Raw genomic sequence first — 55914 nt, 5'->3', positions numbered from 1 at the left:
GCCGGCAAAATGCTGGGAGTCTTTGACCTTGGGGCTTTCTCTCGTTATGCGCGCCTGGATTTCAGTACTATTTTTGAATCCGGCTATGTGTTTGACCTCGTCAAGGGAACGTTTGATGTTGAACGTGGACATCTGTATACGCGGGATTTCCGGATGCAGGGGCCGTCAGCCGACATGGTCGCGAGCGGCCGCGTCGGAGTGGCCACTGAAGATTATGATTTTGTTGTCGGTGTAAATCCGAGTTTTTCAGATACACTGGCGTTTGCCAGCTGGGGGCTTGGTGTGCCCCAGGTGGGTGCAGCCATTTTGCTGTTCAATCGCCTGTTTAAAAAGGATATCGCCAGCAAATCCAAGATCACCTACATGGTGCAGGGAACCTGGGACAAGCCACAGATTCGGCAGTTGTCCGATTCGTCGCGTGACGAGAAACAGGGGGACTAGAAGATGGCGCACAACACCGCCCGGTTCTGGTACCGGCTTTTGGGTGGCGCGGGCCTGGTAGTTTCAGTAGCTGCCTTGGCTGTAGAGCCTGCCCCGGTCAGTCTGCAGCTGTCAGACCTGGACAAGATCACCGGTGCCGACCAGCTGACAAGTTTGCCCGGGTTGGCGCCTGTTCTTTCCGGTCTTGGTTCAGGTAACGATACCTATGTTCGTATTATCTATGGTAATAATAGGTCCCAGGAATACGCGGGCAAACTGGAGCAATGGCTGGTCGCCATGGGTATCGAAAGACTCAGGATTGCGACAGAAATCGGGGTGGTGGAGCCTGATCGACTCCAGGTTGAAACGCAAAAAAGATAATGCGAAGAGGTAGTGATTAGTGAGTAAAGTAGCAGCAATACAGATGGCATCAGGCCCCAACGTGGGTGCCAACCTGATCGAGGCGGGTCGCCTGGTAGACCAGGCTGCAAAAGCCGGGGCCAAGCTCATTGTGTTGCCGGAAAATTTTGCCTGTTTTCCTGCGCGCGAAGCGGAACGGCTGGCGTGTGCCGAGGATTTTGGAACCGGCCAGGTGCAGGATTTTCTGTCTGCCAGGGCAAAAAAACACCAGGTCTGGATCGTCGGCGGTACGATCGCCATATGGTCTGAAACCAGGGACAAGGTAAGGGCTGCATCATTGCTGTATAACGACAAAGGGGAGTGTGTCGCCCGTTATGACAAGATTCACCTTTTTGATGTTGCGCTTGAGAATGGTGAGCAGTACAACGAATCGGCGGCGATAGAGGCCGGCAAGGATGTTGTGGTTGTGGATACGCCATTCGGACGCCTTGGCATGTCGGTATGTTACGACATCCGGTTTCCGGAGCTGTATCGAAAGATGCTTGACCAGGGAGCGGAGTTGTTCAGCATCCCGGCGGCTTTTACTGAAATTACCGGCAAGGCGCACTGGGAAACACTGGTTCGTGCACGCGCCATTGAGAACCTGGGTTTTGTCATCGCTGCTGGACAGGGCGGGTATCATATTAATGGTCGCGAAACCCATGGCGACAGCATGATCGTGTCTCCTTGGGGCAAGGTCCTGGACCGGTTGGCGCGCGGTTCGGGCGTCGTGGTCGCCGACTACGAACGTGAACGCCTGGTTCGCGCCAGGCGCAGTCTTCCAAGTATCGATCATCGGCGCATATAGCGTACGCGCCCCGGCCGGAGAAAGCCTGCCTGCCCGGTCAGGCAGCCGGTAAAAACAATTCCATTGGATCGGTGGTGAGCAGGTGGTAACTTCAAGTACCTCACAAGCAGACTACCTGGAGCAGGTGCTGGCGGCACTGGAATCAGAGTCGCCTGAACGACTAAATGAAGTCGTTGATTCCCTGCACCCTGCGGATATTGCCGATGTTCTCGAAGCCTTGCCCCCGTCCCAGCGGTCGCAAGTATGGCCGCAGGTGCGTCATGAGAATATGGGTGAGGTGCTCGCCGAGGTGGCGGAGGGTGTGCGCCCGAGCTTGCTGGAACCTCTGGATGAAGCCGTGCTGGTCCAGGCAATCGGTCGCCTGGATACGGATGATATTGCCGACCTGATACCCGACCTGCCGGAAGAGGTCGTATCGCGCCTGCTGTTTGTACTGGACAAGAATGGCCGTGCCCAGCTTGATGCAGTGTTGGCCTATCCCGAGGATACGGCTGGCGGCCTCATGGACGTGGACGTGCTAACTGTTCGGGAAGATATTACGCTCGGTGTGGCGCAACGATATCTGCGGAAACTGGGTTCGATACCCGCTGATACCAACAAGCTGTTTGTAGTAGATCGAAAGGGTTATCTTACCGGTGTATTGTATCTGTCGACGCTGCTGACCGATGATCCTGGTATGCGTGTCAGTGAGGCCATGAAGACGGACGTGGTGAAATTCAATGTGCTGTCACCGGATACAGATGTTGCCGCTGCCTTCGAACGCTACAACCTGATTACTGCGCCGGTCGTGGATGAAAACAACCGGCTCGTTGGCCGAATTACTATTGATGACGTTGTTGATGTTATTCGCGATGAGGCGGGGCACTCGGTTATGGCTGCGGCAGGTCTGCGCGACGAAGAAGATATATTCGCGCCAGTGGGCCGAAGTGCCCGTAACCGATCGGTGTGGCTGGGTGTGAACCTGCTGACAGCAATCCTGGCCTCGTGGGTAATCGGTTTGTTTGAGGGTACGATACAGCAACTGGTGGCTCTAGCCGTGTTGATGCCAATCGTTGCCAGCATGGGTGGCAACGCCGGTATCCAGACCGTTACCCTGGTAGTGCGCGGCATCGCTCTCGGTGTTGTTACGGATACCACGGTGCGCAGGGTGCTGGTTCGCGAGCTGATGGTCGGGGTGCTTAACAGTGTTATCTGGGCGATGGTAATCGGTGTAATCACCGTATTTTGGTTTGACAATATTATGCTCGGTGTTGTGATAGGTCTGGCCATGGTAATCAATCTCATTATCGCCGCGTTGGCCGGAGTGGTAATTCCCATTGCTGTACGTATGATGGGAATTGACCCGGTACTGGCCAGCGGCGTGGCCCTCACAACCGTAACCGACGTTGTTGGATTTCTGACATTTCTCGGATTGGCCGCGCTTATGCTTATGTAACATCGTCTCGGTCGCTGCAAACCTGCCGGCACCGGGTGCGCCTAGGGTTTGAAAACGACCATTGGTCTGCCGAGACTGTTCCGCGATAGGCGTCTATGCGATATTTTTGATCCTGACGGGATTCAATTCGATGAAAAAAATCGACAAATTAATCGCTCAAGCCATCCAGGACAGGCATTGCCTGGCGATTCGGTATCGTGGCCAGGAAGATATTCGTGTAATCGAACCGCATGCCCTGTACCTGAATGAGCGCGACGAACTTACCGTGGATGGCTTTCAACTGCGTGGTTTCTCGGCTTCAGGCCGGCCGGCCCCGTTCTGGCGGCCGTTTCGTGTCAAAAAGATTACAGCCATTAATGTGCTGCCAGACCACTTTACCCCCAGGGTCGCCGAAGGCTATTCAGCCAACAAGAAGCGCTACCAGAGAAAGCTCCTGATGGCTGCGGAAGAATCAGGCATGCATTTCACCTATGCGATTGAAGAACTGCACAGCATGGGTCCGCCCAAGCCGCAGTTTGCGCGACGTTACTTCTGAAATTCTAGGGACTGTTGTTGCTGGCCGGGTGTAATCAAAACCCCGGGTTTTCGTTCTGCTCATCAACCAGGCCATGGATTGCCCGGGCATCGCTTGTACGCAACACTTTCCTGGCATGTTTTTGCAGTGCCTGGGTGTCACTCTCGCGAACAATTTTCTTAACATCAAGCAGGCTGGCGGGGTGCATGCTGAAGTCAGTCAGGCCCAGGCCAAGAAGTAGTCTTGTATAGCGGGGATCACCGGCCATTTCACCGCACATTGATACCGGGATACCGGCGCGCTTGCCGGTATCAATAATATTTGCGACCAATCTGAGTATGGACGGGTGCAACGGGTCATAAAGGTAGTTGACTGAATCGTCCGCGCGGTCTATTGCCAGCGTGTATTGAATCAGGTCATTGGTACCGATTGACAGAAAATCGAGATATGGTGCGAAGATATCAACAGCGACAGCGGCTGCCGGTACCTCGATCATGCCGCCGACAGGTATACGCTTGTTGAATTTCTTGCCTTCGCGTTTGAGTTCAGTCTTGGTTTCGTCGATAAGATCCAGTACGCGAAACAGTTCATCAAGACTGGATATCATCGGAATCATCATGCGAACCTTGCCGTAGGCCGATGCCCGCAGAATCGCTCTTAGCTGTGGCCGGAAAAGGTCTGTGTTATGCAGACAAAGCCTGACGGCGCGAAGTCCCAGTGCCGGGTTGACAGAAACGGCGGATTCACTGCTGCTGCTACTGTCTACCTGCTTGTCGGCTCCGAGGTCGAGCGTGCGGATGGTGATTGGCCTGTTACCCATGGCCTTGATCACCTTGGTGTAGGCACGAAACTGTTCGTCTTCCTTCGGCGGTGCGGCTCGATTCATGTACAGGAATTCTGTTCGATACAGGCCGATACCGGCAGCTGATGCTTTTTCCGCGGCCTTGACGTCAGCCGGCAATTCAATGTTGGCCTCAAGTTTTACCTTGATGCCATCCAGCGATACGGATCTGGCTGCGCGCAGGCTTTCCAGTTCCTTGCGCAACGCGGCAATATGCTTGCGCTGTCGTTGATATTCCGAAAGAATCTTCTTGCTCGGACCAACAATGACAACACCGCGCTTTCCATCAACAATGATTTCTTCTTCATTGCGGATGAAGCGCGATGCGTTATGTACCGATACGATTGCCGGAATGTTGAGCGACCTGGCCAGGATGGCGGTGTGCGAAATCGGGCCACCAAGGTCAGTAACAAAGGCGCGTATCTTGTTATGTTTGAGCAGCACGGTATCCGCAGGAGTCAGATCGGTGGCGACAATTATTGTGCCGGCCTGGATCTCGGTGTGATCCGTTTCTTCCTGCCCCAACAGGTTTCTCAGGATACGATCAACAACCTGGTTGATGTCGGTTTTGCGATTACTGATATAGGGGTCATCAATGGTTTCAAATCGACGCGTCAGTGATTCAGCCTGGATTTCGATGGCCCATTCGGCGTTGTATTGCAGTTTCCGGATGGTGTCGACGGGTTCCTTTGATAACATCTGGTCATCTAGAATCAGAATATGCGTGTTGATGAAACTGGCTGTTTCCGAGGGGGCTGACCGGGGAATGTGGTCCCGGATATCTTCCAGTTGCGTGCGGGTTGCATTGACCGCCGCCATAAAGCGTTCAATTTCGGATTCAATCAGGGTGGCCGGGACGTTGTAGTGCGGAACAATGGGTCGTTCAAGTGTCAGTACATGGGCCTTGCCTATGCTGATACCGCTGCTTACACCGGTTCCGTGAAGCGAGAGCATTATTCTGATTCCCCGAAATAGTCATCAACCAGTGTGCACAATGCTTCGAGTGCCGATGATTCGTCATCGCCATCTGCACAGATGCTGATTTCCGCTCCCTTTGCCGCGGCCAGCATCATCAGCCCCATGATGCTCTTGCCGTTTACCAGTTGGCCATTGCGACTGATGGTGACGTCGGCCTGAAATCTTGTAGCCGTTTCAACGAATTTTGCTGATGCGCGGGCGTGCATGCCCAGCTTGTTGACAATAGTTGTAGTGCGGCAGTTCATGGTATCAGGTCGCTGTAATTGTCCAGTTTGTTGCACATCCGTATCCCTTCCTGGCCGCCGTCGTGAACCTTGGTTGTCAGCCTGGTCATGTCCTCATTGCGGTAGGTAATGGCGCGAACCAGCATTGACAGATTCAGCCCGGCAATCATCCTGACTTCATCCCCGGCTATAAAGCGGGATGCCACGTTGCTGTGGGTAGTGCCATACAAATCAACCAGTATCAGTATACCATCTTTACGGTCAAGCCGGTTGATTACACTTTCAAGTTTTGGTGCCAGGGACTCGGGAGTTTCATTGTGCGTGGCGGGCAATGCTTCCAGGTTTTCGGGGCGATAACCCAGCACATGTGCCACGGCTTCTATCATCTGGGAGCCTATGCCTTCATAGGTGACGAGCACGAGGCTGATCATGGCAACTCCCGGTGTCGTGTCTGGGTTGTGGTACCACTTTCAAAGAAATGTTTCGCAAGCTGTTCAGCCATGTACACGGAGCGATGCTGGCCACCGGTGCAGCCAAGAGCGATGGTGATATGGCTACGCTGTTCGCGTATAAATCCCGGCAGCCAGCGCTCCAGGAAGCCTGCGATATCATCTTTCATTTGCGAGACTTCTTCGTGCTCATGCATAAAATTGATTACCGCTTCGTCTAGCCCGGTCAGGCTGCGCAATTCCGATTGCCAGTAAGGATTGGGCAGGCAGCGCACATCAAAGACATAGTCAGCATCCAGCGGTGCGCCATGCTTGAAACCAAACGATTCAAATACCAGTACAACACCCTGCTGGTGACTGAGATTGACGAACTCGCGAACCAGTTGTCGCAGGTCATGCGGCGTTGTATGAGTAGTATCAATGCGAATATCTGCAGCCAGTGAAAGATGTTTCAGTCGTTCCCGCTCCAGGCGAATACTGTTGGTGAGCGAGTCAGTTTCCCCGATCATCGGATGCTTGCGCCGGGTTTCACGAAAGCGGCGCAGCAAAATGTTTTCCTCGCTTTCGAGAAAAATAATATGTCGTTCCGCGCCCAGGGCTTTCAACTCATCAAGTGCTTCGGGAATTGTTTCCAGGGAGGTCAGGTTGCGCGCATCAATCCCCACGGCGGCATTCAATGATCGACTATCCTTGTTGTTGACAAGCAGTTGGCCAACCAGTGCTGGCAGCAGGGCGGCAGGCAGGTTGTCTATGCAATACATCCCCATATCTTCCAGGACCTGGAGCGCAATGGTTTTTCCTGAGCCGGACAGGCCGCTGACGATATAGAGTTTCATTGACCGTTCTTTTCGAGCGCCTTCTGGTGCCTGTCCACGAAGTCACTGAGCGGATTGATTCCGCGTGTCCTGAGAATATAAGCCTGGGTTGCAGCTTCAACCAGCACGGCAAGGTTGCGTCCCGGGGCAACGTACAGAATCACCTCGGGTATCTCGCTGGAGAGCAGGTTGCGCGTCAGTTGTTCTGACTGGAGTCTGTCGATTTTGGCGGCATTGTCCCTGGTCAGTTGTTTCAGGTTGACGATAAGATGAAGACGTTTGCGACGACGCACGGCAGTTTCGCCAAACATGGTGCGGACGTTGATTATGCCCAGGCCGCGAACCTCCATGTAATCGCTGAGCAGTTCGGGACACTGGCCAACAAGAACATCGGGACCGACCTTGACGAACTCGGTGACGTCATCGGCAATCAGTCGATGATTGCGGCTAAGCAGTTCAAGTGCCAGTTCGCTTTTGCCTATACCGCTCTCGCCGGTAATGAATACGCCCATGCCCAGCACTTCCATGTAGACACCGTGTGCCGTCAGTCGTGGCGCCAGTGCGCGGGTCAGGAAGTATTGCAGGTATTCGATAACAACCGGGCTTGGCAACGGTGAGCGAAATACCGGGGTCGCGGTCTGGTTTGCACGATCAAGCAAGCCGTCCACCTGGTTCTTTGTCGCCAGAACAATGACCGCGGTTTTCGGGCAACTGCACAGGTCATTGACAAGTTCGGCATGACGTTTGGCGTCAAGGTTGTTCAGGTATTCGGCCTCGGTATCTCCGAGTACCTGAACCCGGTTGGGATGAACATAGTTCAAATGTCCCACCAGGGCCATGCCGGGATACTTAGCGGTCGCAGGTTCGAGCAGCTTGTGTCCACCATCCTTGCCAGCCAGCCATTCCAGTGATAGCTGAGTTTCCTCGGCCTGAAACAGGTCGGTGGCAGTGAGGCTGGGGCTGTTGAGCGTGTCTGAGGTAATCACCCCTGTTCCTGTTCAGTCTTGTGTTGGTTGCGTCAGTGTTTCGTATAATTGTTCCCTATTTTGGGCACGAAGCAACTGTTCTCGCAAGTCCTGTCGGTCAAACAATCGTGCGAGTTGTGAAAGTATCTGCAGGTGGGTTTCGTTGGCTTCTTCCGGTACCAGTAGTGCAAACACCATTTGTACCGGTTGCTGGTCAACAGATTCAAAATCCAGGGGCTGGTGCAGCACGGCAAAGGCGCCAACAGCCTGTGTCAGTCCGGCCATTCGTCCGTGAGGCAGGGCAACACCACGACCAATGCCGGTGCTGCCCAGCCGTTCGCGCTCAAACAACGACTGAAATGCAGTATGCACGTCCAGTTCAGGCTGGTCTTCGTGCAGCAATTCCCCCATGCGCTCCAGCAGGCGTTTCTTGCTGGAGACTTCCAGTCCAAGAACAACGCGATTGGGCGACACCAGTTCGGAAAGCGACATGGTAAGGCGATTTCCTTTCTAAGTCGAAACGGCGCTAGACAGCCGATTTCTTGTGCAGGCTGCCGTCGCTGCGGCGATGGTCCGTCAGTTTTTCCTTGTGCTTGATGACCTGGCGATCCAGCTTGTCGATCAGCGAGTCGAGAACTGCGTACATGTCATCACCTTCGGCGTTGGCGTGAATCGTGGTACCGGTAGCGTGAATGGTAGCTTCTGCGAGATGGCGGTTCTTTTCCGTGTGCAGAACGATATTGGTAGTGGTTACATGATCAAAGTGTTTTTCGATGCGCTCCATTTTCTCCGTCGCGTAGTTGCGAAGCGGCTCGGTAACGTCCATTTGCTGACCAGTAACTGTAATTTGCATTCTACCTCTCCTGTTTCGTATTCCGGTCTGTTAAACCAGGGCTTTGCGTTGGCTGGACGGCGGTATATTCATGGACTCCCGGTATTTGGCCACGGTCCGCCGTGCAACGTTAATTCCTTCCGCCTCCAGTAGCTTGGCTATCTTGCTGTCACTAATGGGCTTGTCAGGTGATTCTTCCTCTACCAGCTTTCTGATCAGGGAGCGAATGGCCGTAGCTGAACAGGTGCCGCCATCGCTGGTGCTGACATGGCTGGAGAAGAAGTATTTTAACTCCAGAATCCCTCTGGGTGTGAGCATATATTTATTGGTGGTGACCCGGGAAATGGTTGATTCATGCATTTCCACGGCTTCAGCGATATCGTGCAGCACCAACGGTTTCATCGCTTCCGGCCCGTGGTCGAAGAACGCGCGCTGCCGGTCAACAATGGTTCGGGCCACTTTCAGCAGTGTGTCGTTGCGACTGTTGACGCTCTTGATGAACCATTTTGCGTGCTGAAGCTGTTCCTGCAGGTATTTTTTGTCCTTACCGGCCTGGTCGGTATTGATCATGCCGTGGTAAAACTCGTTGACCCGCAAACGTGGCGATACTTCGCCATTGAGTTCGACACGCCAGATGCCCTTGTATTTCCGAACAATAACATCAGGGATAACGTAGGCCGCCTGCGGGGCGTTGACGCCGGCACCCGGCCGTGGATTCATGGCCTGGATCAGGCTCACCGCGCCCTGGAGCTCATCATTGCTGAGTTTTGTCAGCTTTTTCAACAGGTTGGAGTCCCGACGGGCCAGCGTGGCCAGATTCTCCGTCGTGGCAAGTGATCGTGCCGCATCAAGCCAGGGGGTATCGGTCGGAAGTTGTCGAAGCTGGATTTGAATGCATTCAGCCAGGTCTCTTGCGCCTACGCCCAGCGGGTCAAAATTCTGAACCTGGTGCAGCACGGCTTCCACTTCCTCGATTTCCACCGGTTCGTCTTTGGGCAGATCATGGCTTACGGTTTCAGCGATATCTTCGATAGTTGTACTGAGGTAGCCATCATCATTGATGGAATCGATCAGGGTGTAGGCGATTTCCAGGTCGCGTGCTGACATGGGGGTCATATGCAGCTGCCATTCAAGATGGTCCCGGAGGGACTCGGGAGCGCTGTTGCGCGACTCCAGGTCAGGCAAATCGTCGCCATCGGCCCGGTTGCTGGTACTGCTGCTCGTGAAGTCGTTGGCCTGTTGCCATTCGTGATCTTCAGGAGAAATATCGTTTTCGCTGGGGCCGACGTGATCCATTCGGTCGTCGGTTGCCTCCAGGTCGGTATCAGGGGTGAAGTCGGCGTCCAGGGACTGGTCGGTTTTGTCCAGGGTGATACTTTCTTCTTCTTCTAGTAACGGGTTGGTTTCGAGGGCCTCCTGGATTTCCTGTTGCAGTTCCAGGGATGACAATTGCAACAACCGGATTGCCTGCTGAAGCTGCGGTGTAATGGTCAGGTGCTGACCGAGTTTGAGTTCCAGAGTTGGTTTCATGCCTGCCGAGTGATATGCCTGAAATTGGTATGCAATTTGCTTATGTCCTGAGTGTAGTCGATTTTATCAGGGAAAGAACATGGTCGGGCTGGCTGCTTTCTAAAACGATTGTAAAACCTTGCTTGGCCTAGAGCCGGAAATCTGCACCCAGGTAGACTTTCTTGACGTCTTCGTTTGCCAGCACCTGTTCGGCCGAGCCTGATGCCATGATGTGGCCATTACTGAGAATGTAGGCGCGATCGCAGATTTTCAGGGTTTCACGAACATTGTGATCCGTAATCAGGACGCCAATCTGTTTGCTCTGCAAATGTCGGATAAGTTGCTGAATTTCGATAACCGAGATCGGGTCGACGCCAGCGAATGGCTCGTCGAGCAGAATGAACCTGGGTTCGGTCGCCAGCGCCCGGGCGATTTCGACACGTCGACGTTCACCCCCAGACAGGCTGATACCCAGGTTTTTGCGCCGCTCGGTAATGTGCAGATCATGCAGCAGCGCGTCCAGGCGCTCCTGGCGCTCATTGCTGTCCAGGTCCGGCCGGGTTTCCAGAATGGCCATGATGTTGTCTTCAACAGACAGCTTGCGAAATACCGAGGGTTCCTGGGGCAGGTAGCCCAGGCCTTTTTGCGCACGCTTGTGCATGGCCAGCGAGGTGATATCCTGGCCATTCAGCGAAATGACACCGGCATCCGGTTGTATCAGGCCCACGATCATATAGAAACAGGTTGTTTTGCCGGCTCCATTCGGACCCAGCAGGCCAACAATTTCGCCTGCTGCGACCGTGATGGAGGCATCAATGACCACTTCGCGGCCCTTGTAGCTTTTGGCCAGGTGTTCAGCCTGTAAGGTTGTCACGGAGTGTTTCCCGGTGCTGATTTACGTTTGATGATGGCCGTAACCGGGGTTGATTTTCCGGCATTGCCCTGCTCGCTGGACCATAGACGACCCGAAGGCGGGTGATAGAAAAGCCGCTCCGATTCGAACACGTCGCCATCGTAGTTTATTCGCACTCTCCCGGTTAACACCAGCATTGAAGAATCGGTATTGTAATCAGCCTCACTGGCTTCGATGTGGACCGATTTTTCGCCGGACTTGTCCGATACCGTCAACGGTGCGCCCCAGGCCAGGATGCGTTGGGGTCTCGGTCCATTGCTGCCACGGGTCCGGGCCCGATCAGCCTGGAAGCGAATGGTGCCCTGGGTGATCCTGACCTGGCCGGTGTACACGGCAAGTTGTTGTTTCTGGTTATAGCTGACTTTGTTGGCTGAAACCGAAATCGGGACAAGGTTTCTTTTCCCTGCCGTCTCGGTTGCACCAGTCGAGCCGATAAATACCGGGCTCAGCAGGACAAAGGCGGCGAGACTATGAGCAGTTATTCCGCGCATTATTGCAGTTCGACAGTGAGTTCATTGGTACGTAACTGGATCGGTCCCCGTTCTGTCTGCTTGCCCTGGCGCACTTCCACATTGCCACGCATCACAATAGATTTCTGTTTGGGATTCAGCGTTCCCGTATCGGCGCGCGTATGCGTGGGGGCATTACCCTGGCTGTATTGCACCAGGTGCGGCCTGACAAGTTCGGCAGAATCGTTAACGGCGAAATACCGGTAATGATCCGCAGACAACTGGTGTCGAGGCGTGCCGTTGGCATTGAGGCGGGTAGCGGAAAAATTATCGATAGTGTAGTCGGGCAGGTTGGCCGAGGACAGGGATGGTGCGTCGTGAGTGCCGATCTGGTTGTCCATTGCCCACCAGGCAATGGTCGCCAGTCCGGCGGCCAGCATCAGTTGGGCAAAGCGTTTCTGTCCGGCTTTCATTGATAATTAAAGATACTGCTCCATGGTGGAGCTGTATTTGCCGTGGGCAAACATCATCATTTCAGTCACTTCACGTACTGCGCCGCGACCACCATTGGTTGGTGTGACCCAGTGGGAGTGCTGTTTGACCAGGGCATGACCGTCAGCAACACATATGGCCAGGCCGGCCCGCAGCATAATGGGCAGATCAACCACGTCATCGCCAACAAAAGCTGTCTGGTCTGCGGATATGCCCAGGTCCTTGATCAGCTGTTCGTAAACAGGCAGCTTGTCAGCGCAGCCCTGGAATACGTGCTTGATGCCGAGATCCCGGACCCGGTGCCTGACTACCTCGGATGTGCGGCCGGTAATGATGCCGGCATCAATGCCCGTGCGTTGCATCATCTTGATACCGTGACCGTCTTTCGAGTTGAATGCCTTGTATTCCTGACCGTCATCGCCAATAAACAGGCTGCTGTCAGTCATGACACCGTCAACATCAAACAGTACCAGCCGGACCTTGCTTGCGCGCTCAAGGACTTCGTCGCTGACCGCAAAAGGAAGCGGGATAATCTCAGTCATTAAACAATTCCTGCCTTCAGTAAATCATGCATGTTCAGGGCGCCGACTACCTTGTTGGAATCATCCACGACAATCAGGCCGTTAATCTTGCGTTCGCGCATGAGCTGCACGGTTTCCGCTGCCAGTTTGTCCGGCTGCGTCGTAATGGGGTTTGCTGTCATCAGCTCAACGATGGCCGAATTGTACAGGTCTACGCCGCGATTGAGATTCCGGCGCAGATCACCGTCAGTAAATATGCCCAGCAACTTTTTGTCGGCATCGATGATGCCGGTCATGCCCAGGCCCTTGCTGGTCATTTCCAGTAATGCCTCCTGGAGCCTGGCTTTCTCCCCGACCATCGGAATGGTATCACCGGTATGCATGACATCGCTGACGTACATCAGCAGCCGACGACCCAGTCTGCCCCCCGGGTGAGACCGGGCGAAATCTTCCGGGGTGAATTCCCGGGAACGATACAGCGCTATGGCCAGGGCGTCACCCAACGCCAGTGTAACCGTGGTGCTGGAAGTGGGCGCCAGGTTGAGCGGGCAGGCCTCCTTCTCGACACCGGCATCAAGGCAGACGTCCGCTTGCCTGGCCAGGCTTGATTTCAGGCCCCCGGTCAGGGCAATGAGCTTGACGCCCATGCGCTTGATGATGGGCAGGATGGTCAGGATTTCGTCAGTTTCGCCGGAATTGGAAATGGCAATAACACTGTCTTCCGGGGTGATCATGCCGAGATCGCCGTGGCTGGCTTCGCCGGGATGAACAAAAAAGGCAGGAGTCCCGGTGCTGGCCAGGGTGGCAGCGATTTTCCCGCCAATATGGCCGGATTTCCCCATTCCTGCCACGACTACGCGGCCACGGGTTTCCAGCAGTATCTGGCAGGCTTGATCGAAATCGGCATTGATGCGACTGGACAGCGCCTGCAGGGCATCGGCTTCCAGCTCTATTACGGCGCGGGCATGATCCTGAAATCGTATTGATTGGCTCATAGGTTTGACGTCGTTGTGTAGTATTGTTCGGGCGGAGTATAACAGACCCGCGGACAAAACCATGATCATTGGAACAATACCTTGGCAATGAACCAGGCAGTCACCAACCGACGGGGACCGGGACCTTACGAGCTGTTGATCGGCGCCGTGGACTGGTCGCCGGAGGGTGCGTGCGTCGGCTATTACGATGACGGCACACCCGAGGAATGGCAGTTGTGTTATTACAGTAACATGCACCGGGCAGTAATGCTGTCTTCCGGGCAATGGCGATCAGCGGGTGCCGAGCTATGCCAACAATGGCTGGAAGATGTTGATCCCGGATTTGTCTTTGTCCCCGAGCTTGATGAGGAGTGTATAGAGTTATTGATACGGGGACAGTCGTTGCCAATGACAGCGCTCGATCATCTTGCCGATCATATTATAGGTATAGTGGCGGTGCCGACCACTGAGCAGCTTGCCAACCCCGGATGGATTAAACCATTACTCGAAACATCGTCGTTAACTGTGATACTGCCGGCGAGCCAGTCAACTGACGAGATGGTGCGCCAGTCTGTTTGCACACACGGAGCTTCGGTAGCGTGGATTGCTGATGATACGGATGAGCCGGAATCGTGTGGCGACTTCCTGCTGGCAATCAGTCAAGCGACTGATTCAAGGCGGCAGCGTGAAATAATCGCCCGACTTGATCACTGGATGGGTGAAGCCAGGCAAGCGGTATTGTTGTTTGAAGGCCCGGGAGCGGCGCGATCTGCCGAACAGGCGCGCACCATTGCCGAGTTAATGGGTGTTTGACCCGTAGTATATGATGTAGACTGTTGTTCAGTGGTATCGGACGGGAAATATCTGCCAAACCAATGACAGGGATAACAATAAATGTCCAGTAATGTTTCGACACAGCGAGCGCAGGCTTCGATTGATTATGAATCGAGTCATATTGTCATGCGCAATATGACGTTCCGTCGCGGTAACAGAAAAATCTTCGATGATTTGTCGCTTGAAATTGAACGCGGCAAGGTAACCGCCATTCTTGGTGGTAGCGGTACCGGCAAGACGACACTGCTGAACCTGATTGGCGGCAGGTTGCGACCTGAGTCCGGGGAGGTGCTGGTGAACGGTAAATCCGTACCCGGCCTGTCAACACGTGAGCTTTATAATTTGCGCAAACATATGGGGCTGTTGTTTCAGTCCGGTGCACTGCTGACAGATCTCAGCGTCTACGACAATGTTGCATTCCCGATTCGCGAACATACCAGGTTAAGTGAAAGCCTGGTCAGGCATATCGTGCTGTCCAAGCTTGAGCTTGTCGGCTTGCGTGGCGCACGTGACCTGATGCCGTCGGAGTTATCGGGCGGTATGGCAAGGCGTGTTGCATTGGCGCGCGCTATTGCGCTTGACCCGGATCTTGTCATGTATGACGAACCCTTTACCGGCCTTGATCCCATATCCATGGGCATTACGGTCAAGCTTATCCGCGAACTCAACAATGCCCTGGGTACGACTGCCATAGTCGTGACCCACGATGTACAGGAAGCGTTGACCATTGCCGATTATCTTTACCTGCTTGGTGGCGGCAAGGTGATTGCCCGGGGTACGGCGGAAGAAATGCAGCAATCCGACCTGGAAGAAGTGCAGCAATTCATGAACGGGCTGCCTGATGGACCGGTTCCGTTCCATTATCCGGCGGCGGATTACTTCGATGATCTGATGGGAGCGAAATCATGAACCCCTTGGCCAGACGCGTACAGGCATTGGGTGGCTGGGTAATGGGCCGGGCAGAGCGGACCGGGCGAGCGTCAATGTTCATCGCCGAAGTGCTGATGGGCAGCTTTGCCGCGCTTAAGCGTTTCATGCTGGTGGTGCACCAGATTTACAGTGTTGGCGTGCTGACCCTGATTATTATTCTTGTATCGGGCCTGTTTGTCGGCATGGTGCTTGGTCTGCAAGGCTATTACACCTTGTCGGATTTTGGCGCCGAATCTTCGCTGGGCTTGCTGGTGGCGCTGTCATTAACAAGGGAACTGGGACCGGTTGTTGCCGCGTTGCTTTATGCGGGTCGTGCCGGTTCGGCGTTGACCGCGGAAATCGGCCTGATGAAAGCCACCGAGCAGCTCGCCGGAATGGAAATGATGGCAGTGAATCCGCTTGAGCGCGTTATTGCGCCACGATTCCTGGCGGGATTGATTGCCATGCCGTTGCTGGCAGCGCTGTTTACTGCTGTAGGTGTATGGGGCGGGCATCTTGTCGGTGTCGGCCTGATTGGCGTGGACGAAGGCCTGTTCTGGTCGCGCATGCAAAGCGGCGTTGATTTTTATGACGATGTGCTTAATGGCGTCATCAAGAGCATCGTCTTTGGTTTTGTCGTAACCTGGATCGCGGTATTTGAAGGTTATGATTGCGTACCGACATCGGAAGGTGTCAGTCGGGCAACTACGCGCACGGTGGTGAATTCGTCACTGGCCGTGCTCGGAATGGATTTCATATTAACGTCACTCATGTTTGGGGAAATCTGATATGACAAATCGGGCAGCCATGGAGTTTTGGGTCGGTATATTTGTTATTGCCGGTATTGTTGCGCTGACCATGTTGGCTATGAAGGTGGGTAATCTCAGTTCGGTTGATGTAGGCGAGAGCTACAAGGTTACCGCCAAGTTTGACAACATCGGCCAGTTGAAAGTGAAGGCACCTATTACCATGGCCGGTGTTCGCGTCGGCAGGGTGAGCAGGATCCACATGGATCAGAATTTCTTTGCCGTGGTTACCATGGATATCGAAAAACGGTTTAGCAACATACCCAGCGATACCGGTGCCAGTATCCTCACCGCAGGCCTGCTGGGAGAGCAGTATATCGCGCTGGAACCGGGTGGTGATCCGACGCCTTTGCAGGAAGGTGATGAATTCACCATTACCCAGTCCGCCATGATCCTTGAAAAACTGATCGGTCAGTTCCTGTACAACCAGGCTGATTCCGGCAATGAAAAGAAATAATTTTACCGAGATCCAGACGGAGAATTGACTATGCTGTCATATCGAAACATCAGAACCGGGTTTATTGCGACGATTCTTCTTGCTGTCTCGTCAGTCACCGTAGCAGCAACTGCCTCGCCGGATGTTCTTGTGCGCGATGTTACCGGCGAGATTCTCGAGCTGTTGCGCAAGAACCACAAGGCCTACGACGCGGACCATAAAAAGCTCTATGCCATGGTTCATGAAAAGGTGTTGCCGCACTTCGATTTCACCGCCATGTCACGCATGGTGCTGGCGCGCAACTGGAATAGCGCCAACAAGGATCAGCAGGACCGTTTTACCATCGCATTTCGTGATCTGCTGGTGCGCACCTACGCAACGGCATTGCTGAAATACACCAATGAGAAGATCGAGTTTCTGCCGTACCATGCCGATGCCAGTGACCGGAAGGTACTGGTGAAAACTGAAATCAGGCCGGGCGGCGGTGGACCGGCCATTCCGCTGTATTACCGGTTTTACAGCAAGGATGGTGACTGGAAAGTGTTTGACGTTTCCATTGATGGCGTCAGCATGGTTACCAACTATCGCAGTGTTTATGCCGAGAAAGTTCGTAACCTGGGCATGGACGGGTTGATCGATTCGATCAGCAAAGAACAGTCCGAAAAGACAGGCAAGTAAGCGCCATGACCGATGAACTGATTCAACAGGCAGACGGCTCTTTTGTGCTGACAGGTGAACTGAGCTTCAAAACAGTTCCGTCACTGGTGCGGTTGTCGCATATCTGGCTGGCATCGCCAGCTGACCCTGTATCCATCAACATGGAAAAAGTGGGTCGTGCCGACAGTGCTGGCCTGGCACTGTTGCTTGAATGGCAAAAAATGGCGCTTGCCGCCAACAGGAAGATTCGTTTCACCGGAATCCCGGACCAGCTGGTCAGCCTGATTGCTATTTGTGGCCTGAAAGACAGCTTTGGTATTTAATTGGCCAAGGCCAGTTAAATCCGGAGTTGTTGTCAGTCCATGACTGATCTGTCTGCCATCACCGTTCGCGGTATTCATAAATCATTTCGCAATCTTCATGCGCTGAAAGGCGTTGATCTCGACATTCGTCGTGGCGAATTCTTTGGCTTGCTCGGCCCCAATGGCGCCGGCAAGTCCACGCTTATCAATATTATTGCCGGCCTGGCCCGGGCAGACCGTGGCAGCGTGTCTGTGCTTGGTCATGACGTGGCGGATCAATACCGTGAAGCGCGTCGATGCCTTGGCATCGTTCCGCAGGAAATTGTTTTCGATCCGTTTTTCAATGTGCGCGAGGTGCTGAGATTGCAGGCTGGCTATTTCGGGCTGGGTCGTGGTGCCGATGACTGGATTGATGAACTGCTCAGCGGGCTGGGTCTCGCCGACAAGGCCGGTTCCAACATGCGTTCGCTGTCAGGCGGCATGAAACGCCGGGTGCTGGTAGCGCAGGCGCTGGTACACAAGCCGGAAGTGGTGGTGCTCGATGAACCCACGGCCGGTGTTGATGTTGAATTGCGCCAGTCGTTATGGGCATTTGTCAGGCGTCTGCATGCGCAAGGCAGAACCATTGTTCTGACCACGCATTATCTCGAAGAAGCGGAATCCCTGTGTGACCGCATTGCCATTCTGAATCATGGTGAACTGGTGGCACTGGATACCAAGCAAGGCTTGCTCGACAAGGGCGTGGGGAAAACCATGACCGTGTGCGTGACCCTGGCAACTCCAATGACCCGGTTACCTGAAGATTTGCAGCCCATGCTCAAGGAGCACAAGGATAACCGCTTGTTGTTCCAGATTGATCGCAGTCGGCACTCCATTGTCCAGGTTTTTGACAGCTTGCGTCGGTGTGGTGCTGAAATTCTTGATCTTGAGACCGAGGCTGCGGACCTTGAAGATGTGTTTATTGAGCTGACCACGCGATCACGATGAGCAACAGCATGAACCAGGCGTTAAATTTTTTTGGTGTCTACACCTTGTTCCGCAAGGAGATCCTGCGGTTTTCCAAGGTATGGCTGCAGACCATTGGCGCGCCCATAGTGACTTCCTTGCTGTACCTGCTGGTGTTCGGCCACGTGCTGGAGGACCGGGTGCAGGTATTTGAAGGTGTCAGCTACACGGCCTTCCTGATCCCGGGCCTGATGATGATGTCGGTCATTCAGAACGCTTTTGCCAACAGTTCGTCCAGCCTGATCCAGTCCAAGGTGACCGGCAACATTGTGTTCATCCTGCTGACGCCGCTATCGCACCTGGAAATGTACCTGGCCTTTGTCGCTGCTGCCGTCATGCGCGGGCTTCTGGTCGGAGCGGGTGTGTGCGTGGTGGCGGTGGTATTTATCGATTTGCCAATAGCGCATCCGTTTCTAGTGCTGGTTTTTGCCCTGGCCGGCAGCGCGGTGCTGGGTTCACTTGGCGTTATTGCCGGCATCTGGGCGGACAAGTTCGACCAGCTGGCCGGTTTTCAGAATTTTGTCATCATGCCTTTGTCGTTCCTGAGCGGCGTGTTTTATTCCATCAAGTCCTTGCCCGGGTTCTGGCAGCAGCTTTCCCATTTCAACCCGTTTTTCTACATGATTGACGGGTTCCGCTACGGGTTTTTCGGTGTTTCCGATGTCAGCCCGTGGACCAGCCTGGCCGTGGTACTGATTGTCTGGCTGGCGCTGGCGCTGGCAACGTTGGCGATGCTGGCCCGGGGCTACAAGCTGCGCTCGTGAGACCTGCCTGATCGCCATTTCCTCAAGGATTTCGACTTTATTTTCCGCTATCAGGACTCTATGCTCGGTGCTTGGAATTTGGCCGGTCGCCCCCATATTGTGCCGGTGCAACCTGGCAAGAGGATGATTATGGTTTCCCCGGAAGATATTAAGAACTGGATCGAGGCCGGGCTGGCCGGCTCGACGGCTACAGTAGATGGTGACGGCCATCATTTCGAGGCCGTGATTATTTGCCCGGATTTTGCCGGCAAGTCCATGATTCAACAACACCAGATGGTCTATGGCGCGCTCGGCGACAAGATGAAAGCCGAGATTCACGCGCTGTCCATGAAGACCCTGACACCGGAACAGGCTGGCGCCTGATAACGGTCACCGACATTTTTTTCAGATTACAAAAGAGGTAGTCAACGTGAGTGCACAAGATCAAATCAAGGAGCAGGTATCCGGCAACAAGGTCATGCTTTACATGAAGGGTACCCCGCAGTTTCCGCAGTGTGGTTTTTCCGGCCAGGCGGTACAGGTGCTCAAGGCCTGCAATGCCGAGTTTGGATCGTTTGATGTGTTGTCCGACGAAAGTATTCGCCAGGGCATCAAGGAATTTGCCAACTGGCCGACCATTCCCCAGCTTTACATCAATGGCGAGTTCGTCGGCGGCTGTGACATCATGATCGAGCTGTATCAAAGCGGTGAATTGCAGAAGATGATCGACGCGGCCTGATCGCGTTACCGGGGTTCGGCTTTCTCGAGCCGGACCTGGTCAACATAGACGAGGGGTCGATTCCGGGTACCGGGTCGGCCCTTTGCTGTTTTTGGTCACCCGACCAAAACGATTGACCGGCTAAGTTTGGCGCTTTGGGCCGGAAACAGATAAGATTCAGCCCCTGAATTCAGTCATCCAGCGTGGTTTTTCATGGATAAACTTCTAGTACGTGGCGGCGGACCCTTGAGCGGGGACGTGCGCATTTCCGGGGCCAAGAATGCCGCCCTGCCGATTATGGTGGCTTCGTTGCTCAGCGAAGAGCCGTTGTACGTGGGCAATATTCCGCATTTGCAGGATATCACCACGACCATGGAGTTGTTGGGGCGCATGGGCGTGCGCCTGATTGTTCACGAGAAGATGGCTATCGAGGCTGACGCCAGTGGCGTGACCTCGGTGCATGCGCCTTACGACCTGGTCAAAACCATGCGTGCCTCGATACTTGTACTGGGCCCGTTATTGGCCCGGTTTGGTGAGGCCGAAGTATCCATGCCCGGTGGGTGCGCCATCGGTTCGCGCCCCATTGATTTGCATATCAAGGGCCTGCAGGCCATGGGCGCCGAGATCAGTCTGGAGGGCGGTTATGTCAAGGCCAAGGCTCCCCGGCTCAAGGGTGCGCGTATTTTCATGGACATGGTATCAGTGACCGGTACCGAGAACCTGATGATGGCGGCCACCCTGGCTGACGGTATCACGGTGATTGAAAACGCCGCTCGCGAACCGGAAGTGGTCGATCTCGCGGTATGCCTTAACAGCATGGGTGCAAAAGTCAGTGGTGCCGGGTCCGATATCATCACTATTGAAGGCGTGAACAAGCTGCACGGCGGCAAACACCATGTCATTGCCGATCGAATTGAAACCGGTACCTACCTGATTGCCGGCTCGGTAACCGGTGGCAAGGTTCGTGCCCGCGATACCCGGCCGGAGTTGCTGGACAGTGTTATCGACAAGCTGCGCGAAGCGGGTGTTGACGTGACAACCGGCAGCGACTGGATCGAGGTGGATGCGCGTAACCGTCGGCTCAAGGCAGTGAATATTCGTACGGCACCTTACCCGGCGTTTCCAACGGATATGCAGGCGCAGTTTGTTGTACTTAATTCCATCGCCCAGGGTGCCGGCTCCATTGTCGAAACAGTGTTTGAAAACCGTTTCCAGCATGCGCAGGAACTATTGCGCATGGGTGCTGACATCGATATCCAGGGCAATACCGCGCTGGTTCGGGGTGTGGAGCAGCTTACCGGTGCGCCGGTAATGGCGACTGATCTGCGTGCCTCGGCCAGCCTGGCCGTGGCCGGCCTGGTGGCAAAGGGCGAAACCCTGATTGATCGCATTTATCACATCGATCGTGGTTACGAAACCATCGAGGAAAAACTGGCCGGCCTGGGTGCAGACATTCAGCGTATTCCCGGCAAGCCGGTACCCGAAGGCTCAAAGAAACAAATGGCCGGGTAGCGAGTGCTGACGGATGAATAGCGCCGAAATCATCAATATCGCACTGTCCAAGGGTCGTATCCTTGACGATACGCTGCCGCTGCTGGCGCATGCCGGTATCGAACCGCTTGAGGACATGAACAGGAGCCGCAAGCTGATCTTTGATACCAATCGCCCGGATGTAAAGTTCACGCTGATTCGTGCTACTGATGTGCCCACCTACGTGCAGTACGGTGCTGCAGACCTTGGCATTGCCGGCAAGGACGTGTTGATGGAATTTGACGGCGATGGCTTGTACGAGTTACTCGATCTCAAGCTGGCACCGTGCCGACTCATGGTTGCTGAGCCGAGGGAAATGGCGCGCACCGATGATCCGAGCAAGTGGACGCGCCTGCGCATTGCCACCAAGTACGTGAATATTGCCAAGCGCCATTTTGCCGCCAAGGGTATTCAGACCGAGATCATCAAGCTCTACGGTTCCATGGAACTGGCGCCACTGGTAGGCCTGTCCGATCGTATCGTTGACCTGGTCAGTACCGGCAATACCATGAAGGCCAATGGCCTCGTTGAAGTGGAGCATATTGCCGATATCAGCTCACGACTGGTGGCCAACAAGGCTTCCATGAAAATGAAACACAACAAACTGAAAGCGCTGGTGGATCAACTGGCGCAGGCAGTTGAAACGCTTTCGTAACAGCCATGAATATTCGCCAGCTTCGCACTACTGACCAGGACTTTGAATCCGAGTTTACCGACCTGCTTAATCGCAGTCACGGTGAAGACCAGGACGTTACTGATGTTGTGCGCGACATTATTGCCGCGGTTCGGGCGCGCGGTGACGCGGCTGTGCTTGAATACACACAGAAGTTTGATCGCCTCGAAGTTGCCAATGCGGCTGACCTGGAAATCAGTGTTGATGCCTTGCGTGCCGCCGCCGAGCGCCTGCCTGAAGATCAGCGCCGGGCCCTGGAGCAAGCCGCGGAACGTGTACGCAGTTATCACGAAAGGCAGCGCATCGATTCCTGGGAATATACCGAGGCTGATGGCACGGTACTGGGTCAGCAGGTAACACCGCTTGATCGTGCCGGGCTATACGTACCTGGTGGCAAGGCCGCTTATCCTTCTTCGGTATTGATGAATGCCATCCCGGCCAAGGTCGCTGGTGTCGCTGAACTCATCATGGTAGTGCCAACGCCTGGCGGTGAAGTCAATGACATGGTCCTGGCTGCCGCGCATATTGCCGGCGTTGATCGCGTGTTTGCCGTCGGTGGTGCCCAGGCTGTCGCCGCGCTGGCGTTTGGTACGGATACCATTCCGCAGGTAGACAAGATTGTTGGTCCCGGCAATATCTATGTTGCCACGGCCAAGCGTATGGTGTTCGGCCAGGTGGACATCGACATGATTGCCGGGCCGTCAGAAATTGCCGTGATCTGTGATGGCAAGACTGATGCCGACTGGGTGGCCATGGATTTGTTTTCGCAAGCTGAACACGATGAGCTGGCACAGGCTATCCTGCTGACCCCGGACCAGGCATTTGCCGACAACGTGGCCGCGGCCATGACGCGCCTGCTTGCCGAAATGCCGAGAGCGGATATTATTCGCGCCTCCATCGAGGGTCGCGGCGCCATCATTGTTTGTCGTGACCTGGATGAAGCGGCGGCATTGACCAACCGTATCGCGCCTGAACATCTCGAGTTATCCATGGATGATGCGCGCGAGTATGCAAAAAAAATTCGTCATGCCGGTGCCATTTTCATGGGCCGCTATACTGCCGAAGCCCTGGGCGACTACTGCGCCGGGCCCAACCATGTGCTGCCCACGTCCGGTACGGCGCGGTTCAGTTCACCGCTGGGCGTGTACGACTTTCAGAAGCGTACCAGCCTGATTGGCTGTTCTGCCGAAGGCGCAGACCGGCTGGGTCGTACTGCATCAGTCCTGGCTCATGGCGAGGGCCTGACTGCGCACGCGCGTTCAGCTGAATACCGCATCCGCAAATAGAACAGCCAACGGCAAAAGCCTGTTGCTATAGGCCATCATGACCGACATTAACAAGCGTATCGAACAACTGGTGCGTCCCGAGATTCGGGCATTAAAAGCCTATGGTGTTGCCGATCCCGGCGACCTGATCAAGCTTGATGCCATGGAGAACCCGTATCCATGGCCGGAGGATCTCAAGCGCGCCTGGGCCGACAAGCTGGTGCAGACCGATATCAACCGTTACCCGGACCCGTCGGCGCAACAACTGCGACCGGGGCTGCGCCGGGAAATGGCCGTGCCCGACGAAGCAGAAATCCTGTTAGGCAACGGCTCTGATGAAATCATCCAGATGATCATGCTGGCCATGGCGCGACCGGGGGCGGTAGTCATGTCACCGGTTCCCGGATTTGTCATGTACGACATGACTGCGCGTTTTGTTGGCATGAAACATGTCGGCGTGCCGTTGCGGGCTGATGATTTCGCGCTTGATCTGCCTGCCATGCTCGCTGCCATTGAACAGCATGATCCGGCAGTCATATTCCTGGCGTATCCCAACAATCCCACCGGCAACCTGTTCGCCCGTGAACAGATGGAAGCCATAATCCGTGCAGCCAATGGCCTTGTTGTTATCGACGAAGCTTATTACGCGTTTGCCTCGGACTCATGGATGTCGCGATTGGCCGGTTATGACAATGTTGTGGTGATGCGCACTGTCTCCAAATTGGGTCTCGCCGGGTTGCGCCTGGGTCTGCTGGCCGGCGATGGCCGCTGGTTGCAGGAATTCGACAAGGTGCGCATGCCCTATAACGTGAACAGCCTGACCCAGACCGGTGCCGAGTTTGCCCTGGACAATGCCCGTTTTCTGCACGAGCAGACCGCTGCCATTGTTTCCGAGCGGCAGCGTGTTTTTGATGCACTGTCACACATGCCGGACATCCAGGCTTGGCCCAGCGAGGCCAACTTCATCCTGTTCCGCTCCCGCCACGCTGCCGGCGATGCGGTGCATGAGTCACTGAAACAGGCGGGTGTGCTGATCAAAAACCTGTCCCACGCCGACCCGCTGCTCGAGAATTGCTTGCGCACCACCATCGGCACACCTGAAGAAAACGATGTTTTCCTGAAAGCGATGGCTGAACTAAGCTAAACTGGCCGGAGAAACCCGTAAATCCCTTCTGAAAACAATAACTTGGTATTGCTGATGCCGGGCGACCCATTAACGCGTCGGAAATTTTCCCGGATGCGCTACAATTTATAACGAAAATAACTATTAGGGAGTGGTGTGGTGTCCAGTATCGCCAAGAGCGGATTGTTGCAGGTAGTCGCGGTATGTGTAGCAGGAATTCTTATCGCCGGTCTCCCCCTGGCGACGCTCGCCGATCAAGCGAAAGGGCTGGATGAGCAGGTGCGCAAGGCCAAGGAAGAAGTTCTAGATATCGGTACCGAGCTGCAAACACTTGAAGACAGGCTGCTGTACCCGGCCTATACCCAGATCGCAATCTATTTATCCCTGAAAGATGGCGGACCGTTTGACCTTGCTTCGCTGGCCATCAGTATCGATGGCAAGGAAGTGATACACCACAAGTATGCACCAATGGAGATCAGTGCACTTAAAAATGGCGGCGTTCAGCGACTCTATACCGGCAATATCAAGCTTCGTGAGCACAAGCTTGACCTGCACGTGGTCGGCAGGCTGTCCAATAACCAGACTGCGCAGCGCCGAATCAGTTATACCGTGGTAAAGGGCGTGCACCCGGCAATTATCGAGATTCGGCTGGCGAGCCTGGAACAGGAAAACGGTATCGAGTTTTTTGAGCGCTAGGCTGTGAGCAATCTGCGAAACACACTGGTGGTGTACCTGGGCATGCTTACAATCCTGCCGGCCGCTGCGGATACCCGCGTTCCGCCGGATTTGTATGTTGGCGAAGCCCTGTATCAATCATTTCTTGGCCATGATTTTGATGCATTGGTCAGGCTTGAATCGGGCCTGGGCCGGAATTTCTGGCTCGACCAGAACAAGCTTGGTGTTTTGCGGTATGAGGCCAATCGCCCTGATTTCACCGTGGGCAGTTTTTCTCTCAAGTACCGCTTGCATGAACGTGCAGCGGGTGCCATCAAGGTCGCTGAAGACGCCGGTCTTGATGGCGTGGATCGTGATTTTGCCCTGCATCAGCTGGGCCAGACCTTGTTGCGAAAAGACCAGCGTGCGCAAGCATTGGCTGTGGTTGACCGGATATCGGGCCGGTTGCCAGTTGCATCAAAGGCGGATATCACATTTCAAAAGGCGCTGGTCCTGATCATAAACGACAGGAACAAGGAAGCGATAACACTGCTTGAGCCATTGCTGGACAATGATCGTTACGCAGGTTTTGCTTCCTACAACCTGGGCGTGGCCTATGCAAGACTTGGCCTGGACGAAAAAAGCATTCGTTATCTCGAAAAGGTTGCTGATACAGGTTCTGATACAGAGGCATCACACTCCATTCGTGACAAGGCGGCACTGGCTCTTGGTTTCCGCCTGCTGGAACTGAATCGACCGGAGCAGGCCCGGGCCAGTCTCGTGCGCGTCAGGCTGGAAGGTCCTTTTTCCAACCGGGCTCTGCTCGGGCTGGGCTGGGCTGACGTTGCACTGAAGCGCTACGATCGCGCGATTGTTTCCTGGAACGAACTTGCCGGGCGCGTGCTCGCGGACATGGGTGTGCAGGAAGCGCTGCTTGGTATTGGCTACGCATATGGCAAGCTCGGATTGCATGGCAAGGCAGCACTCATGTATGAGAAGGCGATCAAGGCTTTTGACTCGGAGATGTCGCGCCTTGAAACATCACGCTCCAATATTCTGGCCGGTACTTTTTTCAGACACCTCATCAAAGAGCGGTTGAAGCAGGCCGGTACCTGGGCGATTCGTCTCGATTCCGTGGGCAATTCCCCAGAGAACCACTACCTGGCCAAGTTAATGGCGAACCATGACGCGCAGGAGGCATTCGGAAATCTTCTTGATCTTGAGGAGCTGAATGAGCGCCTGCAAACCTGGCGCCGGGATGTGGTGTATTACCAGGAGATGATTCGCGCCAGAAAAGATTATTACGATCGATTTCTGCCCGGGATTGACAAGGACTTTGAGCTACTGGCGGCGCGAATGTCCATGCAGTTTGCCAGTCGACACCGGATCTACGGCCAGTTGAGTTCGCTGAACGATCAGTCTGATCCGGGATTATTTGTCAGCGCCGTTGAACAAAAAGATATGGACAGAATCCGGTTGCTGCACGCGAATGCGGGCAGCGGAACCAGCGCGTCTGACTACCGGCGCCGGCTTGATCGCCTGTCCGGCCTGATACGCTGGCAGGTGCTGACCGACTATGACGCAAGGAGGCAGCTGGCCCAGCAAGGCTGGAACCAGCTGGATAGCGAGCTGGAAAGCCTGAAGTTGCGCCATCATGCTGTTGTCAGCGCCAGGCAGGTTTTGCTGGATACTTACGAAGGCTATGACGACCAGTTAAACGCGCTGGCTTCAAGAATCAGCAAGGCAATTCCGGCAACAGCGTTGCTGATCAGTCAACAGCGACAGCAGCTGACTGATATGGCAATAACCGAAATTGATCGGCGGATAAAACAACTCAAGGCTCACCAGGTCAAGGCACGCTTTGAACTGGCCAGGAGCTATGATCGCGCACGAGGTGGATAGTGGCAGGCAACTTATGAATGTTATTCGTGCTCTGCCGGTTCTTCTGATTGTCGCAATGGCTGGTTGTGTTTCAGCCGATCGTCGTCAAACGTTGGCCGGGCTTGATGATGTCAAGATTGAACTGAAAGATGAGAAGATCGAACACAGCACTGAAAAGGCTGTAGAAAATTACCAGCGATATCTCGAGCAGGATTCACACACGAAGATCGCACCGGAAGCCATACGACGGCTGGCCGATCTGAAAATTGAACAGGCCAGGGAATACCGGGAGCGCATGTTGCAGGCAGGTGACGCGCCGGTTCCGCAGGTCAAGGATTCAGCCGACCCAGCGCCAGCCATCAAGCGCGAATCAGGTGACGCATTCGAACGCCGCGTGACAGCTGTCAGCAGGAAAAAATTGTCAGCTGACTCCCTGCCCGAAAAATTGCCGGGTAATGTTGTTGTAGATCCGGGCAGAACCGGTGCGCTTGAAGCAATTGGTTTGTATAAAAGTGTATTGAAACGGTTCCCTGATTTTGAATACAACGACCGGGTGCTGTACCAGTTATCACGCGCCTATGAGGAACTCGGTAACACGGAAGAAGCGATCAGTATTTTGCATCAGATGGAAGCGCGCTTCCCCGGGTCAGCCTATATCGATGAAGCCAGGTTTCGGTTGGGTGAATATTACTTTGCCCGCAAACGGTATGACCAGGCAAACGCCGCATACCAGGCCATAATCGCCAGCGGACCGGCGTCTTCCTACTTTGAGCTTGCACTGGGCAAGGCGGGCTGGACCAGCTACCGGCAACAACGTTACCAGGCTGCATTGAAATTCTTTATCGCCTTGCTTGATCACGAGACCGGGAAAACCGGTAGTCGAGATTCCACGGTCACGTCGACCGACCCGGTGCGCATGGAAGATATCTACCGGGCCATCAGTCTCAGTTTTTCCAGTCTTGGTGGCGCTGAATCGGTTGCCGGGTATTTCAGGGAAAACGGTAACCGTAGTTACGAGGAAGGCATATACAGGCACCTTGCCGAGCACTACCTGGCTACACGTCGTTACAATGACGCGGCAGAAACCTACCGTGCGTTTATCAGACAGTACCCGTATCATCCCAAGTCACCTTATCTCCACCTTCGTATTGCCGATGTCTACAAGAAAGGCGGGTTCAGCGGTTATGTGCTGGAGGCGAGAAAACAGTTTGCTTTAGCTTATGGATTGTATTCGGAATACTGGAAGCATAATGACATTCGCGCGTACAACGATGTTGTCGGTCATCTGAAAAATACCTTGTCCGAGCTTGCCGGCCACTACCATGCCTTGTACCAGGACAAGCGTTTTGCAAAAAACCATTCGGAAAATCTTGAGCAGGCAATCATGTGGTATACGCAGTTCCTGTCATCGCTCCCTGATGATGCCATGGCTCCGGAGATGAATTATCGCCTCGCCGAGATGTTGCTCGGTGGCAAGCATTATGCGCAGGCAGGGGCGGAATTCGAGCGAACCGCCTACAGCTATGGTGTGCATGGCCGGGCCCGCGATGCCGGTTATGCCGCCGTGTCTGCATATCGCCAGGGTTACGAACAATTACCTGCTGCAGATCAGCCTGGCGCGCGGGAAAAGATTATCGCTGTTTCACTAAAGTTTGCCGACTCATTCCGGGGTTTCGACAAGGTGCCGATGATACTGGCCGCGGTAGCCGAAGATTATTTTCAGTCAGGAAACTACCCGATGGCCAACCAGGTAGCGCGACGATTGCTTGATGAGTATCCAAAGGCGGAAAAGGGAATGCGTCGTTCGGCCTGGCTCGTGATTGCCCATGCCGAGTTCGACAGCAAGAACCATGTCCTGGCGGAGCAGGCATACCGCAAGGCAGTGCGTCTTACCAATCCAAAAGACCCTGAGCGAGACAAGCTGATTAATAACCTGGCGGCCTCTATCTATCGTCAGGGTGAGCAGGCAGTGGCCGATGCTGATCCTGAGCGCGCCCTCGGACATTTTGCCCGCGTCGCAAAATCGGCGCCTGGTTCCGATATCCGCCCAACAGCAGACTTTGATGCAGCGTCAATCCTGATTCAGCTGCAACGCTGGCCGGAAGCAGCGCTGGCGCTGCAATCTTTCCGGAGCATGTTCGGTGGTCATAAGCTGGCCATTGATGCTACATCAAGACTCGCCGTGGTATTCCGGGAGATGAAGCAATTTGACCGGGCCGCTGTCGAGTTTGAACGGCTTGCAACCGGCCCGAGTGACGAATCAACAAGGCGTGAAGCGCTGATTACGGCTGCCGAGATGTACCAGGCTGCCGAAAACTACCCGGCGTCTCACGTATCTTATAGCCGGTATATCGCGTTGTTCCCTGATCCCCTGGAGCCGGTACTGGAAGCCCGGTTTCGTATCGCCGGTCTTTATCAACTGCAGGGCAAGCACGATGCCTACCTTGCCGATCTGAAGAAGTTTATCGAAACCGAGGCCGGGGCCGGGGAGAAGCGAACCGAGAGAACCCGTTACCTGGCGGCGAGTGCCCAGCTTGTTTTCATTGAGCCGGAATATGAAAAGTTTGTTGCCATGCGCCTGGCACAGCCATTCAGGAAGATGCTGCAACTCAAGAAGAACCAGATGGTCCACACGGTCGAACTGTGTAACCGTTTGCTCGACTACCGGGTGGCCGAGTTTACCGCCGCGGCGACCTATTATATTGGCGATATGTACTACCGGCTGGCGCGTGCCATGGCCGAATCGGAACGACCAGGCAGGCTGAGCAAGATTGAGGCAGAGGAATACGAGCTCGCCCTGGAGGACCAGGTATACCAGGTTGAAGAGAAAGCTATTGCCGTGCACGCAAAAAACCGGGAACTCCTGGCTCTCGGTGTTCTTAGTCCCTGGCTGCAGAAAAGCATGGATCGGCTGGCTGAAATGATGCCGGCGCGCTACGCGCGCACGGAGTCGGAAACCGGCTACATGCAATCCATGGAGGTGTTCGAGTATCACTTCAGCCCCGTCGGCGAGACAGCTGCGGCCGGGCAGCCCCGGGCAGCCGATGCTAATGACAGTGGTGCCGGGTCGCCAGGGCCGCAGGCAGGCAAGTAACCGCAGCTTTAGGCAATTGCTGTCAACAGGGCAGGCACAGATGTGCGTGAGTTTACCGGGATATTTGGTAAACTCGGGGCAGACATTTCAAGGAATCCTGTTCACATGAGCCGCACCGCTTCAATTACGCGCAATACCAACGAAACCCGGATTACGGTCAGTATTGACCTGGATGGGTCCGGCAAGGCTGTGCTGGATACCGGCGTGCCGTTTCTCGAGCACATGCTGGACCAGGTGGCGCGTCATGGCCTGGTGGATCTGGAAATCAAGGCCGAGGGTGATACCCATATTGATGATCATCACACGGTCGAGGACATTGGCATTACCCTTGGCCAGGCGATGGCCAAGGCCATTGGCGACAAGAAGGGTATTCGCCGCTATGGCCACGCCTATGTACCGCTAGATGAGGCATTGAGCCGGGTGGTGATCGATTTTTCCGGTCGCCCTGGGCTCGAATACCAGGTCGACTACCCGCGCTCGCACGTGGGTGAGTTCGATATTGACCTGCTGGGAGAGTTCTTCCAGGGGTTCTGTAATCACGCGTTAACGACGCTGCACATCGACTGCATCCGTGGTCGGAATGCACACCATATTGCCGAGACCATTTTCAAGGCGTTTGGTCGTGCCCTGCGCATGGCGGTAGAAGCTGATCCGCGCATGGGCGATGTGATCCCGTCTACCAAGGGAAGCCTCTAGAGGGCGACCCCTGGTTCTTGTTTCAGTGGTGAGTATATGAATTGTGACGGAGTAATCCGGTGAGCACCGTTGTTGTTGTCGATTATGGCATGGGAAACCTGCGCTCGGTGGTCAAGGCGCTGGAGCACGTAGCAACCAAATCGAGCGTTCTGCTCAGTCATGACCCGGATGTTGTTGCGAAAGCAGACCACGTGGTATTCCCGGGGCAGGGCGCCATTGCCGGATGTATCAGTGCGCTGGACGCATCGGGTCTGCGCCAGGCCCTGCTTGAGGCGATCACCAGCAAGCCATTTCTTGGAATTTGCCTGGGTCTGCAGGCGCTGTACAACTTCAGCGAGGAAGGCGGCGGCGTCGACTGCCTGGCAGTGTTTCCCGGTCAAACCCGGCGCTTCCCGGAGAATATGAAAGACGCCGATGGTCAGCTGCTGAAAATTCCGCACATGGGCTGGAACCAGGTTCGGCAGACGCGCAATCATCCGCTGTGGCAGGGTATTGCCCAGGATGCGCGATTTTATTTTGTGCACAGTTATTATGTTGAGTCGGCAGACCCGGCGATCGTGGCTGGAACCACCGACTTTGGTTTGACCTTTACCTCGGCAGCGGGGCGTGACAATGTGTTTGCAGCGCAGTTTCACCCGGAAAAGAGTCAACACGCCGGGCTGAAGTTGCTTGAGAATTTCGTCCGCTGGGACGGGCAGGAGTAGTGGGAAGATGCTGGTAATCCCTGCAATTGATCTGAAAGACGGGAAATGCGTACGCCTGCGCCAGGGGCGCATGGACGATGACACGGTTTTCTCTGATGACCCGGTAGCCATGGCCGGCAAGTGGAAGGCTGCCGGCGCACGGCGCCTGCACCTGGTTGATCTTAACGGCGCCTTTGATGGTAAGCCGGTTAATGGTGATGTTATTACCGCCATTGCCAAAACCTACCCGCATTTGCCGATCCAGATAGGTGGCGGCATTCGCGACCTTGAAACCATCCAGGCGTATCTTGATGCCGGTGTGCAGTTCGTGATTCTTGGTACCAAGGCAGTCAAGGAACCGGAGTTTGTCGCCGAGGCATGCAGCAAGTTTCCTGGCCATGTCATTGTCGGGCTGGACGCCAGGGATGGTGACGTAGCAATTGAAGGCTGGGCCAAGTTGACCGGCCAGAATGTTATCGAGATGGCCAAGCGATTTGAAAATGATGGCGTCAGCGCCATTGTCTACACCGATATTGGTCGTGATGGCATGATGACCGGCGTGAATGTCGAGGCGACGGTGAAGCTTGCGCAAGCCATATCCGTCCCGGTCGTAGCATCCGGCGGCATCACCAACATTGATGACATCAAGGCGTTGTGTGCGGTGGAATCGGAAGGCATTACCGCGGCCATTACCGGCCGCGCTATTTACGAGGGTACGCTGGATTTTACCGAGGCACAGAAACTTGCCGATGAGCTGGGTGGCTGATCATGGGACTGGCCAAGCGAATTATTCCCTGTCTTGACGTTGATAACGGTCGCGTTGTCAAAGGCGTGAAGTTTGTCGACATTCGCGATGCCGGCGACCCGGTGGAAGTGGCGCGCCGCTATGACGAGCAGGGTGCCGATGAGATCACGTTCCTGGATATCACCGCCAGTTCTGATGATCGTGAGACCATGGTGCACGTGGTCGAAGAAATGGCCAGCCAGGTATTTATTCCGCTTACAGTCGGCGGCGGTATACGCAAGCTGGAAGATGTGCGCACCATGCTTAATGCCGGGGCGGACAAGGTGGCCATTAATACTGCTGCCGTATTCAACCCGGAATTCGTCAAGGAAGCGGCCGATCATTTTGGCTCGCAGTGCATTGTTGTCGCCATCGACGCCAAGTCAGTGGGCGACGACAGGTGGGAAATCTTTACCCATGGCGGTCGCAAACCTACCGGTATTGACGCGATCGAGTGGGCACGAAAAATGGCTGAATACGGTGCCGGTGAAATCCTGCTGACGAGCATGGATCGAGACGGCACGAAAGACGGTTTTGATCTTGGTTTGACCCGTGCCGTGTGTGATGCCGTGCCGATCCCGGTCATCGCTTCGGGCGGTGTCGGCAACTTGCAGCACCTGGCTGACGGCGTGACCCGTGGGCATGCGGACGCGGTGCTGGCAGCCAGTATTTTTCATTTTGGCGAGTACACGGTTGGTGAGGCCAAGGCTTTCATGGCGCAGCAGGGTATCGAGATGAGGACATCAGTTTGAGCGAGGCCTGGCTGGACGAGATCAGGTGGACGGCTGACGGGCTGGTGCCCGCCATTGCCCAGGAGACCGGGTCGGGGAAAATCCTGATGGTCGCCTGGATGAACCGGGAGGCCTTGAGACTGACGGTGGCGGAAGGCAAGGCCATTTACTGGTCGCGTTCACGGCAGAAGCTGTGGCGCAAGGGCGAGGAATCCGGTCATGAACAGCGCCTGGTTTCGCTGCGCCTGGATTGCGATAACGACGTCATTATGATGGAAGTGGAACAAAAGGGCGGCATTGCCTGTCATACCGGAAGACACAGTTGTTTTTTTCGTGAATATCGTGATGGCCAGTGGCATGAAGTTGAGCCGGTTCTGAAGTCAGCCGATGAAATTTACGGCAGCAAGTAACAGGCGGTGCATGTGAGTGATACTTTGAAACAATTGGCCGAAGTGCTGGAAGCCCGGAAGCATGCCGATGCCGACAGCTCTTACGTGGCCCGGTTGTATGCCAAGGGCCTGGATGCGATTTTGAAAAAAATCGGTGAAGAAGCCACAGAAACCGTGATGGCGGCCAAAGACGGCAATAAAGACAAGATTGTCTACGAGGTGGCGGATTTGTGGTTTCATACCCTGGTGTTGCTTGCGCAGCAGGGGCTGAAACCGGATGATGTGTTACGGGAGTTGGATCGCCGTTTTGGCGTGTCCGGCCTGGAGGAGAAGGCCTCTCGGGGCCGGTAATTACATTACTATACTATTATGACTGGCGGTAACGTAACCGCAAAGAGGACGAGAATATGGGTATTAGTATCTGGCAATTATTGATTCTGCTGGCCGTGGTGGTCCTGGTATTCGGTACCCGGAAACTGCGTAATGTTGGTGGCGATCTCGGTGGCGCCATCAAGAGTTTCAAGCAGGCTGTGAAGGAAGAGTCAGACAGCAAAACGCAAGTGGAAGACAAGTCCAGTCGCGTTATTGATGGAGAGTCTTCACCTGCTGAAAACAAAGACAATTCCAAAGTCTGACAAGACGATCGCCGGGCCGGAGTTATGTTTGATATCGGTTTCTGGGAGCTGGTGCTGATCTCTGTATTGGCGCTGATTGTTCTTGGACCCAAACGCCTGCCTGAAGCCGCACGCTTTGCCGGCAAGTGGGTGGCGCGAATCCGGAATTTTATCGCCTCGGTCAAGGATGATTTTGATGAACAGCTCAAATCCGAGGAGTTGGCCGAACTACGAAAACTCAAGGAAGAATTAACCCGGGCGCGAGATAACCTGAACCAGTCTTCCGCCGAGATTGCCCAGACCCTGAACCAGCCTGTATCACCGGAACCGGACTACCTTATCGATGCCATCGAAGGAAAGACTGCGAATAGCGAAGAGCCTGTCAAAACCGAGGCCGTCGGCCAGGTCGGCGAAGACGCTTCCGATACAAAGCATCCCAAAGACCGATGACTGACAATCAACCTGATTACGAAGCGGAAGGCAGTTTCTTTTCGCACCTGCTCGAGTTGCGTAACCGCTTGCTGTATGCGTTGGCAGGCGTGTTTGCGATATTTTTGCCATTGATAGTTTATTCCCAGGAGTTGTACAACATTCTGGCCCAGCCGCTGCTGAGTGTTTTGCCCAAGGGCGCCAGCATGATCGCAACAGAAGTGGCGTCACCGTTTCTGACTCCACTCCGGTTGGCGTTTATTGTATCCCTTGTTGCTTCCATACCCTGGATTCTTTACCAGGCATGGGCATTTGTCGCGCCCGGCCTGTACCGCCATGAACGGCGCCTGGTTATACCGTTGCTGGCCTCCAGTACGCTGCTGTTCTATGGTGGTATGGCATTTGCCTACTTTGTTGTGTTCCCGCTGGTGTTCGAATTTTTCACCAAGGTGGCGCCGGAAGGCGTGCAGATCATGACCGACATCAAGGCGTATCTTGATTTTGTCTTTGCAATGTTTATCGCCTTTGGCATTGCTTTTGAATTACCGGTCGCGATCCTGCTTTTGACCTATGCCGGGGTTATCGAGCCGGAATCCCTTGCCGACAAGCGCCCCTACGTCCTGATAGGCGTGTTTGCGGTCGCGATGCTGTTGACGCCACCGGATGTGATTTCCCAAACCCTGCTGGCCATTCCGATGATGTTGTTGTTTGAAGTGGGCCTGTTCTTTGCGCGAAGGATTGGCAAGCGCAAACCCGACGATGATTCAGAAAGCCTGGATCTTGAAAACGAGATCCGGAAATTCGATGAAGAGATTGATGAAAAATAGTTGAGGTCTTGCCCTGGAATAAAAAAGCCCCGGAAGATTCCGGGGCTTTTGTTTGGCTTCAGATGGATTGATCTTATCGGCGGCTAGGCTTAACAGATACAACATTCAGGTTGCCACGTCCTTCGATACGAGTACCGTCTTTAAGGGTTGCACGTAGAACGCCTTCCTCACTGTACTTGTTGAAGTCTGTATCACGTGTGCGGAAGTGGCACATGACATCCGGGAATCCATCGCGGTTAACATCGACGGTCTTGCTGTGACAATTCTCCAGGCTGTTTTCGTCACCGGTATTGCCAAAGGTTACCGAACCGGTATTCACTGACGTGGCATCAAATGATTCGGATGAAAGAATGGCAACAGGAATCTTGCCGTTGCTCTTTGGGTTGATCGGGCTACGGCCGGAGCGATGGTCATTCTTCACGGAGATGTTGACGTGTTGCATTCCTGCAGGCACTGACACGCCGGTGACCACCAGTTCATAATCGCCGGCATCCATATCGCCGGATTCCATTGTGTAGCCGTTGGTCACTTCCTGGAAACAACGACCCCAGTTGCTGACACCGATGGTGTAAGTACCGGATGCAGGGAATACTACATTCTTGAGCAGTGAATCCCAGAGATCTGCGTTGGTGTTTTCGTCATCGTTGATAGCAACTCTTAACTCGTTGTTGTCATCAATGTAGCGGAGTACCCGTCCCTCGGGTGTTATTACCGCGATGCAGGTATCCACCGGTTCACCCGCACCGTATCCATTTTCTATGTCTATGGTGACGACGTCGTTGGCTTCTACATTGATACTGAAAAAGTCTACATCTTTGGCCATGGCAGGACTGTTGCCCATGTATGCGGGGCTTACCCTCATGTTTGAATCGGGTGCAAGTGGTTGCGCGGTGCCGGGTGTGTCATTGGTTTCGCGTTCTGTAACCGTGCCTGCGAAAACCGGGGATACAGAAACCAGGCTGGTACTGACCAGGATGCTTGCGATGCTAAACTTTCTCATAAAAAATACTCCAGGGTGCATAGTGAATTTATTCTTGTGCCTGAGATTTGTAACACTGGACAGTCCGCATTCAGCGTGGTTTTCCTTGTGAGTCAGGCATGAATCCATGACATTAAAAATAGACATAACTAGATTATGTTCAACTTGTCAGCGATTCGTGAATCAACTCGTTCCAGAGTGTCAGGTAATACAGAAAAGATGTGTGTGTTCGGATAAGCTGTTGATTGCAAGAATGATTGTTGGTGTTGTTCCGGAGTTAATAAACAAAGACCCTATGAACCACAGTGTAAACACCTGTCATACTCCCGGATAAATGGCTCGGCTACCTGATCAACGGTGTATCCTGTGCCCGGTAAACTGGTGTTAGTTTGATTGCCAGAACGATGCGTCACAACACTGCCCAATCTATAAGGGCAATGTTGCGATCGTGCAATTTGCTCATCGGCGTTACTTGTTGTCAGGTCTTTCAGTGGGCCGTTCAATGACCGTTGCTTCGATTGGCTGCTTCTTCCCGTCACGAATAATGTCGAGCTTGATGCGGGTTCCGGGCCGATGCCTTGAGATGGCCAGCAAGGTTTCGTGAGCACCCACTACCGGTTTGCCGTCAACGGCGATAATGACGTCGCCCGGTTCAATGCCCGCTTTGTGTGCGGGACCGTTTCGCAGAACGCCAACCACGACAATGCCTTCGGTTTTTTCCAGGTCCAGCGCCCTGGCAATTTCATCAGTGACCGGGTCGCCTTCGACACCGAGCCAACCGCGTACCGGTCGTCCGTGTTTGATGATATCGGCCAGCACTTCCTGGCTGAGCGCGACGGGGATGGCGAAGCCGATGCCTTGTGATCCACCGGATTTGGAGAAAATGGCGGTATTGATGCCGATCAGGTTACCACGAGCATCAATCAGCGCGCCGCCGGAGTTTCCGGGATTGATGGCGGCATCGGTCTGGATGAAGTTTTCAAACCTGTTAATTCCCAGCTTGTTACGGCCGGTGGCGCTGACTATGCCCAGGGTGACAGTCTGGCCAACGCCAAACGGGTTGCCTATGGCCAGTACTACGTCACCCACGCGCAATTTGCCGGAGTCGCCCACCTGGATACTTGGCAGCTTGTCCAGCTCGATTTTCAGAACAGCGAGGTCGGTTTCCGGGTCGCTACCTACCAGCTTGGCCTTGGCGGTGCGCCCGTCGCGCAAGGACACCTGGATGGTATCGGCACCCTGGATGACGTGATTATTGGTCACTATGTAGCCCTTGGAACTGAGCAGAACGCCTGAACCAAGGCTGGTCTGTAGCTGTTGTCTGGGCTTGCCAATAAGGTTGTCCAGGTCGCGCCCGAAAAAGCGGCGAAATATCGGGTCGTCGAAGAATGAGTGTTGGCGAACCGTGACCACCTTGGCGGTATTGATGTTGACCACTGCCGGAGATGCGCGATCCACCGCGTCGGAGTAGGACACGGGCCCGCTGACGTCACGACCTGCGGGCAGGGTTGGCGATGCTGTTTGTGCTGGCGTCTGCGCCTGTTGATCGGGTCCGGTCAGGTGCCGTTCCAGCACCAACTTGGGCCAGATCGTGATAATTACGAATGAAAATGCGAGGCCGAGAATAACGGCCCGCATCAGAAAAGCGAGTGATTGGCGCCAAGGCATAGGAATTCCAGCTCCGATAAACAACCTGAATATGAACAGCTAATTGTAGCGGTGATAACCCGTGGAAGGCTATGATGGGTTTTGAAGAATTTGGGCGGATTTTTCCAAGAATTGGCCGGATTTAGCCCGATATTCACTTGACTGTGACCGGTTGATGTATGATCCTATGCCGCGCTGCTGTCAGTATATTAGTAATTGCTAATATACAATTTCAGTTTAGTGTTTTGTTTATATTTTTTCCCTAAAAATCAGTGACCTAACTCAATTCAGGGGGGTTCATGAGTGACGAAGGAATGAACCGCACTCGCCGACAGCTCGTGGCTTTGACCTCAGCAGTGGGCGCAGTAGGTGCCGGATTCGCCGCCGTGCCATTCATCCAGAGCTGGACGCCAAGTGAGCGTGCCCGTGCTGCTGGCGCACCGGTAGAAGTTGATATCAGTAAATTGGAACCCGGTCAGATGATGACTGTTGAGTGGCGTAGCAAGCCTGTGTGGATTTTGCGCCGTACCCCGGAAATGCTGGCTGGGCTGGAAAAGCTCAATGCCACGGTTACTGATCCCGATTCCACGAATGCCGACCAGCCGGGATATGTTGCCGGTGTCGAGCGTTCCATTAAATCCGAGTACCTGGTGCTGGTTGGTATCTGTACCCACCTGGGATGCTCGCCACAGACTCCGATCAAGGCCGGTGCTGTTGCCGCGTTTGCGTTGGGCGATGACTGGCCGGGTGGCTTCTTCTGCCCATGCCATGGTTCCAAGTTTGATTTGTCCGGTCGCGTCTACAAGAACGTTCCGGCACCAACCAACTTGCCTGTTCCGCCACACAAATACCTGTCTGATACCCGCCTGCTGATTGGCGTGGATCAGGATAGCGACAAGGCTTAAGGGGGTCAGGATGGACAAGATTATCGATATTATGGGTCAGGGCCTGAAGTGGGTGGATGATCGCTACCCCGTAATGAAGGTCTGGAACGAACACCTGGCCAAGTATTACGCACCGAAGAATTTCAATTTCTGGTATTACTTCGGCTCACTGGCAATGCTGGTTCTGGTTATCCAGATCGTCAGCGGCATCTTTCTGACCATGCACTACAAGCCGGATACGGCGCTGGCTTTTGCTTCGGTTGAGTACATCATGCGTGACGTACCCTGGGGCTGGCTGATGCGTTACCTGCATTCTACCGGTGCGTCTTTCTTCTTTATTGTCGTTTACCTGCATATGTTCCGTGGCCTGATGTATGGATCCTACCGTGGCCCGCGGGAATTGCTGTGGTTGATCGGTGTTGTCATCCTGCTGGCATTGATGGCGGAAGCCTTCATGGGTTACCTGTTGCCGTGGGGCAATATGTCACTGTGGGGCGCGCAGGTAATCATTTCCCTGTTTGGCGCCATTCCGGTTATCGGCGACATGCTGACAGAATTCATTCGTGGCGATTTTGTCGTTGGTGACGCTACGCTGAACCGATTCTTTGCGCTGCATGTTGTTGCTGTACCGCTGGCCCTGGCTGGACTGGTTTTTGTACATATTGTTGCGCTGCATAAAGTCGGTTCCAACAATCCTGATGGCATCGAAATCAAGAAGAACAAGGGCTCTGATGGTATTCCTGTGGATGGTATTCCGTTCCACCCGTATTACACGGTGAAGGATATCGTCGGTGTTGCCGGATTCCTTATTCTGTATTTTGCCGTGGTATTTTTCGTGCCCGAGTTTGGCGGCTGGTTCCTTGAGGCCGACAATTTTACGCCGGCGGACCTGTTGAAGACACCGGCGCATATCGTGCCGTTGTGGTACTTCACACCGTACTACTCATTGCTCCGTGCCTGCACCGACATGTTCGTGGTCTACGGCCTTGTACCGCTGACCATCATCATGACCCTGATGGTGCTCAAGGCAAACCAGAATACGATGGTGCGTGCGGCTACTGTTGGCCTGGCCGCAGTATTGATGCTGGGGTACTTCACTCTCGAAGCCAAGTTCTGGGGTGTGGTGTTGATGGGTATGGGTATTGTGCTGTTTGCTTTCCTGCCGTGGCTGGATCGTTCACCGGTCAAGTCCATTCGTTACAAGGGCTGGATGTTCAAGCTGGCGCTGGCCATATTCGTCGTCGTGTTTATCATTCTGGGTTACCTCGGAACGCAGCCGGCTGCCGGTCCTGCGGTACTGGCTGCACAGATATGCACCATACTGTACCTGTTGTTCTTCCTGTTGATGCCCTGGTACACCACCTGGGACAAGACCAAGCCAGAACCGGAAAGGGTGACAAAATGAAAAAGTTGGTAATTGTACTTGTTCTGAGTCTGTTTTCCGGCCTGGCGGTCGCCGGTGGTGGTGATGTCAAGCTGGATTCAGCCAATATCGACCTGGGTGACAGAGCCTCGTTGCAGCGCGGCGCCCGGATTTTCATGAACTACTGCATGTCATGTCACAGTGCTTCCTTCATGCGTTACAACCGCATGGCACGGGACCTGGGTCTGACCGAAGAGCAGGTCAAGGACAACCTGATGTTCGCCAGTGACAAGGTTGGTGAATTGATGACAGCATCGATTACGCCGGCTGTTGCCAAGGCGGCATTCAACACGGTTCCGCCCGACCTGTCTCTGACCGGCCGTTCACGCGGCGCAGACTGGATTTATAGCTACATGCGCAGTTTTTACCGTGATACCGGTGCTGTCAGTGGCTGGAATAACAGCGTGTTTGACAAGGTGGCCATGCCGCATGTGCTGTACGAATTGCAGGGCGAGCAGCGCGCGGTCAAGAACGAGGCGGGCCATATCACCGGTTTTGAGCTGGCCAAGGCCGGCAGTATGACTGAAAAAGAGTATGATTCAGCCATGCGCGACCTGACGAATTTCATGGTCTACCTGGCCGAACCGGCAAAGCTGGTGCGCTATCGCATCGGCGCCTATGTTATGATCTTTATGTTTGTATTCTTCTTCGTTGCCTACATGCTGAAGAAGGAATACTGGAGAGATATCCACTAGGCCGGTCGCGTCACTTGCATAAAGTGATTCCGGAATAGTGGGTGCGAAAGGGGGCATTGCCCCCTTTCGGCGTTATTTATGGTTTTTAAGGAGTCAGCCCAATGGCATCGCCTGCTAATCGCAAACCCATCATGACCCTTTTTTCAGGCTCTGATCCTCATAGTCACCGCACGCGTATTGTGCTGTTTGAAAAGGAGGTGGAGTTCCAGGTTGTTGAGGTGGACGAGCAGAAGAAGCCGCGTGAACTGTCAGATCACAACCCGTACAACGAAGTGCCGACCATGATAGATCGTGACCTGGTGTTGTACAGCTCACCGATAATCAATGAGTACCTGGATGAAAGGTTGCCTCACCCGCCGCTGATGCCGGTAGACCCGGTGTCGCGTGCCAAGGCGCGCCTGATGCTTTACCGGTTTGATCGTGACTGGTATTCGCTGACCCCGATTATAGAAGGCGATGACAAGAAGCTGGCGTCAAAAGCTGCCAATACCATTCGAGACGGCCTGACAGTCATATCCCCGGTATTCAAGGAGCGCCCGTTTATCCTGGGCGAGGAGTTCTCGCTGGTAGACTGCGCTCTGGCACCCATCTTGTGGCGCCTGGATAAATACGGTATCAGCATGCCGCGCCAGGCCAGGCCGGTACTGGAATATGCCGAGCGCCTGTTTGCGCGTAAATCATTCAGAAAAAGTCTCCTGGATACCGAAAGGGAGATGCGCCAGGCCTGATATTGTGCGAGCGACCCGGGTGTTGCCGATGTCGTAACAAATATCGCCAGGCATTCAAATATCCAACCAGCTGTTGGTCAGAGGTGATGTCATGTCAAAGTTGATCACACCCTACTATATCCGCGCGATACATCAATGGGCGGTGGACAATGGCCTGACGCCCCACGTACTCGTGGACGTCAGGCAGGAGGGCGTCCGCGTGCCTGCAGGTTATGATTCCGATGGCGAGATTGTGTTGAATGTCCACCCCCAGGCTGTGGCCGATCTTGACCTTGGTGACGACTGGCTGTTTTTTCACGCTCGATTCTCGGGAAAATCCTGCGCCATAGAAATTCCTGTTACTGCCGTGCGCGCGATATTCGCCAGGGAAAATGGCGAGGGTATGAGTTTCACTATCGCCGAGCCCGTTGAATCCGGCAAAGCCAGCACAGAAATCCCTGGAAGGCCACCGGGCGGAGACAATGGTCCGGGCAAACCACCCAGCTTGCGTGTGATCAAGTAGGTTGCAGCCGGATTGCCAGGCGCCTAACCATGGCTGGCAATGTTTCCCGCTTACGCGGAGGCAGGCAATGATCAAGATTGTTTGCGCAGATATCACGACGCTTGATGTCGACACTATCGTCAACGCCGCCAACAAAAGCCTGTTGGGCGGTGGCGGTGTTGATGGCGCCATCCACGCGGCTGCAGGACCGGAGCTGGCGGAATACTGTCGTACACTTGATGGTTGCGAGACCGGGCAGGCCAAACTGTCACCCGGCTTCAGGCTGCAGCCTCGCCGGGTGGTTCATACGGTCGGACCCGTGTGGCAGGGTGGACAACACGGAGAAGCAGGCCAGCTGGAACAATGTTACCGAAACAGCATGGAGTTGGCGCTGGCCAATGATTGCCGTTCAATTGCGTTTCCGGCAATCAGCACAGGTGTTTTTGGTTACCCAAAGCAAGAAGCCGCAGTTATCGCGCTCCGACAGATGACCCGCTATGTGTCGAGGTTTGATCGTATCATCGCTTGTTGTTTTACTTCAGCAGATGCCGATCTCTACAGGCGCGTGTTGACCGAGCTTGAAGATGCCGAGCGAGGAACCCGGAACAGCGGTCCGTAAAAATAAAAAAGCCCCGCATTGCGGGGCTTTTTTGTGCCGAGGAGGCACTTACCAGCGAAATCCGACTTTCAGGGTCGACGAAGTCACGTCGCCGGTCTTGTCCCAGTCGAGAACAATATTCAGCAAGGTGAAGTTCATGTTCACGCCAACGTTGGCACGGCTCAAGGTGAATTCCTCTTCAACCAGGCCCGCGCCGCCGGATGTTACCGGATCAGCTGCGATACCGTCAGGGGTGCTGGTAACACGCACTGCGCCGGCGGAAGCATACGGGGTCAGGAATGCAAAGCCCTTTGAAATCGCCAGTTCGGCGCCAGTGGTCTGCATTTCCAGTTCGTCAATGCCGGACAGCTTGCTGTAGGTGAGGCGTACGCCTACCGCGGGGATGGCAACGCCACCTTCTACCAGGGCGTAGCGCAATTCGGCGCCGGTGATGTCAATGTTCGAGTTGGATGATCCAGTGTAAAAGGCGCCAATATCGATACCGAAAGGCAGTCCCTTGTGTACATGAATGCGTGGCATGATGACGCTGGACAGTTCATCGCCTGAAGATACCGCTGCAACCCATTCGGCTGAATTGGCCAGGCGGGAACTGGTGAGTTCCAGGCCCAGGTCAAATCCGGTTACGCCAAGATCTTCGGCTGGTGAAACTGATCGGTAGGCGATGGTGCCGCCAAGATCTTCCGACAGGGCCAGGAACGCAGCCTGGGGATCAGCAAGCGTGCCGAGTGCTGCGATGGCGTCGATGTCAGTAGCCGCCTGGCTGGGTGCGGTGGCGGTAAAACTGGCGGCCGCGGCCAGCATCAGCGCAGCTTTCTTGATTCGTGTCACTGTGTGTCTCCTTCAAATACGTGTTTGGGTGCAAATATTGTACTAAATACGATTTTACCTGGTGAAGTGTAGCTCAAATCCAAAAATCTCCAAGTGGCCCCGGCGCAAATTCTGTTCCGGCCGTCGGCTCGTCAGTCTTCGGCGGGCAAGGCTTTGCCGGGATTCAGTATATTGTCAGGATCAAATTGCTGTTTGATGGCTCTCATGAGCATCAGCGCGTTGGCATTCAATTCGCGGCTGACGAACTCGCGCTTGACTTCACCGATGCCGTGCTCGCCGGACAGGCTGCCTCCAAGCGACAGCACCAGGTCAAATACCGAATCCAGGCAGGGTATAGCCCTGGCGGCCTGATCCGGATTCTGGCTGTCGTAAAGCAGGTTGACGTGGATATTGCCATTGCCCGCATGCCCGAAATTGACGATGGTGATGCCATGCCTGCTGCCGATGTCATTGAGTCCATTGATCAGCGCCGGTATTCTGCTTACCGGAACAACAACATCTTCGTTGATCTTGTTCGGTGCCAACTTGCGCAGTGCCGGAGACAATGCTTTGCGCATTTGCCAGAGCGCCTGGATCTGTTCGCGGCTTGTGGCGATGTCCTGGGCAACCAGGCCCGGATTGCCTGCAGACCGGATTAGAGTTTGTGCATCATCATGGATTTGCCCGGCCTGTCCTTCCACTTCAACCATAAGCAACGCACCAGCATTGGCAGGTGTATCAACATTGCCGTGTTCACGAACAATATCGATAGCCTTTGTGTCCATGAACTCCAGTGCGCTGGGAATAATATGCTGGCGCATTATGCTGGATACTGCGTGACTGGCAGAATCGATATCGCGATACAGCAGTCTAATGGTTGCACGTGCCGGTTGTAGTGGCAGGAGTTGCAATGTGGCCTCGGTAATGACGGCGAGAGTGCCCTCGGAGCCTATGATCAGGCGGGTGAGATCGTAGCCGACCACGCTTTTGCTGGTGATGGCGCCAACAGAAAAGAGTTCACCGGCGCCGCTGACTGCGCGAATCCCGAGCACATGGTTGCGCGTACTCCCGTATTTGACTGCCCGCGGTCCGGCTGCGTTCATCGCCAGGTTGCCACCAATGCTGCAGACGTCGGTGCTGGTAGGATCCGGAGCCCAGAACAAGCCATCCCTGGCCGCGAGATCCCTGACCTCGCCATTGGTGACACCGGGTTGCACGCGAATGAACCGGTCTTCGGGCCTGTACTCGATGATGTTGTTGAGTTTTTCGGTAGACAGGATGATCCCGCCGGGTTCGGGTACGCTGGCCCCGGTCGTGTTCGTGCCACGACCCCGTGTTGTGACCGGAACCTGGTACCTGCGACAAATCCGGATGATGCCGTTTACTGCTTTTTCATCAGCCGGAATGGCGACCGCCAGGGGCATGCGATGCAGGCGCGAGTTGTCATACCCGTAGGCAAGCATATCTCCATCGGCGCTGAGCAGTCCGTGGTTACCGCATACGGATCGCAGATCCGATAACAGCGGCGGGTTAGTTTCAGTCATGATCGCGAATTCGCTTGATCAGCGATGTGGTTGAACGATCGAACTCGAATGGAATGGAATGTACCTTGCCACCGTTTTTCTGAACCAGGTCCGCGCCGACAATATTTTCCACCGTCCAGTCACCACCCTTGACCAGGTGGTCCGGCGATACAAGACGGATTAGCTCATAAGGCGTGTCCTGATCGAACCATGTGACCAGTGCCACGCATTGCAGGGCAGCCATCACGGCCATCCTGTCTTCGAGGCAATTAATCGGTCGATCGCTGCCCTTGTCGAGTCGTCTGACCGATTCGTCAGTGTTCAGTGCAACCAGCAGCGTGCTGCCAAGTGATGCAGCCTGCTCGAGATATGTAGTATGACCCCGGTGAAGAATATCAAAGCAGCCATTGGTAAATACCAGCGGTCTGCCGGCCGTCTTAATGGCGGCAACGAGATCTTCGTGTCGGGTGATTATTTTTGATCCGGTATTCAATCCAGGTACTCGAACAATTTGACAATACGTTTGGCGCCGTTGACTACGCGCGCCGCTTCAGCGGCGTCCGCTCCTTCTTGCTGGCTAACAAGACCCATGAGAAAAACAGAGCCGGATTCAGTTACTACCTTTATGCGTGTCGAATCAACTCGCTTGTCGGAGGCAAGGCGTGTTTTGACAACGCTGGTTATCCATGCGTCGCGGGTGCGCGAGCTGACTGATGCTACGGGTGCAATTTCCATCTGGTTAACTGTGCGTTTCACGCCACTGGTCTGGCGGGCATGGCTCAGAATCAGGTTGCGATCCTGTTCGTTTCCGATTTCTCCCGAGATCAATAATACGCCGTTGACGCTGGTGAAGCTGAGGTGTGCTGTTTCCCTGAGTACTTTCTGCTGATCGACAAAACGTCGCATCTTAATTTCGATATTTTCATCATCAATTATGGAGCCGAAACTGCGCTTGTCATTGGTAATCACTGCACCGGCACCGGCACCGGCGACAACTGCAGTAGCACAGCCTTGTATTACTGGCAGGAGCGTGGCCAAAAGCAGAAGCACGGGGAAGCCTGAACCGGAAAATGTGTATCGATGCATGATTCGCCCTGGCGTTTAACTGGTTTGGCCAAGCAACTGCAAGTCAATCAGGTCACACAGGCAATGAATGGCAAGAATGTGTATTTCCTGTATGCGTGCGGTCGAGGCGCCTGGTATGCGTATCTCCACGTCATTACCTTCTACCATGCCGGCGATTTCTCCGCCTTCGCGACCATTAAGCAGGATGCAGGTCATGCCACGTTCATGTGCCGCCTCAACTGCCCGAATGATATTGGTCGAGTTACCCGAGGTACTGATTGCCAGCAGGATATCACCTTGCTGACCCAGGGCCCGGATTTGTTTGGCAAATATGTCATCAAAATGATAGTCGTTGCCGATCGAGGTAATGGTCGAAGCGTCGGTGGTTAGTGCCATCGCCGGTAATCCCGGTCGTTCAGTCTCGAAACGATTCAGCAGTTCGGATGAGAAATGCTGGGCATCGGCTGCGGAGCCGCCGTTACCGCAGGCGAGAATTTTCCTGTCACCCAGCAATGCGCGCAGCATCACTTGTGCTGCCCGGGCAATATCCTCGGATATCAGGTCTGCCGCGTTTTGTACGGTAAGCAGATGATTGGCTATATTGTCATTGATCCGGTTGACCAATTCGTTGATGTCATGTTCCTGTGGCATGGGAATTTTCTCTGGTTGCCTTCAAGTTTAGAAAAACGCGTTTGTAATCCAGTTGGGGTCGCCAGCCTGGTTGTCCCCGGTAATGGCTACCAGGTCGAACCGGCACGGTCGACCGGCGTGTTCATTGTTTCGCTGCAGAAACCATTGTGCCGAGCGAACCAGTTTCTGCTGCTTTCCTTGCGTTACGGTTTCCTCGGCGAGACCGTACCGACCGGATTTGCGGTACCGTACCTCGACAAACACCACGGTGTCATGATCCATCATTATCAGGTCTATTTCACCATGCGGTGTACGCAAGTTCCTGTCAACAAGCCTCAGCCCCTTGTCCTGCAGGTACCGGCAAGCCCGTTTTTCCGCGGCTTCGCCAACCAGCAAGTGACGGGCTTTTTCAGGCATGATCATGGTTGTCGTTATCGGCCCGCACCCGGTGCTGCATTATTCAGATTGCCTGAATAATGGTATTCCGATTTTAACGGCGAAGGCACGCCTCGCTGAAATTTTGCCCAGACCAGTTGCCGGTGCAATCTGCCTTCCTGGTCAACGCTCAGGCTGCTGGTGACACCGTTGAATCTTGCACCTGAACCGCTGCCAATGCGGTTCAGGTGGGGAATAACCGCATATGCATCCATTCCCAGCGCGTACAGTCGGTCGAGCTGGGTTCTGGCGTAGGACCAGTTACCCTGCAGCTGGCGCAATTCGTGTATGTCGCCCTTGTCTATCAGCATCCACGGCATGTCGCCAAATCGAATGCCGTTGAGATCCTGGTCCTTGATGCGGTCATCGCGACCGGTAAAGATGTGCGAAGTGGCGTAAACCGGAATCTGGTGCGCCCGGTAATAATTGAGCTGGGGCTTGATCAATCGACCCTGCTTGGCCCGGGTTGCCAGGAACACACAATCTACATCCTGGCGTCGCCGCGGCTCCATATCCAGGCGCGTGCGAGTAATGGTTTCGAGTCTTGTCTTTCGATTGAGGCTACTGTTGATGTCGAAAAGCTGTTGTATCGTTTGCGAGTGATCATACACGTCTTCGTTGTACCCCACTTCTGACAAGACCGTGCCGCCAAGGCGTAACCAGTGTTCATTGAACGCTGTGCGCATACGCTCGCCCCACGGGTTCTGGGGGTAGAGTGTGACTGCGTGACGATGACCATCAACATATGCCTGCTCGGCAGCCTGTTTGGCTTCCTGTTCCGGTGTGAGACCGAACTGGAACACGGCAACATTATCAATATCGATTTCCCGGCTGGTATGACTCAAAAACAACGTTGGCACATCGATCTCGACATTGGCCACCAGGGCATCGACAGCCTCATTGCCGAGTGGACCGATGATGAACTGGGCGCCATCTTTTTTGGCCTGGGCAAATTGTTGCATTGCCTGGCGGACCTCGTCGCCAGTATCGTAAAAGCGGATTTGCGGCTTGTCCGGGCGTGCGCTGGCGTTATCCATGGCAATAATGCCTTCCTTGACCGCCTCGGCGGCGAGCTTGATGGCATGCGACGCAGAACTTAGCGGTAACAGGATGCCGATGCTGCCGATGCGGCCGATTAGCGCCGGCCCCGGGCTCTTGAGTGTTTTCAGTGTTGTCTCGGTAACCGGGTGGGTCGAATGGTCTTTTTTCCATTGACCCAGGGACCGGCCGAACGTGGCCGGTGATTTGGCTTGTCTCAGGGCCAGGTCGGTCCAGCCGCGGAAGACCGGGTCGCCGGCGAGGTTGTGTGCATCACGCAACTCTCGCACCGGCAATTGACTCAGAATTTCCCAGATTTTCAGCTGGTTGGTATCAATATCCCTGGGTTCGGTGATATGCCGCTCCCGGTTAATCAGGTTTTTAACGGCGCCTACCGGGTTGTTTAGCGCCAGCTCTACTTCGGCCTCCAGATCATAGGCCTGGATCAGGGTAGCGGGTTGCACCCCGGATGTTTTCCGTGCGCGCGAAAGTAGTCGCGCTGCTTTTTCATTGCTGCCTTCGTGGATAGCGATACGTGCGTAAAGTATCAGCTGCCTTGCCCGCAGGTCCGGTTGATTTTTTCCGGCCTGGATATCCTTCAGCGTGGCCTGGGCGTAGTCAAATTGACCGCCCTTGATGTAGGCTTCCGCAGCCCTGGTGAATAGCCCGGCGCGGTCAGTTTTGGCTGCGGATTCTGCCAGTTTTACATATTGTCGGGCGGCTAAAATATATTCGTCCGAGGCCTCGGCACGGGCGGCACCTTCAAGAGTTGCCGGCTCGGCGGCTTCCGGGAGTTTCGGCCCCGGTGTGCCGCAACCGTGCATCAGGGCGGCAAAAAACAGGCTTGCCAGGCCGAGCCGGACGCGGTTCAGCAGGTGAACAGGGCGGGATATCTGTAAATTCATCGTTGTACTCACGTCAGCTTACCTTATTATAGGGCGCACAATGTGGCAGAGAGTATCGTAAGGGGGCGTTGTTGTGTCAAACCGCGGGCGGCTGTACGTAGTGGCAACGCCGATAGGCAACCTGGACGATTTATCCGTTCGGGCGCAAAAAACGCTCGCCGAGGTTGACTGCATTGCCGTAGAGGATACGCGCCATAGCGCACAAATGCTCAGCCGATTTGGTATTCAGAAGCCCCTGATTTCAGTTCATGAGCACAACGAGCGCGATCGTAGTGCCGGGCTGGTGGATCGCCTGCGCGGCGGTGAAGCCATTGCCCTGATAAGCGACGCGGGAACCCCGCTGATTTCAGACCCGGGATTTATCCTGGTTCGGGCAGCCCGGGAGGCAGGAATAACGGTCAGCCCGATCCCCGGCCCGAGCGCGGCCATTGCTGCACTCAGTGTTGCCGGTCTGCCCAGCGATCGGTTCTTTTTTGAAGGGTTTCTGCCGCATAAAACCGGTGCCAGGCAAAAACGGCTGCATGAATTGGCCGGCGAAACTGCAACTCTCATTTTCTACGAAAGTCCACACCGCATAGAGGGAGCGCTGGCAGATATGGCAGCGATTTTCGGGGAGGGCAGGCAGGCAACCCTGGCCCGGGAGCTCACCAAGATTCATGAAACTATTATCGACGGCAGCCTTGAATTGTTGGCCAGGATTGTTACTGATGATCCGAACCAGAGGCGAGGTGAGATTGTCCTGGTTGTAGCAGGCCATTCGCCGGATGTGTTGGGGATGACGCCGGAGGCTGAACGGGTGTTGAAGCTGTTGTTGCAGGAGTTGCCTGTCAAAAAAGCTGCGAGGCTGGCGAGCGAAGTTACCGGTGTCAGTCGCAACCTGCTTTATGACCTGGCCCTGCATTCACGTGACTGAGGTCAGCCGCCCCGGTTTGCTGTTTTGGTATTGGCACGGCGTGTGGCTTCGCTCTCAGGGGCGGTATCACTGAGTGAGAAGTTGATTTGTGAACCGGGACTCTGCTTCGCTTCATACATGCATTTGTCGGCAGCAGCAATCAGGTGATCATCGTCGACATATTCATCCGGACCGGTCTGGGCGATACCTATGCTCAGAGAGAAATCAGGATATTTGTTGTTAAATCCATTCAGAATCTTGTTACAAACCTCAACGGCATTCTGTACGTCGCAGTTCCCCAGAATAATACAAAACTCATCCCCACCATAGCGGCATGGGATGTCGGTTTCGCGAACTGATTCCAGCAATACCAGGCCGATATGGCTGAGAACTTCATCACCGGTCTGGTGACCAAGCTGATCATTAATTTGTTTGAAATTATCCACATCGAAATATATCGCTGAAACCGGTTCGTCAGATCGTTTGGAACGAGAAAGTTCGTAGCGCAGCATTGTTTTCATTGCGCGCCGATTATACAGCCCGGTCAATGGGTCACGTTGGACCAGCTCTTCTAGTTGCTGGGTTCTTTCCTGAACTTTCTTTTCCAGGCTTTCTGCGTAATCCGCGGTTTTTTGCCGGGCATTCTTGATTTCTTCTACCAGGCTTCGTATGTAGGTATCAAATACCAGCGTAGTATCGAATGACAACAATCTTGAGAACAGTCGTGCCAGTGTGTCGCGAGTATTTTCTTCCGGAATTTCCTTTTCAAACTGTTCGATGATAATTTCCTTCAGCTTGTTAAGGCCGGCGATATAGAGTTTTGGCTCAACACCGATACGCTTGTGAACCATACCGATACGCAACCGGTTATTGACATAGTTGGCATCGTAGTAGCCGCCAAACAGCGAAAGTATATATTTTCGCATTGCCGCCCTCAGTCGCTTTAGCGTATCCAGATCGCCAATGAGAAGGGCAGCCTCGTCTATTTCAGTCTGATGCTCGTAGAATTCGTCGACAATCTTGTCGATGTTATTTTCAATAACATACCGATATTTGCTCAGTGTCTGAAGGTCGGAGTCCTCCAGGCTCAGCAATTGTTTGCGATGTTGAATATCGATTTCCGAAATTTGCAGTTGCTCGAGCAACGTCTGGCTGATTCGTTTCATGCTGTTCCTTGGCCCTGAGCAGGGGAAGCGTACCCCGTCCTTGTTTCCTGTTTCGAAGCTCTAGATTTATCGGTATTTGTTTGCAGAGACTTTAGTGGGGCTGGGGAGCGGCTACGCATCAGGGCCCTGTGATTGGTATATGGATATCCGCACAAGTTGTCATAGGACCGGGCACGGCCGGCCTGGGCAGTACAGGGAAAAACCTGTTGGCGCCAGCGGAAGTCCGGCACCCCTTTGTTGATGCCCTGGACTTGGGTACACTTGGCCGATCAGGAAACAACATCTACCTGGATAGGACAATGCCTGGTTCCCCTGTTTTTACGTGCACAGATATTCGTCGGCTCATTATTCGTGGTGAACTGAAAAACCCCGCACTAAAGCAACATGTTCCGCAATGCCCGGAGTGCCTGGCATTTGGCCGCAAGTACCTAAAGGACAAGAAAGAAGCAGAGGCTGCGGGCCGGGAAATGAAATCAGATCCGCAAGCAATGGCGGCGCAAATGTTGGCAATGGCTGAAGGTCAGCGCGAGACCTACCGCAAAATTCCACGATGGCTTGGTATTGTTGCAGGTTTCCTGATCGCCGCACTGTTTTTGATGTTAATCGTCTAGTGTTTGTGCCACCCAGCTTCTGAATTCTCGGCAAGACCATTCAGGACACTATATAATAGTGGCGGTAGTCAGCCAGACAGTCGCTCGTGCGTTCTACGCGCGGGAGGAAAGTCCGGGCTCCACAGGGCAGGGTGCCAGGTAACGCCTGGGCGGCGTGAGTCGACGGAAAGTGCAACAGAAAGTATACCGCCGATGGCGCTGGCGACAGTCAGCGCACAGGTAAGGGTGAAATGGTGCGGTAAGAGCGCACCGCGCCGGTGGCAACATGCGGTGGCGATGGAAAACCCCACCCGGAGCAAGGCCAAATAGGGGTGCAATGGCGCGGCCCGCGCTGCACCCGGGTAGGCTGCTTGAGGTTTGTGGCGACGCAAATCCCAGATGAATGACTGTCCACGACAGAACCCGGCTTATCGGCTGACTACCTTTTTATTTACTACATCCTTTTATAAGCCCAGTTTATGGGCTTTTTCTTTGGCGTGGTTAGTTTGTTAGCGCCAACAAACATTCTGTGTTTGTTCCAGGTCTTCCGCCAATCCAGCCTCCGCTTTTGCCTGACTTTTTAGGCGAACATATTGATTTTCAAACAAAAAATTGTCTTGACAGTGTATTGGTAGGGCCACTATAGTGTGAAATGGTGGGAATTTGTGGGAACCAGTGGGCTAACTAGGAGCCAAGTGGGAAAAAATGTTTCGCGGAGTCAATAACTTAAACCTCGATAGCAAGGGTCGATTGGCGATACCCACGCGCCATCGCGATGCCTTAGTGGCCCGCTGTCAGGGTCAGTTGGTACTTACTGTTGATAGTCGTGAGAACTGCTTGTTGCTGTATCCCTTGCCTGACTGGGAAGACATTGAACGAAAGTTGGTCAAGTTGCCGAGTTTGAGCAAGTCAGTTCGTCGCCTGCAACGCTTGCTGATCGGGCATGCCATCGAGTGTGAGCTGGATGGCAATGGCCGAATCCTGTTGCCGGCGCCATTGCGGGATTTCGCCGGTTTGGACAAGTCGGCGGTATTAATTGGTCAGGGTAACAAGTTTGAAATCTGGTCCGAGGAGACCTGGTCAGCCCGGCGAGCTGCCTGGCTGGAGGAGGGGGACGATGATGATGGCGATATGCCGCCTGAACTCAGTTCCATTTCCCTTTAATCGTGACGTGTCGGGACCTGGAGCGTGAATGAGCACTCGCATCTACCGGTACTGCTTGACGCCTGCATCGAAGGCCTGGCTATCAGGCCCGATGGTCGCTACGTGGACGGAACATTCGGCCGCGGCGGTCACAGCCGCGCCATTCTTGACCAGCTTGATGATCGAGGCCGCTTGCTTGCCCTGGACAGGGACCCGCAAGCCGGGCAATGGGCGACATCCCATTTTGCTGCCGACGAAAGGTTCAAATTTATTGGCAGGTCATTTTCCATGCTTGAGCAAACAGTAATGGAACAGGGTTGGCATCGACAGCTGGACGGGATTCTCCTGGACCTGGGTGTGTCGTCACCTCAGCTGGATGATGCCAGCCGCGGGTTCAGTTTTCGTAACGACGGTCCACTGGATATGCGCATGGACACGACGCAAGGCATGAGTGCTGCCGATTGGCTGGCTTCCGTATCTGAACAGGAGTTGGTGCGGGTATTGAAAGAATATGGCGAAGAACGGTTTGCCAAACGAATTGCCCGGACGATTGTTCGTGAGCGAGAAGACAGCCCGATCACAACAACAGCACAATTGGCCGGCTTGATTGCCGAAGCTGTGCCGACCCGGGAGCGCAAGAAGGATCCGGCTACTCGCAGTTTCCAGGCTATCCGTATCGCCGTGAATCGTGAGCTTGAAGAGATTGAGGCAGTGCTACCCCAGTGCGTGCGTTCGCTCAAGGCGGGTGGTCGCCTTGCCATTATCAGTTTTCATTCACTGGAAGATCGCATGGTGAAGCGATTTGTTTCCGGCCTGGAGAAGCGAGGAAACCTGCCACCCGATCTGCCGGTTACCGAAGACAGTTTGCCGGAACCGGTATTGCGCAGAATCGGTAAGGCACAAAAGGCCGGGACCGCTGAGTGTGACAGAAATCCGCGGGCACGTAGCGCGGTGTTGCGGATTGCCCAAAGAACGACTGCAGCCTATGCGTAGCAGCATTCTGGTTGTGCTAATCCTTGCCTCAGCCGTGGCGGTGATAGGCATGCGACACCAGAGCCGGATGAATTTTGGCGAGTTGCAGGCGTTGCGTGCAGAGCGCGACATGTTGAATACAGAATGGGGAAAACTGTTACTGGAAGAAGGAGCGTGGTCACGCCACCAGCGGGTGGAAGCGGCGGCGCAGAAACGAATGGGGATGGCTTTGCCGGGGCCGCAGCAGGTCCGGATTATCGAGCGAGAGACAAATGACAGCACGAAATAACAAGATCAGGGTCGTGAAGCCAGCGGCATTTGGTTTGCGTCGTCGTGTTGTCTTGACAAGTTTTATTATCGTTATGGCTATTCTGACCGGCAGGGCAGTGTTTCTGCAGGTTATGAATGCAGAGTTTCTCGTAAAGCAGGGCAATGCCCGCCACTTGAGGGTAGTCAAGGAAAACGCGGTGCGCGGAATGATTATGGACCGTAACGGAGCACCTCTGGCCGTAAGCACGCCGGTGGATTCCGTATGGGTGCAACCGGGAATGTTTGTCGAGGCGCGCAGCCAATGGTCGTCTCTGGCGCACGTACTTGATATCAGCGAAGCCCAGGTCGCACGACTGGTTCGACAGAATCGAGATCGTGAATTCCTGTACCTTAAGCGACATGTAACGCCGGACGTCGCCGAGCATGTCAGCCAACTAAACGTGCCAGGCGTTTCCCTGTTGCGTGAATACAGGCGTTACTACCCGACCGGAGCCGTGACAGGCCATGTTCTCGGGTTTACCAATATTGATGACCAGGGGCAGGAGGGAATTGAACTGGTCTTCAATGACAGGCTGGCGGCGCAACCTGGAAAAGTCCAGGTATTCAAGGACAGGCATGGAAAGGCTGTAGAAAGTGTTGATCAGATTCAGCGCGCTATTCCTGGCAGCGATATGCGAATCAGCCTGGATCGCCGCCTGCAGTATCTAGTTTATCGTGAGCTGACGGAGACCGTGTTGCGGCACAAGGCGCGTGGTGGTTCAGCCGTTATTCTGGATGCAAAAACCGGTGAGATACTGGCAATGGCCAATGCGCCGGACTTCAATCCCAATAATCGCCTGGATCTTCGCAGTAACAATTTCCGCAACCGGGCAGTGACCGATGTATTTGAACCGGGTTCAACGGTAAAACCATTTACTGTCGCCGCCGCCCTGGAGTCTGGCCTGTATACGCCAGGCTCTCGTATCGATACCACGCCGGGAGTCGTGAAAGTGGGTGCGGCAACCATTCGTGATGAACACAAAAATGGCATGCTGAGTGTTGCCGGGGTAATACAGAAATCCAGCAACGTCGGTGCTGCAAGAATTGCACTGGCCATGAACCGTGAGGTGATGCGGGATTTTTTTGCAGGCGCGGGTTTTGGTGAGCTTACCGGGATCAATCTTCCGGGCGAGGTTGATGGGAACCTGCCGAAGGCCGAGCGCTGGGTAAAAATAGACCAGGCCGTGATGTCGTTTGGTTACGGCTTGTCCGTTACCGCCTTGCAATTGGCGCGTGCCTATACTGCGTTTGCCAATGACGGCATGTTAACGCCGCTGTCAGTATTGCCGCTTGCCGAAGCCAGGCCAAGAAGAGTCATGTCCGTACAAACTGCGCGACAGATGCGAAGTATGCTCGAACTGGCTGCTGGTGACGACGGTACAGGTGCTGCAGCACAGGTGCGTCATTACCGGGTTGCAGGAAAAACCGGAACCGTGCACAAGCTGGTAAATGGTGAGTATGCTGATGACCGGTACCTGTCCCTGTTTGCCGGAATGATTCCAGCGTCGGATCCGCGACTGGTAATGGTTGTGATGATCGATGATCCGCAAGGCAAGTATTTTGGCGGCCAGGTTGCTGCCCCGGTATTTGGCAAGGTGATGTCAGGCGCAATGCGCATTCTTAATGTTGCGCCGGATGCGCCTGTAGTCGAAAAGCGCTGGG

General features: G+C 54.5%; 66 protein-coding genes and 1 other RNA gene (2 of these 67 running past the window's edge). 44 read left to right on the top strand and 23 right to left on the bottom strand.

Going from position 1 to position 55914, the window contains the following annotated elements; genetic code table 11:
• From OEZ10_03450 to OEZ10_03430, 5 genes are all read left to right on the top strand, one after another.
• Positions 1 to 441: the final stretch of a YhdP family protein gene (locus OEZ10_03450; GenBank protein MDH5632029.1), read on the top strand. 3429 nt of this gene lie to the left of the window's left edge; 441 of the gene's 3870 nt are visible here — the last part of the coding sequence; the start codon falls outside the window, past its left edge; its stop codon occupies positions 439 to 441.
• A 3-nt stretch (positions 442 to 444) separates the two neighbouring features.
• Complete coding sequence (locus tag OEZ10_03445; GenBank protein MDH5632028.1) at positions 445 to 801, top strand: hypothetical protein; 357 nt, start codon at positions 445 to 447, stop codon at positions 799 to 801.
• A gap of 19 nt (positions 802 to 820) precedes the next feature.
• Positions 821 to 1627, top strand: coding sequence for a carbon-nitrogen hydrolase family protein (locus OEZ10_03440; GenBank protein ID MDH5632027.1), 807 nt, complete (start codon positions 821 to 823; stop codon positions 1625 to 1627).
• Between the two features lie 82 nt (positions 1628 to 1709).
• On the top strand, positions 1710 to 3062 hold the full coding sequence (gene mgtE / locus OEZ10_03435; protein ID MDH5632026.1) for a magnesium transporter: 1353 nt from the start codon (positions 1710 to 1712) through the stop codon (positions 3060 to 3062).
• Between the two features lie 130 nt (positions 3063 to 3192).
• Positions 3193 to 3597, top strand: coding sequence for a WYL domain-containing protein (locus OEZ10_03430; protein MDH5632025.1), 405 nt, complete (start codon positions 3193 to 3195; stop codon positions 3595 to 3597).
• A gap of 34 nt (positions 3598 to 3631) precedes the next feature.
• Here OEZ10_03430 and ptsP read toward each other — a convergent pair whose 3' ends face one another.
• The 13 genes from ptsP to OEZ10_03365 all read right to left on the bottom strand — a co-directional run bounded on the left by ptsP (position 3632) and on the right by OEZ10_03365 (position 13559).
• Entirely contained in the window at positions 3632 to 5371 is a 1740-nt protein-coding gene (gene ptsP / locus OEZ10_03425; protein MDH5632024.1) for a phosphoenolpyruvate--protein phosphotransferase, read from the bottom strand.
• The gene (locus tag OEZ10_03420) at positions 5371 to 5640 is read right to left on the bottom strand and encodes an HPr family phosphocarrier protein (protein ID MDH5632023.1); all 270 of its coding nucleotides are present in this window, start codon (positions 5638 to 5640) and stop codon (positions 5371 to 5373) included. The genes ptsP and OEZ10_03420 overlap by 1 nt, the downstream gene beginning before the upstream one ends.
• Positions 5637 to 6050, bottom strand: a complete 414-nt coding sequence (locus tag OEZ10_03415) for a hypothetical protein (GenBank protein ID MDH5632022.1) — start codon at positions 6048 to 6050, stop codon at positions 5637 to 5639. Before OEZ10_03415 ends, OEZ10_03420 begins: the two co-directional genes overlap by 4 nt.
• Positions 6047 to 6904, bottom strand: a complete 858-nt coding sequence (gene rapZ / locus OEZ10_03410) for an RNase adapter RapZ (protein ID MDH5632021.1) — start codon at positions 6902 to 6904, stop codon at positions 6047 to 6049. Before rapZ ends, OEZ10_03415 begins: the two co-directional genes overlap by 4 nt.
• Positions 6901 to 7869 (bottom strand): HPr(Ser) kinase/phosphatase, encoded by a 969-nt coding sequence (gene hprK, locus OEZ10_03405; GenBank protein ID MDH5632020.1) that lies wholly within the window; start codon positions 7867 to 7869, stop codon positions 6901 to 6903. Before hprK ends, rapZ begins: the two co-directional genes overlap by 4 nt.
• A gap of 12 nt (positions 7870 to 7881) precedes the next feature.
• Positions 7882 to 8340: a PTS IIA-like nitrogen regulatory protein PtsN gene (gene ptsN, locus OEZ10_03400; protein ID MDH5632019.1), complete on the bottom strand. Its 459-nt coding sequence runs from the start codon at positions 8338 to 8340 to the stop codon at positions 7882 to 7884.
• A gap of 34 nt (positions 8341 to 8374) precedes the next feature.
• Positions 8375 to 8701: a ribosome-associated translation inhibitor RaiA gene (gene raiA / locus OEZ10_03395; protein MDH5632018.1), complete on the bottom strand. Its 327-nt coding sequence runs from the start codon at positions 8699 to 8701 to the stop codon at positions 8375 to 8377.
• Between the two features lie 30 nt (positions 8702 to 8731).
• Entirely contained in the window at positions 8732 to 10210 is a 1479-nt protein-coding gene (locus OEZ10_03390) for an RNA polymerase factor sigma-54 (protein MDH5632017.1), read from the bottom strand.
• A 127-nt stretch (positions 10211 to 10337) separates the two neighbouring features.
• Positions 10338 to 11063 carry an LPS export ABC transporter ATP-binding protein gene (lptB, locus tag OEZ10_03385; protein MDH5632016.1) on the bottom strand — a complete coding sequence of 242 codons (726 nt, stop codon included), beginning with the start codon at positions 11061 to 11063 and terminating at the stop codon, positions 10338 to 10340.
• Complete coding sequence (gene lptA / locus OEZ10_03380) at positions 11060 to 11593, bottom strand: lipopolysaccharide transport periplasmic protein LptA (GenBank protein MDH5632015.1); 534 nt, start codon at positions 11591 to 11593, stop codon at positions 11060 to 11062. The genes lptB and lptA overlap by 4 nt, the downstream gene beginning before the upstream one ends.
• A complete protein-coding gene (gene lptC, locus OEZ10_03375) occupies positions 11593 to 12024 on the bottom strand; it encodes an LPS export ABC transporter periplasmic protein LptC (protein MDH5632014.1) in 432 nt (143 codons plus the stop codon). The genes lptA and lptC overlap by 1 nt, the downstream gene beginning before the upstream one ends.
• Before the next feature lie 6 nt (positions 12025 to 12030).
• Positions 12031 to 12585, bottom strand: a complete 555-nt coding sequence (kdsC, locus tag OEZ10_03370) for a 3-deoxy-manno-octulosonate-8-phosphatase KdsC (GenBank protein ID MDH5632013.1) — start codon at positions 12583 to 12585, stop codon at positions 12031 to 12033.
• Positions 12585 to 13559, bottom strand: coding sequence for a KpsF/GutQ family sugar-phosphate isomerase (locus tag OEZ10_03365; GenBank protein ID MDH5632012.1), 975 nt, complete (start codon positions 13557 to 13559; stop codon positions 12585 to 12587). Before OEZ10_03365 ends, kdsC begins: the two co-directional genes overlap by 1 nt.
• Before the next feature lie 87 nt (positions 13560 to 13646).
• Between OEZ10_03365 and OEZ10_03360 the strand changes: the two genes are divergently transcribed.
• From OEZ10_03360 to tatC, 26 genes are all read left to right on the top strand, one after another.
• Positions 13647 to 14351, top strand: coding sequence for a hypothetical protein (locus OEZ10_03360; protein ID MDH5632011.1), 705 nt, complete (start codon positions 13647 to 13649; stop codon positions 14349 to 14351).
• A gap of 81 nt (positions 14352 to 14432) precedes the next feature.
• On the top strand, positions 14433 to 15281 hold the full coding sequence (locus tag OEZ10_03355; GenBank protein ID MDH5632010.1) for an ATP-binding cassette domain-containing protein: 849 nt from the start codon (positions 14433 to 14435) through the stop codon (positions 15279 to 15281).
• Positions 15278 to 16069: a lipid asymmetry maintenance ABC transporter permease subunit MlaE gene (gene mlaE / locus OEZ10_03350; GenBank protein MDH5632009.1), complete on the top strand. Its 792-nt coding sequence runs from the start codon at positions 15278 to 15280 to the stop codon at positions 16067 to 16069. The genes OEZ10_03355 and mlaE overlap by 4 nt, the downstream gene beginning before the upstream one ends.
• 1 nt (position 16070) lies before the next feature.
• Entirely contained in the window at positions 16071 to 16544 is a 474-nt protein-coding gene (gene mlaD, locus OEZ10_03345; GenBank protein MDH5632008.1) for an outer membrane lipid asymmetry maintenance protein MlaD, read from the top strand.
• A 30-nt stretch (positions 16545 to 16574) separates the two neighbouring features.
• Positions 16575 to 17201, top strand: coding sequence for an ABC transporter substrate-binding protein (locus OEZ10_03340; GenBank protein ID MDH5632007.1), 627 nt, complete (start codon positions 16575 to 16577; stop codon positions 17199 to 17201).
• A 5-nt stretch (positions 17202 to 17206) separates the two neighbouring features.
• Positions 17207 to 17503, top strand: coding sequence for an STAS domain-containing protein (locus tag OEZ10_03335; GenBank protein MDH5632006.1), 297 nt, complete (start codon positions 17207 to 17209; stop codon positions 17501 to 17503).
• Positions 17504 to 17551: 48 nt separating this feature from the next.
• On the top strand, positions 17552 to 18469 hold the full coding sequence (locus tag OEZ10_03330) for an ABC transporter ATP-binding protein (protein ID MDH5632005.1): 918 nt from the start codon (positions 17552 to 17554) through the stop codon (positions 18467 to 18469).
• Positions 18470 to 18477: 8 nt separating this feature from the next.
• Positions 18478 to 19251, top strand: a complete 774-nt coding sequence (locus tag OEZ10_03325) for an ABC transporter permease (protein ID MDH5632004.1) — start codon at positions 18478 to 18480, stop codon at positions 19249 to 19251.
• A gap of 129 nt (positions 19252 to 19380) precedes the next feature.
• Positions 19381 to 19614: a BolA/IbaG family iron-sulfur metabolism protein gene (locus tag OEZ10_03320; GenBank protein MDH5632003.1), complete on the top strand. Its 234-nt coding sequence runs from the start codon at positions 19381 to 19383 to the stop codon at positions 19612 to 19614.
• A 46-nt stretch (positions 19615 to 19660) separates the two neighbouring features.
• Positions 19661 to 19969 (top strand): Grx4 family monothiol glutaredoxin, encoded by a 309-nt coding sequence (grxD, locus tag OEZ10_03315; GenBank protein ID MDH5632002.1) that lies wholly within the window; start codon positions 19661 to 19663, stop codon positions 19967 to 19969.
• A gap of 192 nt (positions 19970 to 20161) precedes the next feature.
• Positions 20162 to 21460: a UDP-N-acetylglucosamine 1-carboxyvinyltransferase gene (gene murA / locus OEZ10_03310; protein MDH5632001.1), complete on the top strand. Its 1299-nt coding sequence runs from the start codon at positions 20162 to 20164 to the stop codon at positions 21458 to 21460.
• A gap of 13 nt (positions 21461 to 21473) precedes the next feature.
• Positions 21474 to 22133 (top strand): ATP phosphoribosyltransferase, encoded by a 660-nt coding sequence (gene hisG / locus OEZ10_03305; GenBank protein ID MDH5632000.1) that lies wholly within the window; start codon positions 21474 to 21476, stop codon positions 22131 to 22133.
• A 5-nt stretch (positions 22134 to 22138) separates the two neighbouring features.
• The gene (gene hisD, locus OEZ10_03300) at positions 22139 to 23437 is read left to right on the top strand and encodes a histidinol dehydrogenase (GenBank protein MDH5631999.1); all 1299 of its coding nucleotides are present in this window, start codon (positions 22139 to 22141) and stop codon (positions 23435 to 23437) included.
• 37 nt (positions 23438 to 23474) lie between these two features.
• On the top strand, positions 23475 to 24560 hold the full coding sequence (gene hisC / locus OEZ10_03295; GenBank protein ID MDH5631998.1) for a histidinol-phosphate transaminase: 1086 nt from the start codon (positions 23475 to 23477) through the stop codon (positions 24558 to 24560).
• Between the two features lie 138 nt (positions 24561 to 24698).
• The gene (locus tag OEZ10_03290; GenBank protein ID MDH5631997.1) at positions 24699 to 25235 is read left to right on the top strand and encodes a hypothetical protein; all 537 of its coding nucleotides are present in this window, start codon (positions 24699 to 24701) and stop codon (positions 25233 to 25235) included.
• Positions 25236 to 25238: 3 nt separating this feature from the next.
• Entirely contained in the window at positions 25239 to 27095 is a 1857-nt protein-coding gene (locus tag OEZ10_03285) for a hypothetical protein (GenBank protein ID MDH5631996.1), read from the top strand.
• Positions 27073 to 30168: a tetratricopeptide repeat protein gene (locus OEZ10_03280; protein ID MDH5631995.1), complete on the top strand. Its 3096-nt coding sequence runs from the start codon at positions 27073 to 27075 to the stop codon at positions 30166 to 30168. Before OEZ10_03285 ends, OEZ10_03280 begins: the two co-directional genes overlap by 23 nt.
• A 105-nt stretch (positions 30169 to 30273) precedes the next feature.
• Positions 30274 to 30864 carry an imidazoleglycerol-phosphate dehydratase HisB gene (gene hisB, locus OEZ10_03275; protein ID MDH5631994.1) on the top strand — a complete coding sequence of 197 codons (591 nt, stop codon included), beginning with the start codon at positions 30274 to 30276 and terminating at the stop codon, positions 30862 to 30864.
• 59 nt (positions 30865 to 30923) lie between these two features.
• Positions 30924 to 31568, top strand: coding sequence for an imidazole glycerol phosphate synthase subunit HisH (hisH, locus tag OEZ10_03270; GenBank protein ID MDH5631993.1), 645 nt, complete (start codon positions 30924 to 30926; stop codon positions 31566 to 31568).
• A gap of 7 nt (positions 31569 to 31575) precedes the next feature.
• A complete protein-coding gene (gene hisA, locus OEZ10_03265; GenBank protein ID MDH5631992.1) occupies positions 31576 to 32313 on the top strand; it encodes a 1-(5-phosphoribosyl)-5-[(5-phosphoribosylamino)methylideneamino]imidazole-4-carboxamide isomerase in 738 nt (245 codons plus the stop codon).
• A 2-nt stretch (positions 32314 to 32315) separates the two neighbouring features.
• Positions 32316 to 33083, top strand: a complete 768-nt coding sequence (hisF, locus tag OEZ10_03260) for an imidazole glycerol phosphate synthase subunit HisF (protein MDH5631991.1) — start codon at positions 32316 to 32318, stop codon at positions 33081 to 33083.
• Positions 33080 to 33472, top strand: a complete 393-nt coding sequence (hisI, locus tag OEZ10_03255; protein MDH5631990.1) for a phosphoribosyl-AMP cyclohydrolase — start codon at positions 33080 to 33082, stop codon at positions 33470 to 33472. Before hisF ends, hisI begins: the two co-directional genes overlap by 4 nt.
• A gap of 12 nt (positions 33473 to 33484) precedes the next feature.
• On the top strand, positions 33485 to 33802 hold the full coding sequence (locus tag OEZ10_03250) for a phosphoribosyl-ATP diphosphatase (protein MDH5631989.1): 318 nt from the start codon (positions 33485 to 33487) through the stop codon (positions 33800 to 33802).
• 56 nt (positions 33803 to 33858) lie between these two features.
• On the top strand, positions 33859 to 34086 hold the full coding sequence (gene tatA / locus OEZ10_03245; protein ID MDH5631988.1) for a Sec-independent protein translocase subunit TatA: 228 nt from the start codon (positions 33859 to 33861) through the stop codon (positions 34084 to 34086).
• Positions 34087 to 34110: 24 nt separating this feature from the next.
• A complete protein-coding gene (gene tatB / locus OEZ10_03240) occupies positions 34111 to 34515 on the top strand; it encodes a Sec-independent protein translocase protein TatB (GenBank protein ID MDH5631987.1) in 405 nt (134 codons plus the stop codon).
• The gene (tatC, locus tag OEZ10_03235) at positions 34512 to 35321 is read left to right on the top strand and encodes a twin-arginine translocase subunit TatC (GenBank protein MDH5631986.1); all 810 of its coding nucleotides are present in this window, start codon (positions 34512 to 34514) and stop codon (positions 35319 to 35321) included. The genes tatB and tatC overlap by 4 nt, the downstream gene beginning before the upstream one ends.
• Before the next feature lie 73 nt (positions 35322 to 35394).
• Here tatC and OEZ10_03230 read toward each other — a convergent pair whose 3' ends face one another.
• Together OEZ10_03230 and OEZ10_03225 are read right to left on the bottom strand one after the other, a co-directional pair.
• Positions 35395 to 36321, bottom strand: coding sequence for a pre-peptidase C-terminal domain-containing protein (locus tag OEZ10_03230; protein MDH5631985.1), 927 nt, complete (start codon positions 36319 to 36321; stop codon positions 35395 to 35397).
• Positions 36322 to 36768: 447 nt separating this feature from the next.
• Positions 36769 to 37968 carry a Do family serine endopeptidase gene (locus OEZ10_03225; GenBank protein MDH5631984.1) on the bottom strand — a complete coding sequence of 400 codons (1200 nt, stop codon included), beginning with the start codon at positions 37966 to 37968 and terminating at the stop codon, positions 36769 to 36771.
• Positions 37969 to 38246: 278 nt separating this feature from the next.
• Here OEZ10_03225 and petA point away from each other — a divergent pair, with 278 nt between their 5' ends.
• From petA to OEZ10_03195, 6 genes are all read left to right on the top strand, one after another.
• Entirely contained in the window at positions 38247 to 38852 is a 606-nt protein-coding gene (petA, locus tag OEZ10_03220; protein ID MDH5631983.1) for a ubiquinol-cytochrome c reductase iron-sulfur subunit, read from the top strand.
• Between the two features lie 10 nt (positions 38853 to 38862).
• Complete coding sequence (locus tag OEZ10_03215) at positions 38863 to 40236, top strand: cytochrome b N-terminal domain-containing protein (protein MDH5631982.1); 1374 nt, start codon at positions 38863 to 38865, stop codon at positions 40234 to 40236.
• Positions 40233 to 40949, top strand: coding sequence for a cytochrome c1 (locus OEZ10_03210; GenBank protein MDH5631981.1), 717 nt, complete (start codon positions 40233 to 40235; stop codon positions 40947 to 40949). Before OEZ10_03215 ends, OEZ10_03210 begins: the two co-directional genes overlap by 4 nt.
• Before the next feature lie 101 nt (positions 40950 to 41050).
• Positions 41051 to 41677, top strand: coding sequence for a glutathione S-transferase N-terminal domain-containing protein (locus OEZ10_03205; protein MDH5631980.1), 627 nt, complete (start codon positions 41051 to 41053; stop codon positions 41675 to 41677).
• A 91-nt stretch (positions 41678 to 41768) separates the two neighbouring features.
• On the top strand, positions 41769 to 42179 hold the full coding sequence (locus OEZ10_03200) for a ClpXP protease specificity-enhancing factor (GenBank protein ID MDH5631979.1): 411 nt from the start codon (positions 41769 to 41771) through the stop codon (positions 42177 to 42179).
• A gap of 67 nt (positions 42180 to 42246) precedes the next feature.
• Positions 42247 to 42777, top strand: a complete 531-nt coding sequence (locus OEZ10_03195; protein ID MDH5631978.1) for an O-acetyl-ADP-ribose deacetylase — start codon at positions 42247 to 42249, stop codon at positions 42775 to 42777.
• A 48-nt stretch (positions 42778 to 42825) separates the two neighbouring features.
• On the opposite strand, the gene OEZ10_03190 is transcribed toward OEZ10_03195, so the two are convergent.
• The 7 genes from OEZ10_03190 to OEZ10_03160 all read right to left on the bottom strand — a co-directional run bounded on the left by OEZ10_03190 (position 42826) and on the right by OEZ10_03160 (position 49180).
• Positions 42826 to 43605, bottom strand: coding sequence for a hypothetical protein (locus OEZ10_03190; GenBank protein ID MDH5631977.1), 780 nt, complete (start codon positions 43603 to 43605; stop codon positions 42826 to 42828).
• Positions 43606 to 43736: 131 nt separating this feature from the next.
• Positions 43737 to 45128 (bottom strand): FAD-binding protein, encoded by a 1392-nt coding sequence (locus OEZ10_03185; GenBank protein ID MDH5631976.1) that lies wholly within the window; start codon positions 45126 to 45128, stop codon positions 43737 to 43739.
• Positions 45121 to 45582: a D-glycero-beta-D-manno-heptose 1-phosphate adenylyltransferase gene (gene rfaE2, locus OEZ10_03180; protein ID MDH5631975.1), complete on the bottom strand. Its 462-nt coding sequence runs from the start codon at positions 45580 to 45582 to the stop codon at positions 45121 to 45123. The genes OEZ10_03185 and rfaE2 overlap by 8 nt, the downstream gene beginning before the upstream one ends.
• 14 nt (positions 45583 to 45596) lie before the next feature.
• Complete coding sequence (locus tag OEZ10_03175) at positions 45597 to 46157, bottom strand: BON domain-containing protein (protein MDH5631974.1); 561 nt, start codon at positions 46155 to 46157, stop codon at positions 45597 to 45599.
• A gap of 51 nt (positions 46158 to 46208) precedes the next feature.
• Positions 46209 to 46823, bottom strand: a complete 615-nt coding sequence (locus tag OEZ10_03170) for a phosphoheptose isomerase (GenBank protein ID MDH5631973.1) — start codon at positions 46821 to 46823, stop codon at positions 46209 to 46211.
• A 27-nt stretch (positions 46824 to 46850) separates the two neighbouring features.
• Positions 46851 to 47219 carry a YraN family protein gene (locus OEZ10_03165; protein ID MDH5631972.1) on the bottom strand — a complete coding sequence of 123 codons (369 nt, stop codon included), beginning with the start codon at positions 47217 to 47219 and terminating at the stop codon, positions 46851 to 46853.
• A 14-nt stretch (positions 47220 to 47233) separates the two neighbouring features.
• Positions 47234 to 49180 (bottom strand): penicillin-binding protein activator, encoded by a 1947-nt coding sequence (locus OEZ10_03160; protein MDH5631971.1) that lies wholly within the window; start codon positions 49178 to 49180, stop codon positions 47234 to 47236.
• Positions 49181 to 49253: 73 nt separating this feature from the next.
• Here OEZ10_03160 and rsmI point away from each other — a divergent pair, with 73 nt between their 5' ends.
• The gene (gene rsmI, locus OEZ10_03155) at positions 49254 to 50093 is read left to right on the top strand and encodes a 16S rRNA (cytidine(1402)-2'-O)-methyltransferase (protein ID MDH5631970.1); all 840 of its coding nucleotides are present in this window, start codon (positions 49254 to 49256) and stop codon (positions 50091 to 50093) included.
• Positions 50094 to 50095: 2 nt separating this feature from the next.
• Here the strand turns inward: rsmI and OEZ10_03150 are convergent, their stop codons facing one another.
• The gene (locus OEZ10_03150) at positions 50096 to 51238 is read right to left on the bottom strand and encodes a GGDEF domain-containing protein (protein MDH5631969.1); all 1143 of its coding nucleotides are present in this window, start codon (positions 51236 to 51238) and stop codon (positions 50096 to 50098) included.
• Positions 51239 to 51537: 299 nt separating this feature from the next.
• On the opposite strand from OEZ10_03150, the gene OEZ10_03145 reads away from it, so the two are divergent.
• The 6 genes from OEZ10_03145 to OEZ10_03120 form a co-directional block, all read left to right on the top strand.
• Positions 51538 to 51849 carry a hypothetical protein gene (locus tag OEZ10_03145; GenBank protein MDH5631968.1) on the top strand — a complete coding sequence of 104 codons (312 nt, stop codon included), beginning with the start codon at positions 51538 to 51540 and terminating at the stop codon, positions 51847 to 51849.
• A gap of 64 nt (positions 51850 to 51913) precedes the next feature.
• Positions 51914 to 52275: RNase P RNA component class A (gene rnpB, locus OEZ10_03140), an RNA gene on the top strand.
• Between the two features lie 258 nt (positions 52276 to 52533).
• Positions 52534 to 52992 carry a division/cell wall cluster transcriptional repressor MraZ gene (mraZ, locus tag OEZ10_03135; protein ID MDH5631967.1) on the top strand — a complete coding sequence of 153 codons (459 nt, stop codon included), beginning with the start codon at positions 52534 to 52536 and terminating at the stop codon, positions 52990 to 52992.
• Positions 52993 to 53016: 24 nt separating this feature from the next.
• Entirely contained in the window at positions 53017 to 53964 is a 948-nt protein-coding gene (gene rsmH, locus OEZ10_03130; GenBank protein MDH5631966.1) for a 16S rRNA (cytosine(1402)-N(4))-methyltransferase RsmH, read from the top strand.
• The gene (ftsL, locus tag OEZ10_03125; GenBank protein ID MDH5631965.1) at positions 53957 to 54232 is read left to right on the top strand and encodes a cell division protein FtsL; all 276 of its coding nucleotides are present in this window, start codon (positions 53957 to 53959) and stop codon (positions 54230 to 54232) included. Before rsmH ends, ftsL begins: the two co-directional genes overlap by 8 nt.
• A protein-coding gene (locus OEZ10_03120; protein MDH5631964.1) for a penicillin-binding transpeptidase domain-containing protein crosses the window boundary here: on the top strand, positions 54216 to 55914 show its 5' portion. The gene runs 29 nt beyond the window's last position; the window shows 1699 of its 1728 coding nt (coding positions 1-1699); the start codon lies at positions 54216 to 54218; the stop codon falls past the right edge of the window. The genes ftsL and OEZ10_03120 overlap by 17 nt, the downstream gene beginning before the upstream one ends.

The organism is Gammaproteobacteria bacterium (assembly GCA_029880545.1).
Taxonomy (GTDB): domain Bacteria; phylum Pseudomonadota; class Gammaproteobacteria; order Acidiferrobacterales; family SZUA-150; genus JAOUOD01.
This window is presented reverse-complemented; position numbering and strand designations above follow the sequence as displayed.

Coding starts and splice junctions, on each gene's coding strand:
- OEZ10_03445 (MDH5632028.1), top strand. CDS start 445: ATGGCGCACAACACCGCCCGGTTCTGGTACCGGCTTTTGGGTGGCGCG.
- OEZ10_03430 (MDH5632025.1), top strand. CDS start 3,193: ATGAAAAAAATCGACAAATTAATCGCTCAAGCCATCCAGGACAGGCAT.
- ptsP (MDH5632024.1), bottom strand. CDS start 5,371: ATGCTCTCGCTTCACGGAACCGGTGTAAGCAGCGGTATCAGCATAGGC.
- OEZ10_03420 (MDH5632023.1), bottom strand. CDS start 5,640: ATGAACTGCCGCACTACAACTATTGTCAACAAGCTGGGCATGCACGCC.
- OEZ10_03415 (MDH5632022.1), bottom strand. CDS start 6,050: ATGATCAGCCTCGTGCTCGTCACCTATGAAGGCATAGGCTCCCAGATG.
- rapZ (MDH5632021.1), bottom strand. CDS start 6,904: ATGAAACTCTATATCGTCAGCGGCCTGTCCGGCTCAGGAAAAACCATT.
- ptsN (MDH5632019.1), bottom strand. CDS start 8,340: ATGTCGCTTTCCGAACTGGTGTCGCCCAATCGCGTTGTTCTTGGACTG.
- raiA (MDH5632018.1), bottom strand. CDS start 8,701: ATGCAAATTACAGTTACTGGTCAGCAAATGGACGTTACCGAGCCGCTT.
- OEZ10_03390 (MDH5632017.1), bottom strand. CDS start 10,210: ATGAAACCAACTCTGGAACTCAAACTCGGTCAGCACCTGACCATTACA.
- lptA (MDH5632015.1), bottom strand. CDS start 11,593: ATGCGCGGAATAACTGCTCATAGTCTCGCCGCCTTTGTCCTGCTGAGC.
- lptC (MDH5632014.1), bottom strand. CDS start 12,024: ATGAAAGCCGGACAGAAACGCTTTGCCCAACTGATGCTGGCCGCCGGA.
- kdsC (MDH5632013.1), bottom strand. CDS start 12,585: ATGACTGAGATTATCCCGCTTCCTTTTGCGGTCAGCGACGAAGTCCTT.
- OEZ10_03365 (MDH5632012.1), bottom strand. CDS start 13,559: ATGAGCCAATCAATACGATTTCAGGATCATGCCCGCGCCGTAATAGAG.
- OEZ10_03360 (MDH5632011.1), top strand. CDS start 13,647: ATGAACCAGGCAGTCACCAACCGACGGGGACCGGGACCTTACGAGCTG.
- OEZ10_03355 (MDH5632010.1), top strand. CDS start 14,433: ATGTCCAGTAATGTTTCGACACAGCGAGCGCAGGCTTCGATTGATTAT.
- mlaE (MDH5632009.1), top strand. CDS start 15,278: ATGAACCCCTTGGCCAGACGCGTACAGGCATTGGGTGGCTGGGTAATG.
- mlaD (MDH5632008.1), top strand. CDS start 16,071: ATGACAAATCGGGCAGCCATGGAGTTTTGGGTCGGTATATTTGTTATT.
- OEZ10_03340 (MDH5632007.1), top strand. CDS start 16,575: ATGCTGTCATATCGAAACATCAGAACCGGGTTTATTGCGACGATTCTT.
- OEZ10_03335 (MDH5632006.1), top strand. CDS start 17,207: ATGACCGATGAACTGATTCAACAGGCAGACGGCTCTTTTGTGCTGACA.
- OEZ10_03325 (MDH5632004.1), top strand. CDS start 18,478: ATGAACCAGGCGTTAAATTTTTTTGGTGTCTACACCTTGTTCCGCAAG.
- OEZ10_03320 (MDH5632003.1), top strand. CDS start 19,381: ATGGTTTCCCCGGAAGATATTAAGAACTGGATCGAGGCCGGGCTGGCC.
- murA (MDH5632001.1), top strand. CDS start 20,162: ATGGATAAACTTCTAGTACGTGGCGGCGGACCCTTGAGCGGGGACGTG.
- hisG (MDH5632000.1), top strand. CDS start 21,474: ATGAATAGCGCCGAAATCATCAATATCGCACTGTCCAAGGGTCGTATC.
- hisD (MDH5631999.1), top strand. CDS start 22,139: ATGAATATTCGCCAGCTTCGCACTACTGACCAGGACTTTGAATCCGAG.
- hisC (MDH5631998.1), top strand. CDS start 23,475: ATGACCGACATTAACAAGCGTATCGAACAACTGGTGCGTCCCGAGATT.
- OEZ10_03280 (MDH5631995.1), top strand. CDS start 27,073: ATGATCGCGCACGAGGTGGATAGTGGCAGGCAACTTATGAATGTTATT.
- hisB (MDH5631994.1), top strand. CDS start 30,274: ATGAGCCGCACCGCTTCAATTACGCGCAATACCAACGAAACCCGGATT.
- hisA (MDH5631992.1), top strand. CDS start 31,576: ATGCTGGTAATCCCTGCAATTGATCTGAAAGACGGGAAATGCGTACGC.
- hisF (MDH5631991.1), top strand. CDS start 32,316: ATGGGACTGGCCAAGCGAATTATTCCCTGTCTTGACGTTGATAACGGT.
- tatA (MDH5631988.1), top strand. CDS start 33,859: ATGGGTATTAGTATCTGGCAATTATTGATTCTGCTGGCCGTGGTGGTC.
- tatB (MDH5631987.1), top strand. CDS start 34,111: ATGTTTGATATCGGTTTCTGGGAGCTGGTGCTGATCTCTGTATTGGCG.
- tatC (MDH5631986.1), top strand. CDS start 34,512: ATGACTGACAATCAACCTGATTACGAAGCGGAAGGCAGTTTCTTTTCG.
- OEZ10_03230 (MDH5631985.1), bottom strand. CDS start 36,321: ATGAGAAAGTTTAGCATCGCAAGCATCCTGGTCAGTACCAGCCTGGTT.
- OEZ10_03225 (MDH5631984.1), bottom strand. CDS start 37,968: ATGCCTTGGCGCCAATCACTCGCTTTTCTGATGCGGGCCGTTATTCTC.
- petA (MDH5631983.1), top strand. CDS start 38,247: ATGAGTGACGAAGGAATGAACCGCACTCGCCGACAGCTCGTGGCTTTG.
- OEZ10_03215 (MDH5631982.1), top strand. CDS start 38,863: ATGGACAAGATTATCGATATTATGGGTCAGGGCCTGAAGTGGGTGGAT.
- OEZ10_03210 (MDH5631981.1), top strand. CDS start 40,233: ATGAAAAAGTTGGTAATTGTACTTGTTCTGAGTCTGTTTTCCGGCCTG.
- OEZ10_03205 (MDH5631980.1), top strand. CDS start 41,051: ATGGCATCGCCTGCTAATCGCAAACCCATCATGACCCTTTTTTCAGGC.
- OEZ10_03200 (MDH5631979.1), top strand. CDS start 41,769: ATGTCAAAGTTGATCACACCCTACTATATCCGCGCGATACATCAATGG.
- OEZ10_03195 (MDH5631978.1), top strand. CDS start 42,247: ATGATCAAGATTGTTTGCGCAGATATCACGACGCTTGATGTCGACACT.
- OEZ10_03185 (MDH5631976.1), bottom strand. CDS start 45,128: ATGACTGAAACTAACCCGCCGCTGTTATCGGATCTGCGATCCGTATGC.
- OEZ10_03170 (MDH5631973.1), bottom strand. CDS start 46,823: ATGCCACAGGAACATGACATCAACGAATTGGTCAACCGGATCAATGAC.
- OEZ10_03165 (MDH5631972.1), bottom strand. CDS start 47,219: ATGCCTGAAAAAGCCCGTCACTTGCTGGTTGGCGAAGCCGCGGAAAAA.
- OEZ10_03160 (MDH5631971.1), bottom strand. CDS start 49,180: ATGAATTTACAGATATCCCGCCCTGTTCACCTGCTGAACCGCGTCCGG.
- OEZ10_03150 (MDH5631969.1), bottom strand. CDS start 51,238: ATGAAACGAATCAGCCAGACGTTGCTCGAGCAACTGCAAATTTCGGAA.
- OEZ10_03145 (MDH5631968.1), top strand. CDS start 51,538: ATGCCTGGTTCCCCTGTTTTTACGTGCACAGATATTCGTCGGCTCATT.
- mraZ (MDH5631967.1), top strand. CDS start 52,534: ATGTTTCGCGGAGTCAATAACTTAAACCTCGATAGCAAGGGTCGATTG.
- ftsL (MDH5631965.1), top strand. CDS start 53,957: ATGCGTAGCAGCATTCTGGTTGTGCTAATCCTTGCCTCAGCCGTGGCG.